The 57,671-nt window shown below is 65.9% G+C and carries 52 protein-coding genes; 25 read left to right on the top strand and 27 right to left on the bottom strand.

Features of this window, described 5'->3' with window-relative positions:
- Window positions 1-484: 484 nt before the first annotated feature.
- Both AB0H61_RS37385 and AB0H61_RS37380 read right to left on the bottom strand, forming a co-directional pair.
- Entirely contained in the window at window positions 485-652 is a 168-nt protein-coding gene (locus AB0H61_RS37385; protein WP_357313278.1) for a hypothetical protein, read from the bottom strand.
- A 457-nt stretch (window positions 653-1,109) separates the two neighbouring features.
- Window positions 1,110-3,230: an acyltransferase family protein gene (locus AB0H61_RS37380; RefSeq protein ID WP_357313275.1), complete on the bottom strand. Its 2,121-nt coding sequence runs from the start codon at window positions 3,228-3,230 to the stop codon at window positions 1,110-1,112.
- Window positions 3,231-3,473: 243 nt separating this feature from the next.
- On the opposite strand from AB0H61_RS37380, the gene AB0H61_RS37375 reads away from it, so the two are divergent.
- From AB0H61_RS37375 to AB0H61_RS37345, 7 genes are all read left to right on the top strand, one after another.
- Entirely contained in the window at window positions 3,474-3,779 is a 306-nt protein-coding gene (locus AB0H61_RS37375) for a transposase (RefSeq protein WP_357313274.1), read from the top strand.
- An 11-nt stretch (window positions 3,780-3,790) separates the two neighbouring features.
- Window positions 3,791-4,642 carry an IS3 family transposase gene (locus AB0H61_RS37370; protein WP_357313272.1) on the top strand — a complete coding sequence of 284 codons (852 nt, stop codon included), beginning with the start codon at window positions 3,791-3,793 and terminating at the stop codon, window positions 4,640-4,642.
- A gap of 40 nt (window positions 4,643-4,682) precedes the next feature.
- Complete coding sequence (locus tag AB0H61_RS37365) at window positions 4,683-5,135, top strand: site-specific integrase (protein WP_357313269.1); 453 nt, start codon at window positions 4,683-4,685, stop codon at window positions 5,133-5,135.
- A 338-nt stretch (window positions 5,136-5,473) separates the two neighbouring features.
- Complete coding sequence (locus tag AB0H61_RS37360; RefSeq protein WP_357313266.1) at window positions 5,474-5,938, top strand: hypothetical protein; 465 nt, start codon at window positions 5,474-5,476, stop codon at window positions 5,936-5,938.
- A 59-nt stretch (window positions 5,939-5,997) separates the two neighbouring features.
- Complete coding sequence (locus AB0H61_RS37355) at window positions 5,998-8,139, top strand: tetratricopeptide repeat protein (protein ID WP_357313265.1); 2,142 nt, start codon at window positions 5,998-6,000, stop codon at window positions 8,137-8,139.
- Between the two features lie 313 nt (window positions 8,140-8,452).
- Window positions 8,453-9,454, top strand: coding sequence for a hypothetical protein (locus tag AB0H61_RS37350; protein ID WP_357313263.1), 1,002 nt, complete (start codon window positions 8,453-8,455; stop codon window positions 9,452-9,454).
- A 33-nt stretch (window positions 9,455-9,487) separates the two neighbouring features.
- Window positions 9,488-9,904: a hypothetical protein gene (locus AB0H61_RS37345; RefSeq protein WP_357313260.1), complete on the top strand. Its 417-nt coding sequence runs from the start codon at window positions 9,488-9,490 to the stop codon at window positions 9,902-9,904.
- 357 nt (window positions 9,905-10,261) lie between these two features.
- Here the strand turns inward: AB0H61_RS37345 and AB0H61_RS37340 are convergent, their stop codons facing one another.
- From AB0H61_RS37340 to AB0H61_RS37300, 9 genes are all read right to left on the bottom strand, one after another.
- A complete protein-coding gene (locus AB0H61_RS37340) occupies window positions 10,262-11,209 on the bottom strand; it encodes an NB-ARC domain-containing protein (RefSeq protein WP_357313257.1) in 948 nt (315 codons plus the stop codon).
- Window positions 11,210-11,253: 44 nt separating this feature from the next.
- Complete coding sequence (locus AB0H61_RS37335) at window positions 11,254-11,727, bottom strand: hypothetical protein (RefSeq protein WP_357313254.1); 474 nt, start codon at window positions 11,725-11,727, stop codon at window positions 11,254-11,256.
- 391 nt (window positions 11,728-12,118) lie between these two features.
- Window positions 12,119-12,721 carry a transposase gene (locus tag AB0H61_RS37330; protein WP_357313251.1) on the bottom strand — a complete coding sequence of 201 codons (603 nt, stop codon included), beginning with the start codon at window positions 12,719-12,721 and terminating at the stop codon, window positions 12,119-12,121.
- Entirely contained in the window at window positions 12,646-13,185 is a 540-nt protein-coding gene (locus AB0H61_RS37325; protein ID WP_357313248.1) for a winged helix-turn-helix domain-containing protein, read from the bottom strand. Before AB0H61_RS37325 ends, AB0H61_RS37330 begins: the two co-directional genes overlap by 76 nt.
- Window positions 13,186-13,385: 200 nt before the next feature.
- Complete coding sequence (locus tag AB0H61_RS37320; protein WP_357313246.1) at window positions 13,386-14,609, bottom strand: IS110 family transposase; 1,224 nt, start codon at window positions 14,607-14,609, stop codon at window positions 13,386-13,388.
- 445 nt (window positions 14,610-15,054) lie between these two features.
- Window positions 15,055-18,453 (bottom strand): hypothetical protein, encoded by a 3,399-nt coding sequence (locus AB0H61_RS37315; RefSeq protein ID WP_357313243.1) that lies wholly within the window; start codon window positions 18,451-18,453, stop codon window positions 15,055-15,057.
- A gap of 566 nt (window positions 18,454-19,019) precedes the next feature.
- Window positions 19,020-19,910, bottom strand: coding sequence for an IS3 family transposase (locus tag AB0H61_RS37310; RefSeq protein WP_357313294.1), 891 nt, complete (start codon window positions 19,908-19,910; stop codon window positions 19,020-19,022).
- Window positions 19,911-20,453: 543 nt separating this feature from the next.
- A complete protein-coding gene (locus AB0H61_RS37305) occupies window positions 20,454-21,017 on the bottom strand; it encodes a DJ-1/PfpI family protein (protein ID WP_357313241.1) in 564 nt (187 codons plus the stop codon).
- A gap of 73 nt (window positions 21,018-21,090) precedes the next feature.
- Window positions 21,091-21,525: a hypothetical protein gene (locus tag AB0H61_RS37300; RefSeq protein ID WP_357313238.1), complete on the bottom strand. Its 435-nt coding sequence runs from the start codon at window positions 21,523-21,525 to the stop codon at window positions 21,091-21,093.
- Window positions 21,526-21,637: 112 nt separating this feature from the next.
- On the opposite strand from AB0H61_RS37300, the gene AB0H61_RS37295 reads away from it, so the two are divergent.
- The 3 genes from AB0H61_RS37295 to AB0H61_RS37285 all read left to right on the top strand — a co-directional run bounded on the left by AB0H61_RS37295 (window position 21,638) and on the right by AB0H61_RS37285 (window position 24,605).
- On the top strand, window positions 21,638-22,198 hold the full coding sequence (locus tag AB0H61_RS37295) for a TetR/AcrR family transcriptional regulator (RefSeq protein ID WP_357313235.1): 561 nt from the start codon (window positions 21,638-21,640) through the stop codon (window positions 22,196-22,198).
- Between the two features lie 593 nt (window positions 22,199-22,791).
- Complete coding sequence (locus AB0H61_RS37290) at window positions 22,792-23,259, top strand: hypothetical protein (RefSeq protein WP_357313233.1); 468 nt, start codon at window positions 22,792-22,794, stop codon at window positions 23,257-23,259.
- A 35-nt stretch (window positions 23,260-23,294) separates the two neighbouring features.
- Window positions 23,295-24,605 (top strand): hypothetical protein, encoded by a 1,311-nt coding sequence (locus AB0H61_RS37285; RefSeq protein WP_357313231.1) that lies wholly within the window; start codon window positions 23,295-23,297, stop codon window positions 24,603-24,605.
- 146 nt (window positions 24,606-24,751) lie between these two features.
- Here AB0H61_RS37285 and AB0H61_RS37280 read toward each other — a convergent pair whose 3' ends face one another.
- Entirely contained in the window at window positions 24,752-25,654 is a 903-nt protein-coding gene (locus AB0H61_RS37280) for an IS5 family transposase (protein ID WP_357313228.1), read from the bottom strand.
- 546 nt (window positions 25,655-26,200) lie between these two features.
- Between AB0H61_RS37280 and AB0H61_RS37275 the strand changes: the two genes are divergently transcribed.
- On the top strand, window positions 26,201-26,767 hold the full coding sequence (locus AB0H61_RS37275; protein ID WP_357313225.1) for a hypothetical protein: 567 nt from the start codon (window positions 26,201-26,203) through the stop codon (window positions 26,765-26,767).
- 22 nt (window positions 26,768-26,789) lie between these two features.
- On the opposite strand, the gene AB0H61_RS37270 is transcribed toward AB0H61_RS37275, so the two are convergent.
- The 14 genes from AB0H61_RS37270 to AB0H61_RS37205 all read right to left on the bottom strand — a co-directional run bounded on the left by AB0H61_RS37270 (window position 26,790) and on the right by AB0H61_RS37205 (window position 43,323).
- Window positions 26,790-27,527, bottom strand: coding sequence for a hypothetical protein (locus AB0H61_RS37270; RefSeq protein WP_357313222.1), 738 nt, complete (start codon window positions 27,525-27,527; stop codon window positions 26,790-26,792).
- 145 nt (window positions 27,528-27,672) lie between these two features.
- Complete coding sequence (locus tag AB0H61_RS37265) at window positions 27,673-28,260, bottom strand: DUF305 domain-containing protein (RefSeq protein WP_357313291.1); 588 nt, start codon at window positions 28,258-28,260, stop codon at window positions 27,673-27,675.
- A gap of 250 nt (window positions 28,261-28,510) precedes the next feature.
- Window positions 28,511-30,085 (bottom strand): hypothetical protein, encoded by a 1,575-nt coding sequence (locus tag AB0H61_RS37260; RefSeq protein ID WP_357313220.1) that lies wholly within the window; start codon window positions 30,083-30,085, stop codon window positions 28,511-28,513.
- A 375-nt stretch (window positions 30,086-30,460) separates the two neighbouring features.
- Window positions 30,461-31,390 (bottom strand): 3-methyladenine DNA glycosylase, encoded by a 930-nt coding sequence (locus AB0H61_RS37255; protein WP_357313217.1) that lies wholly within the window; start codon window positions 31,388-31,390, stop codon window positions 30,461-30,463.
- A gap of 26 nt (window positions 31,391-31,416) precedes the next feature.
- Window positions 31,417-32,481, bottom strand: coding sequence for a hemolysin family protein (locus tag AB0H61_RS37250; RefSeq protein WP_357313215.1), 1,065 nt, complete (start codon window positions 32,479-32,481; stop codon window positions 31,417-31,419).
- A complete protein-coding gene (locus tag AB0H61_RS37245; RefSeq protein ID WP_357313212.1) occupies window positions 32,474-33,913 on the bottom strand; it encodes a hemolysin family protein in 1,440 nt (479 codons plus the stop codon). Before AB0H61_RS37245 ends, AB0H61_RS37250 begins: the two co-directional genes overlap by 8 nt.
- Window positions 33,914-34,333: 420 nt before the next feature.
- Window positions 34,334-35,770, bottom strand: a complete 1,437-nt coding sequence (locus tag AB0H61_RS37240) for a GuaB1 family IMP dehydrogenase-related protein (RefSeq protein WP_357313210.1) — start codon at window positions 35,768-35,770, stop codon at window positions 34,334-34,336.
- A 136-nt stretch (window positions 35,771-35,906) separates the two neighbouring features.
- The gene (locus AB0H61_RS37235) at window positions 35,907-36,752 is read right to left on the bottom strand and encodes a DMT family transporter (RefSeq protein ID WP_357313207.1); all 846 of its coding nucleotides are present in this window, start codon (window positions 36,750-36,752) and stop codon (window positions 35,907-35,909) included.
- A 59-nt stretch (window positions 36,753-36,811) separates the two neighbouring features.
- A complete protein-coding gene (locus AB0H61_RS37230; RefSeq protein WP_357313205.1) occupies window positions 36,812-38,611 on the bottom strand; it encodes a DEAD/DEAH box helicase in 1,800 nt (599 codons plus the stop codon).
- 198 nt (window positions 38,612-38,809) lie between these two features.
- Complete coding sequence (locus AB0H61_RS37225; RefSeq protein WP_357313202.1) at window positions 38,810-39,748, bottom strand: M48 family metalloprotease; 939 nt, start codon at window positions 39,746-39,748, stop codon at window positions 38,810-38,812.
- 65 nt (window positions 39,749-39,813) lie between these two features.
- On the bottom strand, window positions 39,814-40,191 hold the full coding sequence (locus AB0H61_RS37220) for a BlaI/MecI/CopY family transcriptional regulator (protein WP_357313200.1): 378 nt from the start codon (window positions 40,189-40,191) through the stop codon (window positions 39,814-39,816).
- A 77-nt stretch (window positions 40,192-40,268) separates the two neighbouring features.
- Entirely contained in the window at window positions 40,269-41,129 is an 861-nt protein-coding gene (locus AB0H61_RS37215; protein WP_357313197.1) for an ABC transporter ATP-binding protein, read from the bottom strand.
- Window positions 41,126-42,133, bottom strand: a complete 1,008-nt coding sequence (locus AB0H61_RS37210) for an iron chelate uptake ABC transporter family permease subunit (protein WP_357313288.1) — start codon at window positions 42,131-42,133, stop codon at window positions 41,126-41,128. The genes AB0H61_RS37215 and AB0H61_RS37210 overlap by 4 nt, the downstream gene beginning before the upstream one ends.
- Before the next feature lie 143 nt (window positions 42,134-42,276).
- Window positions 42,277-43,323, bottom strand: coding sequence for an iron ABC transporter permease (locus tag AB0H61_RS37205; RefSeq protein WP_357313195.1), 1,047 nt, complete (start codon window positions 43,321-43,323; stop codon window positions 42,277-42,279).
- A 110-nt stretch (window positions 43,324-43,433) separates the two neighbouring features.
- Here AB0H61_RS37205 and AB0H61_RS37200 point away from each other — a divergent pair, with 110 nt between their 5' ends.
- From AB0H61_RS37200 to AB0H61_RS37140, 13 genes are all read left to right on the top strand, one after another.
- Window positions 43,434-44,144, top strand: coding sequence for a hypothetical protein (locus tag AB0H61_RS37200; RefSeq protein ID WP_357313194.1), 711 nt, complete (start codon window positions 43,434-43,436; stop codon window positions 44,142-44,144).
- A 322-nt stretch (window positions 44,145-44,466) separates the two neighbouring features.
- Window positions 44,467-45,276, top strand: a complete 810-nt coding sequence (locus tag AB0H61_RS37195; protein ID WP_357313192.1) for a carbonic anhydrase family protein — start codon at window positions 44,467-44,469, stop codon at window positions 45,274-45,276.
- A gap of 97 nt (window positions 45,277-45,373) precedes the next feature.
- Window positions 45,374-45,766: a PaaI family thioesterase gene (locus AB0H61_RS37190; RefSeq protein WP_357313285.1), complete on the top strand. Its 393-nt coding sequence runs from the start codon at window positions 45,374-45,376 to the stop codon at window positions 45,764-45,766.
- A 79-nt stretch (window positions 45,767-45,845) separates the two neighbouring features.
- Window positions 45,846-46,148: an urease subunit gamma gene (locus tag AB0H61_RS37185; protein ID WP_357313190.1), complete on the top strand. Its 303-nt coding sequence runs from the start codon at window positions 45,846-45,848 to the stop codon at window positions 46,146-46,148.
- 8 nt (window positions 46,149-46,156) lie between these two features.
- Window positions 46,157-46,468: an urease subunit beta gene (locus tag AB0H61_RS37180; protein ID WP_357313187.1), complete on the top strand. Its 312-nt coding sequence runs from the start codon at window positions 46,157-46,159 to the stop codon at window positions 46,466-46,468.
- Between the two features lie 23 nt (window positions 46,469-46,491).
- A complete protein-coding gene (locus AB0H61_RS37175; protein ID WP_357313184.1) occupies window positions 46,492-48,213 on the top strand; it encodes an urease subunit alpha in 1,722 nt (573 codons plus the stop codon).
- A gap of 207 nt (window positions 48,214-48,420) precedes the next feature.
- Entirely contained in the window at window positions 48,421-48,972 is a 552-nt protein-coding gene (locus tag AB0H61_RS37170) for a DUF3558 domain-containing protein (protein WP_357313182.1), read from the top strand.
- A gap of 17 nt (window positions 48,973-48,989) precedes the next feature.
- Window positions 48,990-49,364: a hypothetical protein gene (locus tag AB0H61_RS37165; RefSeq protein WP_357313179.1), complete on the top strand. Its 375-nt coding sequence runs from the start codon at window positions 48,990-48,992 to the stop codon at window positions 49,362-49,364.
- Window positions 49,365-49,379: 15 nt separating this feature from the next.
- Entirely contained in the window at window positions 49,380-50,681 is a 1,302-nt protein-coding gene (locus tag AB0H61_RS37160; protein ID WP_357313177.1) for a hypothetical protein, read from the top strand.
- A complete protein-coding gene (locus AB0H61_RS37155) occupies window positions 50,678-51,448 on the top strand; it encodes an ESX secretion-associated protein EspG (RefSeq protein WP_357313174.1) in 771 nt (256 codons plus the stop codon). Before AB0H61_RS37160 ends, AB0H61_RS37155 begins: the two co-directional genes overlap by 4 nt.
- A gap of 243 nt (window positions 51,449-51,691) precedes the next feature.
- The gene (locus tag AB0H61_RS37150) at window positions 51,692-53,473 is read left to right on the top strand and encodes an ABC transporter ATP-binding protein (protein ID WP_357313171.1); all 1,782 of its coding nucleotides are present in this window, start codon (window positions 51,692-51,694) and stop codon (window positions 53,471-53,473) included.
- Between the two features lie 907 nt (window positions 53,474-54,380).
- Window positions 54,381-54,881: an erythromycin esterase family protein gene (locus tag AB0H61_RS37145; RefSeq protein WP_357313169.1), complete on the top strand. Its 501-nt coding sequence runs from the start codon at window positions 54,381-54,383 to the stop codon at window positions 54,879-54,881.
- 78 nt (window positions 54,882-54,959) lie between these two features.
- Window positions 54,960-55,208: a hypothetical protein gene (locus AB0H61_RS37140; protein ID WP_357313166.1), complete on the top strand. Its 249-nt coding sequence runs from the start codon at window positions 54,960-54,962 to the stop codon at window positions 55,206-55,208.
- A gap of 56 nt (window positions 55,209-55,264) precedes the next feature.
- On the opposite strand, the gene AB0H61_RS37135 is transcribed toward AB0H61_RS37140, so the two are convergent.
- Entirely contained in the window at window positions 55,265-56,527 is a 1,263-nt protein-coding gene (locus AB0H61_RS37135; RefSeq protein WP_357313164.1) for an alpha/beta fold hydrolase, read from the bottom strand.
- 415 nt (window positions 56,528-56,942) lie between these two features.
- Here AB0H61_RS37135 and AB0H61_RS37130 point away from each other — a divergent pair, with 415 nt between their 5' ends.
- Window positions 56,943-57,509 (top strand): GNAT family N-acetyltransferase, encoded by a 567-nt coding sequence (locus tag AB0H61_RS37130; RefSeq protein ID WP_357313161.1) that lies wholly within the window; start codon window positions 56,943-56,945, stop codon window positions 57,507-57,509.
- The last annotated feature ends 162 nt before the right edge of the window (window positions 57,510-57,671 follow it).

Genomic DNA, 57,671 nt, shown 5'->3' with positions numbered 1-57,671 from the left:
GCTGCAACGCGCGGCGGATAATAGTCGGGCTGGTCAACCCGTGGCTGGGACTCCACGGGGCGGAACGCCGACGTGGCGGTCACCAATTGTTGCCTTTCGAAGCTGAGCCTGCGACCGCACTCGCGCCGCGAATACCCGGTTTATGGCTGCTCAACCAGGCGCCAGCGCGATACGGCCTGGTATCAGTTCGGGTCGGGCATCGCCTGAACGGAGGTTCGCACGCGCCGAAAGCATAGTTGCGCGTTGCCATCCAGCTCGGAAGCACGATTCGGAAGCAGCTGACCAGCAGGTCAGGCGGATGCGGGGTTTCGCGGAAGCTCGGCGATCAGGTTCGCCTTCGTGCTTCACGGGCATGCGAACAATGGAGAAGCCTTGCAGTCCGATCAGCAAATCTGGGCTGTCGCGCCATGAGCACAAGGCAGTGGGGGATCGAACGTCCTTCCACCGCCAACTGAAAAGGGGCACGAATGCCGAAAGCGCGGGGTCACTTCATACCGATGCCGACGTTGACGTCGGCGTACAGCACCGCGCCCGGTCGGCCGCCCGAGCGTTCCCGAAGGATCCCGTCGAGCACGTATTCCACGTCTGCGCGCTGGTCGGCGGTCAGGCCCGCGGCCAGCTGTGCCGCGATCGGGTTGCTGGGATGTGACAACGGTCCACGTATGCGTCCCGGAGCGGAAGTGCATGTCCCACGTCTCGACGGTCACATCGGTAAGCCCGGCGCCGGTGAGCCTGCCGCGGAACACGTCCGGGTCCGCCAGCTGGAACGGCAACGGCGGCGAGTTCGTCGGCGGGACAGTGAAACTGGGCACGGCCGCCATGACAGCGGCTATGAAGAACCCGAGGAACTCGGCCTTCTGAAACCCGCCGAACGCGACCACAAGCACCTTGCCGCCAGGTTTAGTGACGAGCACCATCTCGGCCAGCCCGTCGTCTACATCCGGGAACAGCGATACCCGACCACGGCGTTGGTCGGAGATCTCATCGTCGGATACCTCCGACACCGGATGCGCCGGAGCCTTCTCCGCCGGCGGTCCGCGGTAGGCGACGCCGTGTCTGAAAAGGATGACGGTCTGGGAGCCACAGAAGAACACAATCGGTGTGGTGTCTCACCACCAGCCGAGCAAGGGTTGCAGTTCGCGGCCGAGGGAATCGGACAGGGAGCGGGAGTAGCTGAGTGTGAGGTGGTGTTCGTCGTGGTAGATCAGGATGTTGCCTTCGACGACCGCGCAGACGGTCGACTCGCAGACGGCGTCGCTGAGGTCGATCGGGAAGACGTTCGGGTAACTGGATGCCGGTTCGAGTGCCGGGTTGATCTCGTCGAGTGCGTCTTCGCGGCGCATCCCGCAGCTGATACGGTCTCCGCCTTTGGCGAGGCAGTCGATCGCCCTGTAGCGGACCTTGTCGCGCCGCAGCCATGGTGTGTCACGGATCGCGATCACGTTCACACCGCGCTCGGACAGGGCCGACCATACATCGAGGTACTCCGCGGGGGTTTCGTCGCCGATGTCCTCGCGTGGGCGGGTGCCGGTGGTGAACACCCAGTCCGGACGGTCGTCGCCGAGCCGGTCGATCACCTCGCGTGACCAATCCCTGCAGTCCGGAATGGGTTCGCCCTTGTACATCGCATCCTCGGAGAGGGTGAGTGGGCAGCCCATCTTCAAGTACACCTGGATCCGGAAGGTGTGCTCGGCCGCTAGCACCTGCAGCGCGGGCAGCCAGTGCTCGGCATGGGAGCTCCCCACCAGCGCCAGCGTGCGGCCAGCATCCGGGTCGCCGTAGGTGCATGTGACCATTTCGCGGGTGTCCCAGTCCGCGATGCATCCGTCCCGGGTCGGCGGGGGCGACTCGTCAGGGGCTTCGAACACGGTGGGCCGCATCCGCATCTGTGGCACCGCGGCCCCGGAGGTCAACGCTTCCGCCCCCGGATACAACCTCGGATCCAAGACGCCGACCGTATGCGGAGGGTTGATCCGGGTCACCGCCATCAGCCAGCCACCGGTCGCCGCGACTACCACAGCGGCCAGCGCCGCCACCGCCACTCCAGTCACACGCCGCAGCACGGGTGCAGCTGCGTCAGCGCGCGGTTGCGCCCGCAGCCGTAGAGGTTCCTCCACCCAGCGGTGCGTGATCCAGGCCAGCGCGATCGACACCACGACGACGGCGAGGCCACCGGTGAGTCCGGCGCGGGGTTGGCCGCGTTCGGCCAGGTAGAAGATGAGGATCGGCCAATGCCATAAGTACAAGGGATAGGCGATGTCACCGAGCCACCGAGCGGTGCGCGTCGCGAGGATCCGGTTCGGCCACGGCCGCTGACCGAGGGGGAGATTGTTGCCCGACAGGATCACCGCGGCGGCCGCGGCGACCGGCAACAGGGCGGCTGGGCCGGGGAATCGGTTCGCCCCGTCGAGGACGAGCCATCCACAGCCCACCACCCCCAACAGTCCCAATGCGGCAAGGGCGGCGCGCACCACGCGGGGCGGAGACGACGACGGCGCCAGCAAAGCCAGCAGGGCACCGGCCAGCAACTCCCAGCAGCGGGCCAGACTGTCGTAGTAATTCCACACCTGATGGGTCTGCCCGCCACGCCAGGCATGCCAGAAGGACACCACGGCGAGCACCCCGACAACGACCGCCAGCGTCGGCCGCAGCACCGCAGAGCACCCGCTGCGGCGAGTCGTCCATGCCACCATGGCGACGGCCAGGAGAGCAGCGAGATAGAACTGGCCCTGTACCGACATCGACCACAAATGCTGCAGTGGGCTCACCGACGGATCGGCCGCCAGATAATCCGACCACGTCAACGCCAAACGCCAGTTCTGGTAATACAGCAACGACGCCAACGTCTGCGCCGACAGCTCCGACCACTGCGTATACGGCCGCACCGTCACGGTCGCCACGACAACCACCGCGAGGACGACCACCATCGCCGGCAACAACCGTCGCATCGTTCGACCGAGCGTGGCCCCCACCTCCGGCGAGCCTGCCGACTCGGCGCGGCGCAGCAGCAACCCGGTGAAGAAGAACCCCGACAACACCAAGAACACGTCCACTCCGCCGGAGACCCGGCCGAACCAGACATGGAATATCACCACCAAGCCGATCGCGACACCGCGCAGCCCATCGAGATCCGCACGATAGAGAACCGGCTCGCGCCGCTCGGGCGTGGATGCGGCACCACTGCGCAAGCCCACAGGCTCAAGCGCCACCTGCGGCGATCCGCCGGTCATCGCGCCCGGCTCCGCCACCTGGTGACCTGCATGGTCACCCCGGAGTGGTTCGTTCGATGGTGAACAAGAGTCGGCCATGACATGACAAATCTCTTACCACGGATGGCGGCACTGCCGATCCTCGCCACCTTTCTGTGCGCCGCCGAGCACACTCACGCCACCGCCAGCAACGCTGGCGACCTGAGGTTCCGGCTTTCTCGGAGGGCTCCAAGCATGGTCCGATAGGACTGGAAGGAGTCATTCGTGGCAGCACCGAAGAAGTATCCGGACGAGTTGAAGGCTCGGGCGGTCCGGTTGTATCGGGAGTCGAATCCGAAGCCGGTGATCCGGAAGTTGGCCGAGCAGTTGGGTGTCCATCACGAGGCCCTGCGCAATTGGATTCGTCAGGACGAGGCCGACCGGGGCGAGCGCGAGGATCGGCCGACGACCGAGATGCTCGAGGAGAATCTGCGGCTGCGCAAGCGAGTCGCGGAGCTGGAGCGGGTCAACGCCGTATTGCGTGATGCGAGTGCGTATTTCGCGTCCGAGCTCGGCCAGACCCGGAGGTGATCATGAGGTTCGTGAGTGAACATCCCGAGCACCCGGTCGAGCTCGTACTACGGGTGTTGGGCATCGCATCGTCGACGTTCTGCGGGTGGTTGAAGCAAGCGCGGCGGCCGTCTGCGCGGCGACTGGCCGACGAGGAGCTTCTGGCCGAGATCGTGGACGTCCACACGTCCTCGGGCGGCACTTACGGCGCGCCGCGCGTGCACGCCATGCTGCGCCGTCGCGGTGTGTGGGTCGGTCGTAAGCGGGTCGAGCGGCTGATGCGCCAGGCGGGGCTGCAAGGGGCGTTCCTGCGCAAGAAATGGCGAATTCCGTCTACCCGACAGAATCCGCGGGCCACGCCGGCGCCGGACTTGGTCAACCGCGACTTCACCGCCGATGCGCCGAACCGGTTGTGGGTTGCCGACGCGACCCGGATTCCCGCCGGTGAAGGCGTGTTCTGGCTCGCGGCGGTGCGTGATGCATTCTCCAACCGCATCGTGGGCTGGAAGTGCTCGGACCGCTGCGACACCGACCTGGTGCTCGGCGCGCTCGAATACGCGGTGTGGGCGCGGGACGTACGCGAGGGCCAACTGGTCCATCATTCCGACCGCGGCTCGACCTACACTGCAATACGATTCGCAAATCTGTTGGCCGACAACGGTATTGCGCAATCGATGGGTTCGGTCGGGGATAGCTATGACAACGCCCTCATGGAGAATTTCTTCTCCACGCTGAAGACCGAGCTTGTGTACCGAAACTCTTGGCGCACAAGGGAAGACGCCGAAAATGCGATTGTTCGCCTACATCGAGACATCTCACTAACGCAGGATGTCAAGCAGCAGCCGAGATCTCGGTTGTGGCGAAGGCGACACCTTCCCTGTTAGATGTGCGTGTTGATGCACGTCGAGAGGGAAGTGAATAGTGGTGAGTTGGCGGGTGTTCTGGGTGCCGCAGGACGAGGTTCGGGGCGGGGTACGGCGCAGGGTGTTGGAGGGGTGGGAGGATCTCCCGGCTCGTGAGAATCAGGTTGGGGTTCGGGCGGGAGATCCGATCTTCCTGGCTCCGGACTACACCGTGGACCGGGTGCTGGGTCTGTACGGGCAGTCGACGACGTTCCGCCGGTACACCGCCGAGACGCGACGGAACTACGCGACCGATATCGCGCTGCTGCTGACCTTCCTGTCTCGGCGGGGTGTGCGGTGGACCGACGCGGTGGCCCGGGATCTGGAGGACTTCGAGCACTGGCGACGCTTCGCCGAGACCAACCCTGGGCGGATCGGCGGCGCCAAGTGGGATCGGGAGTTGGCTGCGTTCGCCGGCTTGTATCGGTGGGCTATTACATCGCAGCGGATACGGCAATCAATAGCTACCAACTAGTCTGTTCGATTGATGCCGGGAAGAATACAGTTCTGCGGCAACGCAAGACCCTTGAGTGCCTCAATTCCTCCGATCTTGGAGTCGCTCGTCGATCCACCTGAACAAGGCGGCCTGGAGTCCGCTGCTAGGGGCGCACCGGGAACAGCGAGCCGTGGTCTGCTAGCGGTTCTGATCGAAAACGCCACATCGACATGATGTTGTCACGATCTACCTGAGTCCGACCAATTGGCGTATCTGTTTGGCGCCTTCCTTCACCGTCTTCGGGCCCCTACCATCTTGGATGAGCTAACGCTTGAATGGCCGCCTCTGACCGGCTGGCACGAACCCTAAGGGTTGGTATGGAACCTGTGATGATGGTGGCGACCGCGGTCGCGGTGGGTGCCGCCGCCGGGATGACCGAGACCACGAAACAAGCTGTAGGTGAGGCCTATTCAGCGTTGAAACGCCTGATAGCTCGCCGCTACGGGAGCGTGGACGTGGGAGGGGTGGAACACAAACCGAATTCCGAGGCTCGTCGTTCGGTGTTGGCCGAGGACCTTGCCGAGGCCGGTGCCGGTGCCGACACCGAGTTGCTGGTGGCAGCACAGACGTTGATCGCCCTTGTGTGCGTGCACGAGGTCAGAGCCGGGGCGGCGGTCGGAGTGGATCTCGAGCGCATCGACGTCGGAGGCTCGCTGCGGGTGGAGGGAATTGACGCTGCAGGCACCGGGCTGCGCGGCAGCGACCTCGGGATCGCCGGCGACGTTGCAATTGCCCAGGTGCGGGCAGGAATTCCGCCACCGAAGGACCCTCCCTCGGCGTGACGGCCCCGCCTCCCACCGTCGCGTCGGCTTCCCCGCTGCGGGAATTGGGGGTACCGATCATGCTGACCGATGTCACCGCCGAGGTCATCACCGTCAATCATCCTGGCATGGCAGCCCAACCGGCCGGACAGGCTCAACGCCTGCCTGTTCCGACCCTGGCGGTACCGCACCAGCTACCGGTGCACCTCCCGCACTTCGTAGGCCGGGCCGAACAGTTGTCTCGACTCGCTACGATCTTCGATTCAGCTAATAGCCTTGCACCCGTAGTGATTTCGGCCATCTCTGGCACCGCAGGAATCGGCAAAACCGCACTGGCAGTCCATTGGGCACACCAGATTGCCGACCAGTTCCCGGATGGGCAGCTGTATGTGAACCTGCGTGGATTCGACCCCGCGGGCTCACCCATGACGTCTGCTGAGGCGATCCGCGGATTCCTCGACGCCTTCGCGTTCCCGCCGGAGCAGATCCCGACGGATTTTGAGGCTCAAACGGTCCTGTATCGCCGCCTGCTGGCCGGGCGGAGCATATTGCTGGTGCTGGACAATGCCCGCGACAGCGACCAAGTCCGACCCTTGCTGCCCGACACCGCAACATGCCGAGTAGTGATCACCAGTCGCAGTCAACTACCTGACTTGGTTACTCACCATGGCGCCCGCCCAATCACTCTCAACGTTCTCGACACCGAAGACGCCACGGCGCTGCTGGCCCACCGTCTCGGTCGCGATCGGGTCGTCGCCGAGGCCGATGTCCTCACTGAACTGATCGATCGGTGCACGCGGTTACCGCTGGCGCTGTCAATCGTGGCCGCGCGAGCCGCACTGAATCCGGAGTTGCCGCTTTGGATGTTAGTCAACGAGTTGCGCGATGAGCAGACTCGTCTCGACGCACTCGACGCTGGCGACAACACCAGCGTGCGGGTCGCGTTCTCGTGGTCGTATCAGCAACTGAGCCGACCCGCAGCACGCATGTTCCGGCTATTGGCATTGCATCCGGGGCCGGATATCTCAGTGTCCGCGACGGCGAGCATGGCCGGCGTCGAGCCACGCCAGGCACGGGCAACCCTGCGCGAGCTCTTACGCGTGCATCTGGTCACGCAGAACAGTCAGGGCCGTTTCTCCTTCCATGATCTGCTGCGCGCCTACGCCACTGAACTGACCCATGTTCACGACAACGACGCCGAGCGGCACACCGCCCAGCAGAGGATGCTGGACCACTACCTGCACACCGCCCACGGCGCGGCCCTGTCGATGTATCCGCGACGACAGCCTTTCGCCCCCAGACAATCCCCACTCGACGGTGTATCGGTGGACAGGTTGGTTGATTACCCGGAGGCTCTGAGATGGTTCAGCGCCGAACATGCCGCCATAATGGCGGTCCTTCGGCTGGCCGTCGCGGCAGGACACGACACCTACGCGTGGCAGCTTCCTCACATGCTGTCGGAGTACCTTGAGCGCCATGCGCATTGGCAGGACTGGAACACCGTTCAGCACCTCGCACTGACCGCGGCCCAGCATTGTGGAGACCTGTCCGGCCAAGCCCAGGCACTCCTGCGCTTGGCGCGCATGGTCGGCTGGCTGTTCGGAAACCACCGCGATGCCGAAGACCACCTCAAGCGAGCGCTTAAACTGTTTCGCGCACAGAGCGACCAAAGTGGCGAGGCCGACACGCACGGCGAAATTGCTGGATCATACGTGCGTCAGAACCGGCACGCGGAGGCGCTACGCTCTGGGAAACGCGCACTGAGCCTCTATCGTGCGTGCGGTAACCGCGCCGGAGAAGCAATTACCCTCAATAGCTTGGGCTGGTATTGCGCCGTGCTCGGCGACTATCCGCAGGCAGTGTCCTACGGCCGACAATCTCTTGTGCTCCACCGAGAACTCGGAAATCTTTCTGGAGAATCGGCAACCCTCGACACTCTCGGCTATGCGTTCCATTATCTTGGCGACTACACCTTGGCGATCGAGTACTTCCAGCGGGCCATCGCCTTGGCGCGGGAGTTGGGACATCGCTACAACGAGGCCAACCGTCTCGATCATCTCGGTGATACCTACTCTTCGGCAGGCGATCTTACTGCTGCCCGCGACAATTGGCAGCAGGCATTCGATATCCTCGACGCCCTCGCCATCTACCGACGTCCGTCCCTCGGCTACGCGGATGCAGATTCCATCCGGACCAAACTATCTGCCACCGACCAGTCATGAACATCGGCGGGCCAAGCCTTGCCCCGCATGGCTGTGCGAACAATCCGAGGCCAGCATCGTCACTCTGGTGATCAACTGCGCCACTGACGTTCGCGATGACGAACGGGTCCTGAAATGGCATCTCTCTGACGAATCGCACGCGGCGGGCCCGGGGCTGTATCCGGAAATTCGCCAGATTTGGGTGAGAAGGTTCCGGCGACTCTCCGAGGTCTTGATCTGTCGTATAGCAGGCCAGGAGACCGATCTTCGACAGATCGGATGAGAACCGACATGCGCCTGCCTTACAGGCGCCCGTCCGGGTGAGGTCCTGGGCATGCGGTCCGGGTGCTGCCCCGACCCGACCCCTGATGCCGAGGGCAAGGTCGGCCGGCATTTGATCCGCAGCACTGTGTTCAAGAACGCCGTCGACCAGCACGGCAACCACGACTCCGCCGGAGTCGAACGCGACATGCCCTGGGTCGCGATCCGTCCTGTCGTCAACGCTATTCGCGTGCTGGAGCGAATGGTCCCGGAGGAAGCGCTGCTGTTCGACCACGACGTTCACGACATCATGTCCCGGCCGGGCACCGGGTCGCTCAAGACAGCCACCCTCGGAAAGCGGATCGAAGCGTTCGTCGCCTGGGCCAACACCGAAGCAGCCACTCATGGGCTGACCGGTGAACTCATCCCACCCGATCCGAACGGCGCGATCGGGGCCGCGCGGTTTCGGCGAAGCCTCGCCTGGCATATCGCTCGCCAACCGAACGGCCTTGTCGCACTGGCTATTCAGTACGGGCATCTTCGCACAGCCGTGTCGGGCAACTACGCGGCTCGCAGTCGGGGCGGTATCGGGGACCTGATCGACATCGAGACCGCCCGCACGATCGACATCGAGACCGCCCGCACGGTCGCCGACACCGTCGCCGGCCTCCACAACAACCTGGGCACTGGTGGAGGGGTGTCCGGTCCGGCCGCCCGGCGCGCGATCACCGCCGCCGCGACCGCCCCGCGATTCGCGGGGACGGTCATCACCGCCACCACGGCACGGCGGCTGATCGCGAACGAGGACGCCATGATCTACGACAACCCGCACGCACTGCTGCTCTGCCACTACAAGCGCCACCGCCCTCTGCCACCGCGACGGAGTCAAGGACACACCCAGCCTGGACCACTGCGTCCCCGGCTGCGGCAACGCTATCCGCACCGATCAACACGCTATCGCGCTCCGCGAGCGCGCTTCCGTCATGGACACCCAGGCCGCCCGAGTTCCCGGCCCGCTGGGCGACCGGCTACGCGCCAACGCCGACAAGCTTCGGGGCTACGCCGAGACCCATGACCGCACACGCATCACCTTGACCGAAGACGCCCGATGAACACCGACGAGCGCGACCAGATCCGCGCCGCAATGGAACGCATCCTGTCCGGCACCGCCGAGCGATCCAACGGCGCCCTCACAATCGTCGCCCTCGCCCTGGAGGCCGATATCCCCAGAAATGCTCTCACGCAACGACATACGGACTTGAAGAACGAGTTCTATGCGCGGGTCGCCGAGCGTGGTGCGCCATCGGAGGTCGAGACCCGACTAAGGGCCAGCATCACCACACTGAAGAAGACGATCGCGAACAAGAACGCCGAACTCGCCCAACTCCGGACCGATGTCGCCGCCCTCGTCCGCGCGGTGAACCAACTCACGCTGGAGAACCAGGCACTGCAAGAGGCGCTGGCCAACCCCAACGCCGACGTTATCCCGAATCGGGCACGGCGGCCGGGCCACACCGAGGAATGATCGACCGGCAGGCAGTCCCGCCCCCTTCGATGACCCGGACTCGCGCCCCATGTTAATCCAGGCCAACGGGAGGATCACGCCACTGATTGGCGGACGCCGCGTATCCCCCGAACAACCGATCCACGGCATTATCGGATGTCAATAGAATTGGGTTGGTGAATCACGAAGACATCCGTTCACGAACCACTCTGGTCACCAAGCGGTGCATCACGAGCCTTGTTTCATCGGCAGACACATGAAGCAGACCGCTCTGTGCGCAGCGCGCAATCGCCTCGTCGCGTCGTCCTCGGTAGGTCGGCAGCGAATCACGCGCTACACCCGCGGGCGTCGTTGTCGCCACGAAGCGAAGTAGTTCGGTCACTGCTGCATCCAGGTCGGGGTCGTCAGTGGGGCCTCGACTTGTTCGATTCCTTTCCTGATATAAAATTTTGCCGACTTCTCGAAGTCGAAGTCCTTGGATTCCTTGAGAAGTCGAAGGAGGTCGTCGTAGCTCAGGTATTGCTCGGTGATGAGTCCGGCGGCCAAAGACAGTGCCAGTGGCGAATGGCCAAGTTCCGCCGAGACTCGTGTGGCGCCATCATCATCCGGCGGCGTTGTCTGGTGATTGGTCGCTGTGTGTAGAAGTTGGATGCTTTGTGTCGGTGTCAATCCTCCGACGTGGATGGATCGGACGGATCGGCGCGAGAAGTCCATGTCTGCCTTGCGGCTAGTGATTACCACGTGGGTGCCGCTATTACTCGGGAGGTATTCATCGAGCAAGTCGATGTCAACGACATCGTCGAACACCAACAGCGCCGATTCGGAACGGCCACTGAGGTGGACTCGTAGCAGGCGCGCAGCCCGGCGCAGGTCATCGTCGGGATCAGCAACCTTGAGACGCTGAGCAACTTCCGCCAATCCGGACAATAGGCTGTAAGGGCTTCCGGCATCGATCCAGCCCACCCACGCGCAGTGCGGCAACGAAACAGTGGCGCGCGCATACGCGGCGGCGATGGAAGTCTTTCCGATCCCGCCCATCCCCTGCAAGATCACTGTCGATCCGACGGCATCCTCGGCCAGCTCGTGGAGATATCGCAACTCGTCACGTTGCACGAAGCCGCGATGTGGTTCGGACGGGATCCTGCCGATGATCATGGCAGGGGCGCGCTTTCCAGAACGCGCCAACTCCGGGACCACGTGCTGGGTGATGAACTGCTGCACAGTGATGTTCAGAGTGATCGTCACATCCCGACCGACTTCCAGGTGCGAGATCGACACCGCCAGCGCCCGTGCCACTTCTTCCCAGTCCGCTGTCTGCGGCGGCACGTCCGTGGCTCCCCGCCCGACTAACCGCGCACCCGGGCCGGGGATTACCGGGGCGCCGTGGGAGGGTCGGCGGGCCTGGACGCGGTGAACCCGCGCAGCGAGATGGACTCGCCAGCCGTGAGATGCGAGACCTGAACACCGCCACCGTCGTTGGCTGTAAGATCAGCAATCTCGATACCGCCATCGGCCCGCACCTCACTCACCCGGATGCCCACGGTCTGCGCCGCTTCTGGTGCTTCGTCCGCAGCAACGCGCAGAAGATTCTCGGCGGCCGCCTGCAGCTCTGCATCGTCGCCAGCTCCGGCTTGGCCCAGTTTCTTAGCCAGCAGCTGACGGCGTAGTGGCTCCTCGGGCTCAGACTCCACGCCCAGCACCTCCGCGTCGATCACTGTGTAGCGGCGGCCAATCAAGCCCTTCAACGCGCTGTAGGCGTCCGCGACGACCTTCTTAGCGGTGTCCCCTAGGCCAGACGCCGCGCCGACTGCGACTGCCGCCGCGATCATCGATACTGGTTCCATCCCACCCTACCTTCGCCAAAAGCCAGGACACCCGCAGAAGAGCGCAGGCTCACGGCCAACGTACCGAAATTGAGCCACAGCCACCGATGGTTCCAGCGCAATCGACGGGTTGTCGGCGGTCAGCAGCCTACGCCGGGGTCGTCCGGATCGACCCGCTGGCACCCCGTGCAGGCGGGCTACCGCTGCACCCAACGCATTTCGTCCGCCTCCGTGCGGGCCATCGATCCAGTTCGGCATCGCCCAGCGCCCGCCGATCCACTACATCATCTGTCGCGGCAATTCGATGCTGAAACACCGGCAAATGTGGTCGGCAGGCTGAACGCGCGATATTCGACAATACCGGACAGTCGACATCGTCCCAATGATTACAGCGGTTGAATTTGTGATGTCGTCATGATCGTTTGAGTGTGAGGCCGGTGGCTGTGAGGCAGCCATCGAGGAGGTGGGGGTGGTATTGGATGCGGTGCAGGTCGTTGCGGATGATCTGCATGAGGTGGTCGGGGTCGGTGATGATGCGGTTGGTGAGCCGGCCGCGGCGTAGCAGTGACCAGATTCCCTCGACCGGGTTCAGGTCCGGCGCGTAGGCGGGCAGTTGGTAGATGGTCAGCCAGTCGCAGGCGGCGGCGAAGCGGCGCATGCCGTCGGTGAGGTGGGTGTTGAGGTTGTCCCAGATCACGATGATAGGGCCGTCGAGCTGGCGGTGTGCGGCGATGAGGAGGTCTCGGTAGTCGGTCCAGGCGAAACTTTTTCTGCCTGAACGGGTTCGGTTGTGCCGGTAGGGTCGCCAGATCAGCCGGGACCTGTGTCCCGGCCGGTAGCAGGTCAGTGCGGCGATCGAGACCCTTCGTGTGGTGCGCCCGCGCACTCGCACGATCGGAGTGGACCCGCGTGGTGCCCAGGTACGGACCGACGGCGGCGTCATCGAGAACCCGGCCTCGTCTTCGAAGACGAGCCAGGCATCGAGCGCCGCCGCGGCGTTTTTACCTGCGGCCACGTGTTCTTCATCCATACCGCGACCGCCGCGTCGTTGCGTTCGACGGCACGCCGGGCCGGGACCTGCCAGCTCCAGCCGTGCCGGTGCAGTAGCAGCGCAACACCTTTCACGGTGTAGGAGAGGTGGAACCGCCGACCGATCACGGTCTTGATCCGGGCCAGAGTCCATTTCTGGTCCGGCCAGCCGTGCTCGGCGGGGCCTTTGGCCAACTCTCGTTCCAGCACCCGGAACTGCTCGTCGGACAGCAACGGTAACGACGCAGGCCCCTTGGACCGCAACGCTTCCCGGCCGCCGGTCCGCCAGTCGCGGCGCCACCGTTGCACCGACCGCACACTGACCCGTAACCGTTTGGCGATCACCGTGCTGGTGTCACCGCGGGCAAACCCAGCCGCGGCCTGAAACCGCAACCGCTCCCGCATCTCTCGACGCTGCGCGGTCAGCCCACCGCCTTGCGGGTACCTCACCTACCAAGTGAACCGCAACCACAGATCAACAACGTCAAGCCCAGCGACAACACGAATTCAACCGCTGTAGTTCGCGCAGCCAATCTAAAACATGTTCTCTCGGTAGATCATCTGCTGTCAGTGGTCCCGCGCCTGACCGCCGTGGCTGCCCCACAACGGGTACCAAATAACATCAGGGGAACCTTGCTTCAAGAAGGGACTCAACACGCTGACTTGACAGGGAAATGCGCTGGGTCGTAGACCCGGCCGGATTTCAAGCAGTGGTGGAGCTTGCTGAGCATGATGTTGAACAGCCGGCGCAGTGCGGCGGTGTGCCGGTCGCCGTGATCGCGGCGGGCCCGGTAGAGCGCTTCCCAGTCTTTGTCGTGGCGGACAGCGGCCAGTGCCCACACATAGCCGGTGGTCGCGAGGCGATTGTTCTTGGCGCGACGGGCATGCACGAAACTGCTCTTGCCTGATGCTCGGGTGACCGGCGCTGCGCCGGCGAAGGCTCTGAGTCCTCGGGTATCGGCGAACCGGGCGCGGTCGTCGCCGATCTCGGCGAGAAAGCGGGCACCGAGCTGCGTCCCGACACCTGGGAAGCTGCTCACGATCCTGGAGTCCGGATGGGCGTGGAACGCAGTTTCGACGGCGTCCTCGAGTTCGGTCACCGTGTCGCAGATGGCGTCGAGCTGACGAAGCAGGCCCTGCAGCTGCAGCCCCATTGCACGCTCGACGGCTGAGGGTTGATGCATCGCGTCCTGTCGCAGCAGCTCATTCAGGCGCGCCGCTTCTTCGGCGATTCCGCGTTGCCGCCCAGCCCTTTTCAGCAGAGACGACAGCCGTCGTGTCGTCAGCGATCGGGCTGATTCCGGGGTCGGGGCAGCAGACAGGATGGTCCGGCACGCCGCAGAATCCAACCGGTGGCGTCCGCCGCGTTCAAATGCCGACAGCGCCGCAGGAAAGAACGCTTTCAGCAGCGTCCGGATCCGGTTGGTGACCTCAGAGCATTCCCAAACCGCGTCCTGGTGCGCACGGGTGAGCACCCGCAGGGCTTCCACCTCGACCGAATCGTCGGGCATCGGCCGATGGGTATCGACATCGGTGCGCAGGATGTTGGCGAGCACCATGGCGTCGAACGCATCGGACTTGCCCCGTGAGGACCGGTAGCGGTCTCGATAGCGCGACACCGAGAACGGGTTGATCGCAAAGACCTTTCGTCCAGCGGCGCGCAGTCCTGCCACCAGCAGACCTCGGCTGGTCTCGATCGCGATCGGCAGCTGCCCATCGGTCGGATCATGCTCGGACAACATCTGCAACAGGATGCTCAAACCCTCGGCAGTGTCGAAGATCCGGTCGCTGGCAACCACTTTGCCGTCGCAGTCGACGATCGCTACGTCGTGGTGATCCTGCGCCCAGTCGATTCCGCACGCAACTGCCGCCATCCATGCCCTCCTCGTTTCCGGTCTGGTTGATTGCGCAGCGAGGCATAGCGCCCTAATGGAAAGTGCTCTGCGGCACGACATCTCACGAGCCATTCGACCCCACCACCGGCGGCACCCACTCTCGCCAAAGACTCGCGGTCTGCGGAACGCGAAGGCTCGCACCCGCCGGCAATTCGGCACGATCATCCTCGTGACGGTGGGTGTTGTCACCGGAATCGGCGACAACACCCACCATGAGGCGCCGCTCTCGATGACCGGGCTCGATGGCCCTCGGCTGGTATGGGCGTCCGTTGCCATTACGGCTGGTACAACACCCTACGCATCCAGAAGAAGCTGGATTGGCGATCACCGGACGGGTTCGAGGCCAACTACCATCAACGGGTTCCAGCCGGAACCAGATAGTCCGCTCTCCGGATTAGCGGGGAACCTCAGTTTGTCCGTGGGTCTATTCGTCAGGGAGTCCCTGGTTGTCCATCAGCTCGACTGCGATGGCGTGCAGGACGGTCGGGGCGACGACAGGGAAGGCGGGCAGAGCACGCTCCATTGGTGCTACTGACAACGCGATTGCGAGTAGGCGTTTGGACTGTCTCGGTGTGAGTTCGGTAGTAGCGGATGGGCGGTTCAGTGAACTCGTCTCGACCGCAGCGTGTTTGGCTATGCCGTTGCGGGAAGAGTTGGATTTTGCGAGTGCTGCCGCGAGGCGTGTGAGGGCGTCTGCTTGCTGGATGGGGTCGTGGATGCTGAGGGCGATCGATTCGGCGCGATCGGGCGCGGTCAGTGCCCAGGCGTCGACCAGCAATGTGAGTGCTGCGGACTGGTGTCCGAGATCGGAGATGCTGCGGGCGATGGCCTCGGCGCGGTCGGGATCGATCCGGGCAATTGCTTTGACCACGTCCGCTCGTGTGGAGAAATGGTGCAGGAATTCGGGGAGGTCATCGACCAGAGAAACCACTTCGCGTGCGAGATTCACTGCACGATCGGGATGTTGATCAGCGGCTACGTCAGCGAGGTCAGCGAGTACCTGGACTCGCTGCACCAGGTCGACGATAGTGCGGGCAGTGGTTTCAGCGTGATCGAGATCGAAGGTCGCTACCGCTCTAGCGAGGTGGGCGAGAGGGTTGGCCTGCTGTGCCGTGTCGGTGATGCTGCGGGCGGTTGTCTCCGCGTCTGCGGCTAGTCCAGCTGCGCGGTCGGGATCGATCTGGGCGATCGCTTTGGCTGCAACGCCGAGAATGTGAGTTTGTTGTGCTGGCTCGAGGAGGTCACGTGCGATAGCTACTGCCTTGTCGGTCAGTCGAACCGCGTAAGAAGAGTTGGTCGTGCTGGCTCGTTCGGCAAGTGTGGAAAGTACATACGCTTGCTCCCCGAGGTCGGAAATTCGGTGTGCCAGAATCTCAGCGCGGTCGAGGTCGACGCTGCCTGCCGCGATCGCCGTATGCACCAGCGCATAGTTTTGTTGCACCGGGTCAGCAATGTCTCGAGTCAGCGTTTCGGCGCGGTCGGGGTCGACGGCCGCTAGCGCGATCGCCACATGGGTATGGGCGTAGGTGCGCTGTTCCGGGTCTGTGAGATGGCGTGCCAGGCTCTCAGCGAGATCCGCATCGATACCTACGAGTTGGGCGGCCATGCGAGCGAGGACATAGTCGGTGACGCCCGGTTCAGCCTCGCGCGCGGCGATGATCTCCGCGTCGAACGCTAACCGCTCAGCGCGGTCGGAGTCGATGTCGATCACGGCCTCGGCCAATCGAGCGAGTACTCGAGCCTGGTCCCCGTTCTTCGGCAGGCCGCGAGCGATGGTTTCAGCATCATCGACAATGCGCATGCAGCGATCGGGATCAATACTCGCCGCCACCGAAGCAACACGGATGATCTCATTGGCCCTGCGTTCCATTTCGGTTTGCCCGCGAGCAACCGCCTCCGCCTTATGGATGAGATCTATGGCCCGGTCTGGGTCGGTGGCGGCAGCTAGACGGGCGAGTTTGAGGAGCGAGCTGAACTTCAGCGATTGATCAGTGATGCTGTCAGCGACGGCTTCCGCTTCGTCGATATCCAAGCGGTTCGTCACGTCCGCCAAACTTTGTATCACTCTGTCTCGCCGATCAGGGTCGTGGATGGCGTGTGAGGCAGCTTCGGCTTCACGGACGAGGCGGAGAACGCGGCCGGGTTCGATTTCCGCTGCGCTGTGCGCCAACCAGGTCAGCGCCTGGGCTCGCTGGAGAGGATCGGCGATATCACGAGCGATGACTTCTGCGCGATCGAAGTCGATCGACGCAAGCTGCTCGGCCACGTTTGCGAGGGTGAAGCCCTGCAGGCTTGTTTGGGAGATGTCGGAAGCTGCGACCGTGGCTTCGTCGATGAGTCGAACAGTGTGCTCGGGATGGGTCGCCGCCACTGCTACGGCCAGGTCGACCAGTCCGTGAACCCGCGACTGCGGATTAGCGTCGCTGCGAGCGACGGTTTCCGCGCGCTCGAGATTTCCCAGGCGAGCCCAGACTGTCAATAGTTGATGAGGGATATTGTCGTTGCGCCTGTGCAGGTAATCACGGTAGTTCGTCAACCTTGCGGTTTTGAGCAGGCCTGGGTCGGGTTGCTCATAGATACGTTGTTGTGCAAGGCGGATCTCGTTGAGGGCGATCCAGTCGCTCCCCATACGCGCGCGGATCCGGTCGTGACGGCCAGCGTCGAGAGCTAAGTCCACCATCCGCGAAAGCTCGTTGTGTTTGTCGAGGATTGGAAAGTAGCGGCGTAGCAGGAAGTCTGGGGTGTGGTCGGGCCATGCGAGGTCGCGGTAGCGGTCGGCCCAGGCGTGCAATTGATCGAGGCATTTGTTGATGTAGGTGGTGCCGAGTTCGGTCTCTGCGGTGCGTTGCAGGGTTTCGTGGGCCAGCGCGTAGACGGGGTCTGCGGTGTTGCCGGGGCTGGAGTAGTCCGAGCGGGTGCGCAGGCTTCGTCCGGCGACCGCATGCAGTAGTTCGTGAATCTCGAACGGCGCCATGCCGGTGAGGTCGGTGAGTTCGGAGGCGGTGAGGCCGTTGGCGGTGGTGATCAGTGCGAGCAGGTCACGGTGCTCGACGGGACCCCGCAACAGAGCACCGAGTTCGGTGACGGCCTGGTCGCGGACATCCGCGGCGAAGGGTGAGGAGGTCAGTGGCCGAGTCTTGGCCCCGGCGAGAGGGTGATTGCGGGGGATAGGCAGGGTTGGGCCGTGGCGGCTGGCGACGATGACCCGCAGGTTCGCGTCCGGGCGCGGCGGCAGCAGGGTCACGATCGGTGGTTTGCCGGTGTCCTCGTCCAACCCGTCCACCACCAGCACTAACCGGCGGCCGTTGTCGGCTTCGCGGCGTGCGGCGAGGGTGAGGAGTTCGCTGCGGAGTCCGTCGCGGTTGATGGTGGCGGCGGCGATCAACGCTTGTTGATCTGGCAGCAGGACTGCGAGTTGGTCCAAAATGGCGGCGGTGAAGGCGGTGTGGGTGTTCTGGTCGGCAAGGCGGTCGGTGATGAAGAATCCGATCACCGTCATCTCGGAGGGCGGGAACAGGGTGAACCACGACAGCAACGCGGACTTCCCCGCCCACGGTTCGGCCCTGATCCACAGGTAGGGGTCATCGCCGCGACAGAACGCGGCCAGGTCCTCGAGTTCGTGGTCACGGTCCTGCAATCCGTTGACCGGGGCAAGGAATTCACGTACCTGCGAGACGTACAGTGACCTGCCGGTGAGCATGGCCGTGTTGGACACGACCCCGATCTCGTAGTGGTGGTTGTTCTGGATGATCGACAGATCACGCCTGGCGGTTACCCGGTCGAGGGAGATCGGTGCGGCAGGCCGGCGAGTGTCCTCGTTCATGAGGGGGTGGCGTCGTCACGTCCGGGGTGGATGTCCTCGAAAGACATGTCACCGCCGGACCGCACTCGGCGTGCCCTGACCCCAGTACCGGTCGCGCGTATTCCCTTGACCCGCAGCGCTCTTCCAGCCTTCACGTTACGTAGATCGACCCCGACGACGGGCTGTCGTCCGGGTGGGGGTGTGTTTTGTCCGCTTTGGACCCACAGTGATGCCGCGAATACGCCCACGGTCAGCACGACGACGGCCACCCATGTCCAGACCGAATGATCCCCGCCGGTCGCGTAGTTCACCGCCACCGCCAGCCCCGTGGTCATCACCGCTGTGGCCGCTGTCGGCAGTATCACCCGCGACAGTGTTTGTCCTGGTGCCACGTCATCCTCCCGCCCGAAATGGTGAGACCGATCCTCACAGCCTCACGCCCAGAAAACCAGCCGACACCACCGATGCCGTCCACCAGGACTCAACCGTTACAAAACCCAAGCCACACAACCCCTTCAACAACCCGGACGGTCTTTCCGGGAAGACCTGAGGTGCCGGAAAACATTCGGACAGTGAGATTTTGATTCTCAGGCCGCTCGGTTCCGTTCGAGCCATTCGGACTCTACCTCGTTCGGTGTGCGGTAGCCAAGCGAGGAATGCAGTCGAATCTGGTTGTACCGCAATTCGATATAGCGGGTGATGTCGGTGCGGGCGTGTCCCCGCGTCGGGTACTGTGTCCGATGAACCCGCTCGTTCTTCAGGGTGCCGTTGAACGATTCCGCCCAGGCATTGTCGAAGCAGATCCCGGTGCGTCCGACCGAACGGAGCACGTTCAATCTCTTTGCCGTGGTTGCGAACTCCTCGGATAGATACTGAGTGCCACGGTCGGAGTGAAAGATCGTGACACCAGGTATGAACTCGACATTGTCTGCGGCCATCTGCAAGGCGTCGACGACGAGTTCGGTGCGCATGTGTTCTGCCTTCGCATACCCGATGACCTTCTTGGAAAAGCAATCGAGCACCGTCGCCAGATACAGCCAGCCTTCCCCGGTGCGGATGTCGGTGATATCGCCGACGAGTCTGGTCCCGGGCCGATCGGTGCTGAACTCGCCGCGCACCAGGTCCGCCAGCATGCCGACATCGCCGGCTATCGTCGTCACCGGCCGGAACGGACGCGGCTGACACGCACGAAGATCCAGCTCACGCATGATAGACCGCACCGTCTCTGGATCCACGACCGTGCCCCACCGAGCCAGCTGAGCGTGGACACGCCGATAGCCATACGTGCCGTCGGAATGCTCGAACGCGAATTTCAGCTCGGCGGTAAGGATTTCACGCCGGGCCGCGGTCGCCGACTGAGGTCGATTCTTCCAGTCGTAATAGCCCGACCGCGACACACCCGCCCACCCGCACATGCTGGCGACCGGATAGTTGCCTTCCTCGGATTCGATGAACGCATACTTTGCGCTCACCGGTATCTCTTCGCGAAGAAGGCCGCCGGTCGAGTGGCCCGGGGGAATCGCACCCCCAGGCTCTCACAGAACCGTGCGTGACAGTCTCCCGTCACACGGCTCTTAGACGAACGCCACCAGCCGAACCAACATCCGACCTCAACGCTCTGCCCGCGCGCCCACTTCGTACGAACCGTCCCGACATGCACCACCGCACCACGCGGTCGATGCCGACGGCCCGTCCGACGCACCGGACACGCGGGAATCGCAGCGGGTCGAATCCCTCTTCGCGGAGCCCCGGGACGACACAGTCGATTTGTTCCCGCTTCACGACTTCTGGGATGACTGGGACTATGGCAGGTGATGAGCGCTCACGGCGAAGCCGTTCAACGAGCACAACACGTCGCCGTCGCTGAGGGTGATCAGCGCTCCCGCGGCGGCGAGGGCGAAGTGGCGAGGCTGCAGCCGCGGAATCGGGGATCCTGGAAAGTCATTCGGTCTCCTGCGCAGGTGCGAGGGCTCAGGCGCGCGGTCGAAGCATTGGGCCGCGCGCCCAGCCGAGTTCGATCTTCAACTCACCACCTGCGCCGCGCGGTGCGCCAGCGCAGATATCAGTCGCTCGGTGAATTCTTCGAGGTCGTCGATCCCTTGCGCGGTGATAAGGGTGCCGTCGGTGTGGACACGTTCAGGCGTCCACACCGCTCCTGCATTGGCGAGGTCGGTGGCCAGGCTCGGCCAGGCTGCGATGGTGCGGCCGGCGACGAGCCCGGCGTCGATGAGTGTCCACGGGCCGTGGCAGATGGCGGCGACGGGGATGTGCGTGTGGCGGGCTTCGCGCAACAGGCGGTGCGTTGCCGAATCTCGGCGCAGGATATCGGGATTCGCGACACCACCGGGCAGGACCAGGGCATCGTAGTCCGCGGCGGCAGCGTCGGTGGTGCGCAGATCGACGGGGAAGCGGTCGGCACGATCGAGATGATGGAACGCTTGCACGAATCCCGGTTCCGGGGCGAGCAGCACGGTGTGGGCGCCCAAGGCGCGCAGGGCATTCCACGGGTGCTGTAGCTCGACCTGTTCGACGCCTTCGTTGGCGGACAGGAATGCGATCGACTTCCCGGTGAGAAGTGGTGTCATGAGATGTCTTTCGTTGGATGGGTGGTGCCGCCCGCGCAGTAGCGGGCGGCACCCGATGGGAGCGGATCCTGGCTCAGTCGGCCGGCGCGGGTTCGGCGGCGGTGATGGCCGCGATCAGGGCGTCGTTGCTGTAGGCGACTCCTCCGATTCCCCAGCCGCTGTCGGCGGCGTAGCTGATGTTGATCCAGATGTCGTCGGCGGAGTGGCCGGGTACGACGTGCTTGGCGGCGATCGAGGTCGCGGTGGCGATGAAGGCAGAGCGATCCTGCGGGGTGGGCAGGCCGATGCCGGGCAGTTTGAGCTCGATGAGCAGTACGGGACGGTTCACGCCGCCGGTCTGGACGTGTTCGGGGTCGAGGAGGTGCAGGTGGCCGCCGACGACCGGAGTGAAGAAGGTGTTGCCGGTCAGCCCGCTGCTGTCGATGAGGGCCTCGATCAGCTGCGCGATCAGTTGACGTTCGCCGGTTTCGGTGAGGACTCCGCGAGGTGCGATGACGGTGAAAGGCACGGATTCGTGTCCTTGTCTCTTCGGAGGAATCAAAATCGCTAGTACGTGCGTACTAGCGAACACACCATGCACTAGGATGGCCGTACTAGTCAAGTGGAGGAGGCTGTCGACAATGACCAGATCCACCCGGGCCCGAATGCTCGACGCGGCCGTGGACAACCTGCGCCGCAACGGTTTGGCGGGCATGTCGTTCACGGCGGTGCTCGCCGAGAGCGGTGCCGCACGCGGGGCGATCTATCACCATTTCCCCGGCGGGAAAACCGAATTGGTGGCCGAGGCCGCGAGGCTGCACGGGCAGGACGTCGCATGGCGCATGGCGGAACTGGCCGGGGCAGACCCCCGCGCCGTCGTGGCGTCCTTCTTGGATTTCGCCCGGCCCGTGATCGAGGAGGCGGCGCACGGCAGCGGCTGTGCGATCGCGGCCGTCACCGTAGCGGCGGGCAAGGACGGTGGCGAGTTGTGCCGCATCGCCGCAACGACTTTCGCCGCGTGGACCGATCGGCTCACGGCCGCGCTCACCGCCGCGGGTATGGCGCCGGGTGCGGCGGCTGATCTGGCATGTCTGCTGATCAGCCTGCTCGAAGGCGCGCAGGTACTGTGCCGGGCCGAGGGCGGCACCAGCCCCTTCGACCGGGCCGCCCGGGCGGCGATGGCGGCCGCCCCAGGCGCGTGAGCACCATGCCTGAGCCGGTGAGCGTTCGGGATCCGCGGCGCAGCAGATCTTCGACCGGGACAACGGTCAGGGGGCCTTGCAGGGTGGTCGCCGGCCGAGCGCGGTTGACTGTTTTCGTGAGCAGAAAGACGAGTTCTTCGAAAGGCCGAGCTGATCGAACGCGGCGACAAATATCCGACGGAGAAAAAGTAGCCCGAATCCTCGCCATCGATCTTGACGGGTAGTGAGGGGCAGGAATCGGCTGGGATCCAGCAGTGGTGGTCGTTGACGACTTCATGCCTGTTCGTTTCGTTGGTGCCGGTACCACCCCAGGGGTGACATGGTGCTCACCCTTGGTTTCCTGGAATGCGCCCTGGGGTGCCTTTTGGCAGAGGTATCGATAACCGAAAGTCGTAGGGACCCCGATTTCGTCTCCCCCCGAAGGAACTCCCCATGCAGCTTCTGGCGAACGACAGCCGAATTCCCGACACCATGAGCGGCGCGCATCCACGAGAAGGGAGGGGTATATGACGGCAACATCGGAATTTCATCGGTCCCACTCCTGGAAGGGACTTGGGGCTAGTTCCACCGAGGTATTGGATTGGGCGGTTCGTTTGGCTGAAGCGACCGTGCCCGAGGAAGCCGAGCTGGCACCTGAGTTCGTTACCGCGTACCTGGCGGGCGGTACCGATCGGGACGAGTTGTTTCGCAGGGCCAATTCGGTGCCTGGGGGCTTCGACCCGGGGTTGGCGTTCGTCATTTTCCCGCAGATCCTGGCGGCGGTCGCTGTCGCCGGTCACGCGACGTGGAATCTGCTGGGCGGCAATGCAAGCAGCGTCTCGACATTGGTGAAGAACCTCGGCGATCTCTGGGATCGCCGCGTCCGCCGTGGGCAATCGGCGCCCGCGCCGGACTACCCGGAGCTGCGGATGGTGATCGACACCATCAACCGCGCACTTCTCGCCAGCGGCGTCGCTCCCACCGACAGTGAACTACTGACCTTCCGTATCGTGCGCGCGCTGATCAGCGACGGTGCTGGTACCCGAGCCTTTTTGCAGGCAGTCCCACCGTCGGCGAATTGACCAGTTACGGCCCTCCTCTTCACGAATAGACACAGATGACCGACTCCCGCCGACCAGTTAGGGCACCCGCCCCGCCATGGCTATTGTTCTGGCTGGCGGGAACGGTGGCCTGGACCATCCCGCACAATGCCAGCCAGTGGTGGTCTTTGATCATGGATCTGGTCGGCGTTACGCCGAAGGCGTCGGCGGCGGTCGCCTACAGCGCTCTGCTCCGCATCCCGAGTGTCGTCGACCTGGTACCCGTGCTGGTCGTACTCGCCGCTGTCGCGACCGTGTTCGGCGCCCGCCTGCGAGGCCGCATCGTCGAGCACCGTTACCGCTTGGAACATCCGCCCGACCTGCCGACGGTGGCAGCCATCTCCGCGTTCGCTCTCGCACAACTGGCGACTGTCGATATCCGGGTCAATCTGAGGCGCACCGATCTGCTGGCGATGGCCTATTTCCATCGCCTGCGACAGCCACGGCTGGCGATATTCGGACCGTTGACGATTCTGTGGCGCAAGGATCGGCCTGCGGCAGAGGCGGTCATCCTGCACGAGATCGGCCACTGTCGTCAGGGAGACAACATCCTGCTCGGTGCCGTCAGTCCGCTGGAATGGGTCCTCAAACACTGGCTTCCGATAGCCGTTGCCACCATGCTCGTCCCGGTCAGCATCAGCTGGGGCATCCAGGCAATCGACTTCCTGCACACCGTCGGCCTGGACGGCGCCAGCCACAAGGCTGGGCAATTCCTCGGTCTGCTGTTTCATCTCGGCCTGATGCTGCTCAGTGCCACCGCCGTACTGCTGGCCGCGATCGCCATGCCCGCCGCGGGATCGTGGAGCGCCGAACTCAACGCCGATTACATTGCGGCCGCATCGAGCCCTGCCGGAATAGCCGTCGCCACCGCCCGCATACGCCGATCCGGCCTTGCAGGGTGGGCGGTAGCCCGCCTCACCCATCCACCGACCGCGCTGCGCCGAAGCCTCCTTCGTGCCGGACCGCGAATCCATGCCCTCGGTGCGATCATGTGCTATCCCCTCGGATGGCTGGTGGTGCTGGGCTGCAACCTCATCGTGGCCAACGCGAACCTGGTCCTCATAGACACGTCACCGAGCGAGCTTGCGAGCCAAAACCGGCAATTCATGAGTTGGTGGCTGCAGTACCAGTGGCCGCTCTGGCTGGCCGCAGCAGCGTTCGTCATCCTCTGGCCAGCCTGGTGCCGCTACTGGCAGACACTCACGACCGGTTCGGCAGCCGTCGACCAGGTAGCTCCGGTACGGGCAGTGCGCGGACAGTCTGCACTCCGAGACACCGGAACAGCAGAGATACCAATCCAGGGTTGGCGTGCTGATCGACCGAGATGACCATCCGCGCGACGACCACCATCGAATCGCCAGCCCTCCCTCACATCGCGACACGAGGAACACCACCGCCGAGAAGTGGTCGGCGCTGGCCAAACGTGACTAGCCAGTGTTTTGAAAGTGGCTGAGGGCGGCGCACGTGACCTTTCTCAGCCGTGTCGGAGCCATTGGTTGATGGCGGTGATCTGGACGGTGGCCAGGTAGCGGACGGCGAGTTTGTCGTATCTGGTTGCCATGGCACGGTTTTCCTTCAGCTGGCCGATACCGCATTCGACCGCGTGACGGTCTTTGTATCGGTCGGGGTCGAACGCCGGTGGCCGGCCACCGGCGGAGCCCTTGTTCTTCCGGTTGGCCGCCTGATCCACCTTCACCGGGATCGTCGCGGTGATCCCACGTTCACGCAGGTAGGCCCGGTTGGCGCGTGAGCTGTAGGCCTTGTCGGCCAGCACCTGGTCCGGACGGGTCCGTGCTCGTCCCCGGCCCACGCGCGGCACCGAGATCGACTCGAGCACGCTCGTGAATTGCGGGCAGTCGGCGCGCTGACCGGCGGTGAGCAACACCGACAGCACCTTGCGGCCCTGCTCACACGCCAGATGCGTTTTGGTGGTCCACCCGCCACGAGACCGTCCCAACGCGTGATCGGTCGGCTCGGTACCGACTCCACCGGGCGGCTCGGCCTGCTCGTCACCATCGGACCGGGCACCGGCGGCATGACGATGCGCCCTGGCGATGGTGGAATCGACACTCACTCGCCACACGATGCGCCCGGCCGCATCGGCCAACGCCTGCAGCATCTTCCAGATCAGCGACCACACCCCCGCCCGCTGCCAGCGGCGGAACAACCCGTACACCGTCTGCCACGGCCCGTAGCACTCCGGCACGTCCCGCCACGGCGAGCCCACCCGAGTACGCCACCGAATCCCATCGATGAGCTGTCGTTTCGTCCACTTCGGCGGGCGGCCCGCCTTCCATCCACGAGGCAGCAACGGCTCTAACCGCCGCCACTGCGCGTCAGTCAGATCCGCCCGCCTCGTCACCGCTACCCTGGTCACGAGGTCTCCGGTTGTCAGGTAATGCTTGGTCGCTTACCCATCTACCGGAGACCTCTTCTCATACCGACACCGACACGCTCACCCGAACAACATCATTCACCCCAACACTTCCAACGGGCACCCGGCGCAGCACCCCACAAGACGCACTTTCAAAACACTGGCTAGCCGAGTTGATATCGACAACCCCTGGTCGGCGGCTTCCGGCCGGGGGTTGTCGTTCGACCGGGTGCGCGTGTCCGCGATCGATCCGTTAACCTGGTCGCTGCATTGCAGATCGCTGGAGGTTAGGAAAGTATGGGAAGCGTAGTTCTCGACATTGTCGCTTTGGTCACGAACCGCGCTGCGGCGTTGTGGAATTGGGTGGCGACCGGCTCGGCCGGATTCCCTCCGCTCTGAGTCACACTGACCGACACGGGAAACCCCCGGCCCGCTCCCTCACGGGGGCAGCGGCCGGGGGTTTTCTCGTATCCGTCGAATCCCGGTGCGGTACTGCGAAAGCCGACCGAATCCGCCTGTCGCGGTGGGGGCGGACACTATGTTGTGTGAATGAGCGTCGGTGGGCGGGAGCGGGCGCGCGCTCCGCTCTGGTTCGTGTGCTGGATGGTGCTGGTCATCGGCGTTGTCGCGGTGCTATGCCTGGCATTGTGCTGGGTGATCGCCTCCCAGGGCACGCAGACGACCAAGGTGGTGCTCTGGATCGGGCTGGTCGCGGCGGGTTCGGTCGCGGCGCTGTTCGGCTTGCTCGGCCTGGTCCGCTATCGCGCCGTCCAGCTGTGCCTGGCCGCCCCGGTACTGATCGGCACCCTCGCGGCGCTGGTGTGGTTCGAAATCCCGGAAAGGACAGGCTGGGAGATGTCGCGCGGCATCCTGGAGGACCAGGCCGTCACGTGCACCGATCCGGGCCACCGCACCCGTCTGGGCGTCTACGCGATCCGCTACATCGCCCGGCGTGACGGGGGCTGTCTGTTCTACATCGAAGGATCGGAAACGAATTCCGAAGGCTTCGGCTATTTCCCGGACACCCCACCGCCCTACCTCGGCCCACCCGCGGAGCGCGGCATCGGCTATCGGATATTCCACACGCGCTGGTACCGCTTCGTCGACAACTCCTGACCCGAGCCCGGACGAAAGCGGTTCAGCGCGCCGATATTTCGCGTGGTTCCAGCCACAGCGCCTCGGCCAGTGCGCAGAGGGTGCCGGAGGGGGTGGTCAGCGCGACGCCGACGGTGTACTTGCGGCCGTGGTGGGAAATGGGCCACGCGTAGGAGATGTAGTCGGCGCCCGCGGGAATGGGCTCCAACTGGGTGGCGGTGAGCGCGGCGGTGACGGCGCCCGGACGCATCCCGGCCAGGCGAATACCCGCCCAGCCGCCGGGGCAGTCGAGGGCGGACCAGACATTCTCGGGGGAGAGCGTGCCGTCGGCGGCGGCCAGGGCGGGGTCGGGCGTCCAGGCTGCGGCGATGAGTTCGCGGTCGGGCAGCGTACTGGGGAACAGGCGAAGTCCGCGGCCGGGCGCGCAGGCGGAGCCGCAGCCGTAGCAGTCGGTGACCCGTCGCTCACCGGAGGCCATGGCCGCCTCGGTCAGTGCTCGCGCCTCCGCCCAGGACGGGCCCGCGGGCGGGGCGACGGTGACGGTCGACTTGGCGGTCTCGGCGAGGACCGTGCCGTCCAGTGTGGTCAGCGCCCGGCCGCCGGAGTCGGTGACGGTCGACAGGAGCGGGGTATCGACCGGAACCTTGCTGCGGAAGTCGACCCGCAATTCGGTGGCGTCCTCGGCGCGCGCGGCGAGCAGGCCCGCGACATAACCACCGAAGGCCACCGCCGGGTAGCCGTGCACGTGCGCCGGAATGGTGATCGCATCCGCCTGGATCATCGTCTGGTTCAACCTTTCCCGGCCGCAGCCGCCGACCATGATCGACAATACCGAGGCCGGGTGCCAGGTCGCCCGGGGGCCGCTTTCAGCCCGCGTCCGTGCTGACGGAGGCGGGTCGAGAGCCCCGACCGTGCTCCGTCGGTGTTCAGGAGAGAGGTTCGCCGCCCAACTGGGTGAGCAGCAGGCCGATGATGCCGACTTCTTGGCTTTGGGCTTGGAGCATGGAGCGGGCGGATTCCTTGACGGGGCCGTGGGTGAGCAGTTGGTCGGCGACCTGGGCCATGGTTATGCCGCCCCGGTGGTGGCGCAGCATCAGCCGCAGGAACTGGATCTCGGCGTCGCGGCCGCGTGCGGCGGCCAAGGCGTCGAGTTCGGCCGTGGTCGCCATGCCGGGCATTCCGGTGCCGGAGGCCGCCGAGCCGTCGTGCTGGGTAGCCGACGAATGGTGGTGCGATGCCCCGGTTTCGGCGTGCATCCAGGCCATCGGCCGCGGCGAGAGCGGGGTGGCCTTCGCCAGGCGAAGCCAGCCCAGCATGGTGCCGATCTCGGTGCGTTGGGAGTCGGCCAGCTGCTGGGCGAGACGCCGCACGGTGGGTGCGGCGTTCGGGTCCAGCCGCTGCACCATCTGCAGGGCCTGTTGATGGTGGGCGGTCATATCCTGGGCGAATCCGATCTCGACCGAGTCGAGCACCGGTGTCGCCGAATGCTTCTCGGGCAGGACGACCGGCCGCATGGCGGCGCCGAGCACCACCAGGGTGCCCGCGAGTGCCACGGCCGCGGCGATCCGGATCCGCAGGGTCGGTGCACCGAGCCTGCTTGCCGCGCTCGATCCGGTGCCGTTCTCCGGCACCGGGCCGGTCGCCGACATCGGGTCGAGCGTATCGGCGGTGCCGCGCGGCCCGTTCGAATCCGCCTCCGTCGCCGAGTCCGGTGTCGGGGCCCCGCTCGGCGGTGCGGTCGAATCCTGGTTCGGATCCGGCACGTCAGGACCCGACGGTGGAGCGCTGGTCGGCTGGCGGGGTATAGACGCCGTTCTCCAACTGCAGCACCATGAATCCGTTATCGGAGCAGGCCACATAGAGTTGGTCGCCGCGCCATTCCGGGGGTGAGAAGCACCAGTCGGTGGACATATCGCCGAAGGCCACGTTCGGTGTGCGCTGGGTGAGAGCGTCCCACGGGTTGAACTGACCCTCCAGCACGGCGCGCGCCGCGGGCAGGGCGCTTATCGCCGGGACGCCGATGATCGAGGCCAGTGCGTGCGGGGAGTTCCACATCTCCAAATTGCGGCCGGTGCGGGCGGGCGGGTTGAAGTACGCGATCTCGCGGATGTCGCGCGGGTCGCTGATATCGAAGACGCGGATGCCGGAGGAAATCCAGCCACAGGCGAGTGCGGTGGGGTTATCGGGCCGGTCGGCCGCGCAGTAGTGCGATTCGTAGGCGAATACCGAACCGCCCATGGATGATCCGATGCTCGCGTCGAGATGCTGCGGCAGGTTGATCTCCAATTTGATCTTCGCGGTGACCTTGGGCGCGCTGTCATTGGACACATCGATCAGCTTGACGCCGCCCGAGCCGCCCTCGTCGACGGTGTACAGGTAGGGCTTGCCGTCGTAGGTGACCGGGACGCTGTGCTGGGTGGCCTGGCCGTCGGTCCAGAAGACTCGACCGAGGTGTTGCACCTGCGGATCGGGCTCGCGCCGCTGCACCGCGCCTACGTCGAGCACGGTGAAACCGCTGAGCGCCGAGATGTACATGCGGGTTCCGTCCGGACTGAAGCCCATGCCGTGCGCCTCGATGCCGGTGAGTCCCTGCCAGATCACGCGCGGATTGCTCGGATCGGAGATGTCGACGGCGCTGACGAAACCGGGTGCGATGCCGGAGGCCCAGTAGGTTTTGCCGTCGGGGGAGAAGCCACCCTCATGTGTGGTAATCGGTAGCGGCATCAGCAGATTGGTGCCCGCGCCCGGATTGAGCAGTCGCGGGTGCGCGCAGTCGGAGATGTCGTAGATCGACAGGTAGCCGACGCCCTCGCCGACCGGCACTCCGGTGCCGACCAGCAGTTTGCGTTCGGTGTTGACCTTGAGGCTCTCCCAGGTTCCGGCCAGCATGGCCGGTTCGGTGAGGGTGACCGTCGGGCGCGGGTCGGCCGGGTCGGAGACGTCGAGCACCTGGACGCCGCGGCCCTCACTGATCAGGTCGCCCGGGAAGAACGATCCCATATAGGCGCAGTGTTCGAAGCTGGTGGAGGTGATGCCCGCACCCCGGCCCGCGAAGTTGCCGACCATGGAGATGTTGCAGCGATAGCCCTGGGTGCTGCGCCCGCTATTGCGGTCGGCGGCCGGAACATCGCCCTGTAAACCGGGTTCCGGCAGGGAGCCGGGTCCGCAGTCGGCACGCGGCGCAGCGGTACGGCCCACATCGAGGAACTCCTGCACGGCCGTCGTGATATCCGACTGTAGGTCGGCCGACGCGCTGTTCGGCAGCATCATGGCGGCGACCACGCCCGCCGTGAGCAAGGCCAGTGGTCTGGCGCGGCGCATTGTCGTCAGTGAGCGCATCGTTGCGGGTCCCCAAGCGTCAGTGGTGTGCGGTACATGTCGGGTCAGCTGACTGGGACAGCGACGCGAACTGACTGAATAGTAGTAACAGTCGGTAACTTGGTGGAAGGTTTTGGCAAAATTCCAAATGTTCGGTTTGCTCGGAGCATCGAACGCATGGTGCACCAAAGGCCAGTCGGACAGCGCAATACGCGTCAAAGACCGAAGTCGGGTGCACTGATCATCGCCAGTGGCTGTCGATGACATGTCGATCCAGCCCGCGGAATTTCAGGTTGTGTAAGCGCCGCCGTACCGGGACCCGGGGCTTGATATCGGCGTCTGTCGGGGCCGCACAGTACCAGCTGCTGGGACAGTGGATTTATGGCGCGGCCCGTGTCACCCGGCGTCGGCCGGGGGCCGCCCGTGCGTGAGCAGCGCGTCGCAGGCGTCCAGGAGAGTGGTGCGCAGTTCGGCCGAGCGCTCGGCCAGGGCCGACTGGGTTCGCACGTACTCCGCCCGCCCGGCGGGGGTCTCGATGCGAACGGGGTCGTAGCCGTAGTCGGCGAGATCGTAGGGGCTGGCGCGCATATCGAGTTCTCGTGCGGCGCAGGCGAGTTCGAAGAATGCGAGGAGCAGTTCGGAGGAGATCAGTGGGACCAGTTTGAAACCCCATTTGTAGAGGTCCATATTGGCGTGCAGGCAGCCGGGCTGTTCCCTGGCCACCTGATCGCTACGGGTCAACTGTAGGGCGTTGCGGCCCACCGCCTCCGGGGTGAAGAAGCGGAAGGCGTCGAAATGGGTGCAGCGCAGCGACATCGATTCGACCACCGCATCGGTACCGTCGCGACCCAGCCGCAGCGGCACCTGCTGGTGGCGGACATCGTCGGTGCGGTACACCATCGCCCACTCGTGCAAGCCGAAGCAGGACAGCTGGGCGGGCCGGGATGCGGTGGCCCGCAGCAGATTCGCGACGAATTCAATGGTGTCGCGGCGGCGCTCGAGGTAGGCCGGATCGGCCGCGAATACCGCATCGGACCCCTCGACGTCCGCGGCTGTGCGATCCCCGGCGAGCGGTGCCGAGACCCTGCGATACCCGCGCGCCCCGTCGTACTCCTTCGCGCCCGCCAGCGCGACACCGAACCCGGGATGCCAGCGCCGCAACTGGGCGGGTTTGTGTCCGTAGTAGGTGAACAGGAAGTCGATCACCGGATGCGTCGACCCCGAGGCCCGCCGTTCGAGGTACGGGCCGACGAGGTCATCGACCCGGGCGCGGTGCGCGGTGGCACGCGCCTGCCAATCGGATCGGGGCAATACGAGCACGGTCATCGCCTATCGGGGAGATCGATGCGACGTCATTCGGCCACCCGGTGCGTGAAGTCGCGGACGGTGCCGACGAACTCTTCCACCAGATCCTCCAGCGCCACAATGCCGGTGGTATTGCCGCGGCTGTCCACCACGCGCCCCAGATGGCTGTTGGTGCGGCGCAGCCGGGCCAGCGCCTCGTAGAGCGTGGTGCCCATGCTCACCGCCGGCAGCGGACGGATATCGGTGCGGGGGATCGGGGTGTTCGGCCCCGCGTTCTCGTCGGCGACCTTGTCCAGCACATCCTTCACATGCAGGTAGCCGACCAGTGAACCGTCGGCGGCCCGCACCGGATAACGCGAGAAGCCGGTTTCGGCGACCGCCGATTCGACATCCCCGAGCGTGGTTCCGTTACCGCGCAGGGGAACCGATCGGGTGGTGGCCAACGGCACCATGATATCGGCGACGATCCGATCCGAGGTGCCGAGCGCCTGGGTCAGGCGGCGGTGCTCCTCCTCGTCGAGCAGCCCCTCCGAACGGGATTCGCCGATCATCTCGGCGAGCTCGACGCTCGAGACGGTGGCGTCCAGCTCGTCCTTGGGCTCGATCCGCAACAGCCGCAGCGAGAGATTCGCGGCGAGGTTGTAGATCGCGATGATCGGACGAGCCAGCCGCAGCCACATCAGATGGATCGGAACCAGCAGCAGCGCACTGCGTTCCGGGCCGGCCAGCGCGATATTCTTCGGGATCATCTCGCCGAAGAGGATGTGCAGGATCACCACGATGGTGAGTGCGACCGCGAACGCCACCGGATGCAGCAGCTGATCCGGCAGGCCGAGGAGATCGAACGGGCCCTCCAGCAGATGCGCGACGGCGGGCTCGCCGACTCGGCCGAGCAGGATCGAGCAGATGGTGATGCCGAGCTGGGCGGCCGCCAGCATCATGGACAGGTTCTCACCCGCGCGGATCACCGTATTGGCATTGCGCTTACCTTGGGCGGCAAGGGCTTCCAGGCGATCGCGGCGCGCCGAGATCAGCGCGAACTCGGCGGCGACGAAGAAGGCGTTACCCGCGAGCAGGACGACAGTGAGCAGAACCCCGAGCAGATCACCCATGGCTGTGCTCCGTGTGCTGGGGGTGATCCACCCGGTCGTGCTCGGCCTGCTGCGCGAGGCCGAGTTTGGTGTGCTCGGCCAGCGCCTCGCGGGTAACCGGGATCAATCGCACCCGGTCGATGCGCCGTCCGTCCATTCGCTCGACCCGGGCGATCCAACCGCCCTCGTCGGTCTCGTACGGGTGCCGGTTGTGCGCGGGCGAATTGGGCAGCATCACCTCGTCGCCGGTCTCCGGGATGCGGCCGAGCCTGGTCAGCACCAGGCCGCCCAGCGTTTCGTATTCACCCTCGGGGGCGTCGTAGCCGGTGGCGCGGGAGACCTCGTCGATGCGCAGCAGACCCGAGCAGTCCCAGCCATCGGCGACCCGGCGCACCTCGCGCTCCTCCTCGTCGTGCTCATCGCGCACGTCGCCGAGGATCTCCTCGATCAGATCCTCCATGGTGACTATGCCCGCGGTGCCGCCGTATTCGTCGACGACCAGCGCGATCTGCATACCGTCCGCGCGGACACGTTCCAGCACCTCATCACCGTCGAGGCTGGCGGGCACCACCGGCACCGGGCGTGCGAGCAAGTGCAGTGGGATGGTGCGTCGCGCGGCCGCCGGATGCGTGAAGGCCTGTTTGACGTGCACCACGCCGAGGGTGTTGTCGAGGTCGCCGTCGATCACCGGGAAACGGGAGTAGCCGGTGCGGCTGGCCGCGGCGATGAGATCGGCAATGGTGTGGGACTTGTCGAGCGATTCGATCTTCACGCGCGGGGTCATCAGTTCCTCGGCGCTGCGCTCACCGAACTGCAGCGAACGGTCCATGACCTGTGCGGTGCGCTGGTCGAGGGCGCCGCGCAACGCGGAGGTGCGGACCAGCGAACCCAGCTCCTGCGGGGAGCGAGCCGACCGCAATTCCTCGGCCGGCTCTATCCCGAGGCGGCGAACCACCCAGTTCGCGCTGCTGTTCAGGAAGGAGATCATCCACTTGAAGACCACGGAGAAGAAGATCATCGGGCCCGCCGTGATCCGCGCGGTCTCCAGCGGCTTGGCGATGGCGATATTCTTCGGCACCAGCTCGCCGTAGATCATCGACAGCGAGGTGGCCAGCACCAGCGCCAATGTCAGCGAAATGCCGTGCGCGGTACCCGCGCTGAGGCCGAACGCCGTGAACAGCGGCGAGAGCAGCCGGGCCAGCACCGGTTCGGCGATGTAGCCGGTGATCAGGGTGGTGATGGTGATGCCGAGCTGGGCGCCGGACAACTGGAAGGACAGGGTGCGATGCGCCTGGCGCACCATCCGGGCGCGCACGTCGCCGTCGCGCGCATGCGCCTCGACGGTGCTGCGTTCCAGTGCGGTGAGCGAGAATTCGGCGGCGACGAATAGAGCGGTGCCTACCGTGAGGGCGATGAACCCGATCAGGCTGAGCACGGTGAGCGCGACGGACACGATCAACACCGCCCGCTGAGCGTCAGGGAAAGGAACGCGCGGGATGGGAGGGGGTCGGACGGGTCTGCTGCGGGAAGGAGAGCGCCGGGTTTGTCACCCGGCTCGGTAGAGGAGCCCTCCTGTGCGGCGCCCTCGGACGCGGGTGACAACTGAGTCCTTTCGGCATGCGGAATTCTTCGAGCCGGGACGAGCCGGCAACCCCTATGCTACCGGCTGCGTCGGATTGCCGCGCCTGCGGCACGGCGTATATCGCAGCGTCCCGTACAGGGTGTTCGCGGCCTGGGAGATCTCGCATCCGGACGGCCTGTCCGTAGGCGCTGTGGCCGCTCGGATGCGAACACGTCTCGTCGGATTCGGTCACGGCGCCGGATGTATCCGGCACCGTGCCGTCGGACCGTGCGAGTCCCGGCGGGCGGGAGTTCACCAACCGCTGGGGAGCGGGCGTCCTTCCGCGAAGCCCGCGGCGGACTGCACACCGAGCACGGCCTTGTCGTGGAATTCGGTGAGGCTGCGCGCACCCGCGTAGGTGCAGGCACTGCGGAGGCCGGAGGTGATGTGGTCGATCAGATCCTCGACACCCGGGCGTTCCGGGTCCAGGCGCATGCGCGAACTCGAGATGCCCTCCTCGAACAGGGCCTTGCGGGCCCGATCGAAACCGCTGTCGGAGGCGGTGCGGGCGGCGACGGCGCGCTTGGAGGCCATGCCGAAGCTTTCCTTGTAGGCATTGCCGTCACGGTCTACGCGCAGGTCGCCGGGGGACTCGTAGGTTCCGGCGAACCACGAGCCGATCATCACATTGGACGCGCCCGCGGCCAGCGCGAGGGCCACATCGCGTGGGTGCCGCACGCCACCGTCGGCCCAGATGGCCACACCGAGTTCCTTGGCGGCAGTGGCGCATTCGGCGACCGCCGAGAACTGCGGGCGACCGACGCCGGTCATCATGCGGGTGGTGCACATGGCGCCGGGTCCGACACCGACCTTGATGATGGTCGCGCCCGCCTCGGCCAGATCCCGGGTGCCCTGCGCGGATACCACATTGCCTGCCGCGAGTGGAACACCGAGGCCGAGGTCGGCGACGGCGCGCAGCGTCTCCAACATCTTGGACTGGTGGCCGTGCGCGGTATCGATGACGAGCAGGTCCGCGCCCGCGTCGACCAGTGACTTGGCCTTGGCGGCCACATCGCCGTTGATGCCGACCGCCGCCGCGACCCGCAGCTGCCCGTTGGCATCGACATTGGGCTGGTAGATGCCCGCGCGGATGGCGCCGGTACGGGTCATCACGCCGGCCAGCGAACCGTCCGCGGCGGTGAGCACCGCGAGCTCGGCGTGCTGGCTCTCCAGCAGGTCGAAGATGTCGCGCGGCGAGGTCGAGGCCGGGGCCTGCACGAAATCGGTGATCGCGACATCGCGCAACCGGGCGAACCGGTCCACGTCGGTGCACGAGGCCTCGGTGACCACGCCGATCGGCTTACCTGCCTCGACGACGACCACGGCGCCGTGCGCACGCTTGTGCATCAGGGCGACGGCCTCGGAGACCGAACGCTCCGGATCCAGGGTGACCGGGGTATCCGCGGTGAGCGAGCGGCTCTTCACGAAGGAGATGGTGTCGGAGGCTGCGCTGATCGGCAGATCCTGCGGCAGCACCACGATGCCGCCACGGCGGGCGACGGTTTCGGCCATGCGGCGACCCGCGACGGCGGTCATATTCGCCACGACGATCGGGATGGTGGTGCCGGACCCATCGGTGGTCGACAGATCAACGTCGAACCGCGACGCGACATCCGTCCGATTGGGTACGAGGAAGATGTCGTCGTATGTCAGGTCGTACGGCGGCTGATGGCCAGGGAGAAACTGCACTTGACCAATATTAACCGGCCGCTCGGGGGTACGTGCAATTCCGTAGCATTCGCGCGGCGAGATGGATCACATTCTCAGCACGTGCGCGAAGCCCGATATGGCGGTAAAGCGGGCGGTGCGGTCGAATGTCGCGGGATCAGAATTCCGCTTCGGCGCGGGAGAGCCGAATCGCGGTGGCGCACATGACGAGGACCGTCACCGCGACGACGACGAAGCCTAGGGTGTCGGTGCGCAGCCGTTCGTCGAGGACGGTGATCCCGATGAATGCGGCGGCGAGCGGTTCGGCGATGGTGACCGCCGGGAGGGACGCGGTGAGCGATCCCGCTTGGAACGCGCGCTGCTGGAGATAGACGCCGACCAGCCCCGAGGCGATGAGCGCCCAGGTTTGCCAGCTGCCGAGCACCGCACCGAGACCGTCGTCGAACAGATCGGTGACGTAGGCGGTGAGCGCGGCGGCCAGACCGTACAGCGAACCACCGGCGGCGCCGAGCAACAATGCCCGCCGCCCCGGATCCGAACTCGCCACGCCGATCGCGACCGCGCCGACGACCGAACCGAGCAGAATGGCCAGCGGCACGATCCAATCACCCAGCGGCGCAGTGGAATTGCCTTCGGAAGGATTTCCGACGAGCAGGAAGCACGCCAGCGCCGTGGCCAATGCGAGCGCGGTCGCCCAGGTGCGCGGTTCGATCCGCCGTCCGTTCAGCCGAGCCGCCAACGGCAGTGCGAAGATCAACGCGGTTACCAGCAGCGGCTGCACGAGCAGGACCGTCCCCAACGCCAGCGCGGCGACCTGCATGGCGTACCCGCCCACATCCCCGAAGATCCCCGCCCACCACCGCGGATTCCGCACCAGCGACCCGACCAGAGATTCACCCTCGGGCACCGCGGCCGCGGCCCGCTGCTGCGCCACCGCCGCCACCGCGAACAGCAGGGCGGCCAGCAGCGCAGCGACAATCGCGCCCAGCGGATGATGCGACATGCCGATCAGTCTGCCCGCTGGGCCGAGCCGACCAGGACGGCTATCCGGCGCGTCGCAGGCTAGTTTGCTCCGCGGTTGCGCTGGGTTGGGAGGCCCTGTGGGCGACCGGCGCGTCGCCGTGACGTTCCGGGCGTGTCGGCCCCGGACGCGCGGGTGGTGCGGGTGGTGCTCGTCGCCGTTCCGGTCGACTTGCCCGTGCCATGGCCCGTAGCCGGTTTGGTTGCGTTACGGCTGGGGGCGGCTCCCGTGATGGAGCGACCCGCCGACGCGTGACCATCGGCGCGACCCGCCGATCTCGGTGACCCATTTGCGTGGCCGGTCCGTGTGGACGCGCCGCTGCGGCCCGCCGAACCCGCGTCACGACCGCGGGCTCCCGATCGAGTGGTATCCGCGCCACGACCGTTCGACCGCGCGGAGCCGCCGGCCGAACCGGAATCGCGCCCATTGGACCGGGCGTCCGCGGCGGACGCACCGCCACGTCCAGCGGACCTGGCGGAACCTCGACCGGTCGCGGAACGACCACCGGAGCGTCGCGCGGTCTTCGGTGCGCCGTCGGGCGACCAGCCGTAGGTCGGGTCGTCGATCACCTCGGTGCCGAGTGAGGCGCCGCCGCGCTTGCCGGGCCCCGCGGTCCGGCGCTTGGGGGCGGCAGCCTTGCGTGCGGGCTGGGCAGGAGCGGCCGGGGCCGCCACCGCGACACCCGAGGGCTGACGTGCCCCGGTGATCTCGACGAGCTTGCGGTCGCCCGGACGAATATCGATACCGACCACGTCCACACCCGCCTTGCGGGTCATCTTCTCGACATCGGAGCGTTCCTCGGCGGTGACCAGTGTGACGACCACGCCGTCCTCACCGGCTCGCGCGGTCCGCCCCGCCCGGTGCAGGTAGGCCTTCGATTCGGCGGGCGGATCGGCGTGCACGACCAGGGAAATGCCGTCCACGTGGATGCCGCGGGCGGCGACGTCGGTAGTGACCAGCACCGGGGTGGTGCCGTCGGCGAAGGCCGCGAGGGTGCGGGTGCGGTTGTTCTGCGCCTTGCCGCCGTGCAGGGCGCCCGCGGCGATTCCGGCTCCGCGCAACTGCTTGGCCAACCGGTCCGCGCCGTGCTTGGTCCGGACGAACATGATGGTCAGGCCGTCGCGGGCGGCGATCTCCGCGATGACGGCGCGCTTGTCGAATTTGTCGCGGACGAAGAGCAGATGGTGCGACATGGTCGCGACCGACGCCGAGGGCGGCGCGGTGGAATGGGTGACGGGCGAGCGCAGGTAACGCTTGACCAGCTTGTCGACCTCGCCGTCCAGGGTGGCCGAGAACAGCAGGCGCTGGCCATCTTTCGGTGTCCGGTCGAGCAGCTTGGTGACCTGCGGCAGGAAGCCCATATCGGCCATGTGGTCGGCCTCGTCGAGCGCGGTGATCCGCACCTCGGACAGGTCGGCGGAGCGCTGCGCGATCAGGTCTTCGAGCCGGCCGGGGGTGGCGATCAGCAGGTCGACACCGCGCGCCAGCCGGTCGGCCTGCCGCTTGATCGGCGCACCGCCGACCACCGAGGCGACTCGCAGCCCGAGCGCGAGCGCGGGTTCGTCGAGTGCGCGTTCGATCTGCGCCGCGAGCTCACGGGTCGGCACCAGCACCAGGCCGCGCGGGCGGCCGGGCTTCGCGGCGCCACCGGCCAGATTGGCCAGCATCGGAAGCCCGAAGGCGAGCGTCTTGCCGGAGCCCGTCGGACCGCGTCCGAGCACGTCCTTGCCCGCCAGGGCATCGGGCACGGTCGCGGCCTGGATCGGGAACGGGGCCTCGATGCCGTTGCGGCGCAAGGCCTGCACGAGTACGGCGGGTAGGCCCAGGTCCGCGAAGGTCACGGCGGATGCCGAGGCGGCAGGGGGCGAGGAGGTCAACGGGTGCCTTTCGTGTGCAGCGCAATCACGGGCGCTGGTCGGGATGGCGGACGCATTCGGTCCACCGCACAAGCCTTTCGAACGACTCTGCGCCGCTGTGGGCACTCGTGTCGCGAAGTATTCGGTCCGTCCGGCCGGAAGCGGCTGGGTCGGTGTCGGATGTCAGCTGTGGAAAAGCCGACTGAGTTCGACCAGCCAGGGTACCGCGACGGCCTGGGTCGGGACCACCAGGATGGCCACCGACCCCAGATAGGCGGCCGAGGCGATGCGGATATCGCCGATCCGGCCGCTGAGTCGCTGGATCCGGATCAGGGTGGTCGGCCCGCCCGCGGCGAGCGCGCCCTGCGGCGCGGTCGACTTGGCGCAGGCCACCAGGGCGCGTGCCAGCGGGGTCGGCCCGGTCACCTTCACCGCCGAATCGTCGGCCAGCAATTCGATCAGTAGCTTCACCGATCCGAGCGCGGCCTTGCTGCGCACCACCCGGGGAAACGCCTCGTGCACCGCGGTGAACGCCTCCAACACCAGGTCGTGCCGCGCCCGCAGATGGGAGCGTTCGTGGCTGACGATGGCGGTGACCTCGGCGTCGTCCAGATTGGTGAGGGTGCCTTCGCTCAGCACCACGCGCTGGCGCAGGCCGGGCAGGCAGTAGGCGATGGGCTCGGTCGCGGCGAGTACCCGGATGTCGGCGGCGCGCCGGTGCGGCCCGCCCTGGTCGAGCAGGTCGACGAGCATCCGGTGGCGCGCGCGGCGGCGCCGGGTGTGCACGCCGACCCGGATCACCGAGAAGATCAGTCGCGCGCCGACCAGCAGGGTGAGGGCGAAGACGAAGACGTAGGCGAGCCACAGCGGAAGGCCGAGCGCGTCGATCTCGCGGGTGGGCGAGGTGGTCGGACGCCCGTCGGGTCCGGGGACCAGCAGTTCCGCCGCGATCGCCAGGCCCGAGCCGAACGCGCTGAGCACGGCGGCGAGCGCGATCGCCTGCCACAGGACCAGCGCCGCGCGTGGAGTCCGATACGGCCAGATCGCGCGGCTCAACAGCGCTGGAGCAGGCCCCGCGAGGAACAATGCAAGACCGGCGAATACCGGCGCGGTTGCGTTCATCGACTCAGCTCACTGCGTTGTGGGGCCAGGACACTCACGGCATTGTGAGCGCCGCGCCGAAGGTATCAGGAACCTTCGGATGCTTCGAGCTTAGCGAGTGCCTCGCGCAGTGCGTCAGCCTCATCGGGGCCGACCTGTTCCACGAAGTGCACCAGGGCCGCGGCACGGCTGCCCGCCGCGTCGGCCTGTTGCAGCGCGTCCACCATCAGACTCGCGACCAATTCGTCGCGGGTATGCACGGGGGCGTACCGGTGCGCACGGTCGTCACGACGTTGCACCACCAGATTCTTCTTCGCGAGTCGCTGCAACACCGTCATCACCGTGGTGTACGCGAGCTCACGACGTGTGGCCAATGCCTCGTGCACCTGCCGGACCGTCTGCGGTTCGTCACTCGACCACAACTGGTCCATGACCGCTTTCTCGAGTTCACCAAGTCCTGCCATTCCACAAGTTTACGGACCCAACGACGCGATTGCGTACTACACCCTGTCGTAACTGTCCGGTAGCTGTGTGGTATTGGTCATATCTCGCGAACCAGGCAATCACTCCGGCGGCTGGACTCCAGCACATGCCGGGCCCCGATTGGCACGATCATGGGGCGTCCGGAGACCGGATCCTCCAACACCGTGGCCTCCAGTCCGAAGACCTCACGCAACAATTCGGCATCGATAATGTCCCCGGGCGCGCCTTGTGCGACGATCCGCCCCGCGCACATGACGATCAGCCGATCGCTGTAGCGGATGGCCAGATTCAGATCGTGCAGCACCATCACCACCGTGCGGCCCATCTCGTCGTGCAGCCGGTCGACCAGATCCAGCACCTCGAGCGAATGCGCCAGGTCGAGATAGGTGGTCGGCTCGTCCAGCAGCAGAATGTCGGTGCCCTGTGCCAGCGCCATCGAGATCCAGGCGCGCTGGCGCTGGCCGCCGGAGAGTTCGTCGAGGCTGCGGTCGGCGAGGTCGGCGATACCGGTGTGTTCCAGTGCGGTCAGCACCTCGGACTCGTCGGTGGCCGACCACTGCCGGAACCAGGACTGGTGCGGGTGGCGACCACGGGCGACCAGATCCGCGACCGTCAGTCCCTCCGGCGCGACCGGGGTCTGCGGCAGCATGCCGACCACGCGCGCCACATCCTTGGTCTTCAGCGCGGAAATCGCCTTGCCGTCCAAGATGATCCGGCCTTGCTGCGGGCGCAGCAGCCTGCCCAGCGAACGCAGCAGCGTGGACTTGCCGCAGCCGTTCGGTCCGATCACGGTGGTGATGACACCGGGGGCGATCTCCAGGGTCAGGCCGTCGATGACGACGCGGTCGCCGTAGCCGAGCGAGATGTCCTCGGCGGCCAGCCGGTGCGTATCGGAGTTCGGGGCGGGTGCGGTGGTCATGACAGGGTCGCCTTCCGATTCATACGCACGAGCAGGTAGAGCAGGAACGGTCCGCCGAAGGCGGCGGTCACGATGCCGACCGGCAGGTCCACCGGAAAGAACGTCCGTGACGCCACATCCGCGCCGACCACCAGGATGGCACCGAACAGCGCCGAGCCGATCAGCGGTTCGCCGGGCGTGCGCAGTGACCGTCGCGCGATCTGCGGCGCGGCCAGCGCGATGAAAACGACCGGTCCGACCGCCGCCGTCGCCATCGACGCCGCGACCACGGCCGTGCCGAGCAGCAGTGCCTGCTGGGTTTGGATCCGGACGCCGAGCACCCGAGTGCTCTCGGCGCCCAGCCGCAGCGCGGCCAGCGTGCGAGCCGAAACCGTCGAAACCACCAGTACGACCGCCAGCGCGATCGCGGCCGGAATCACGGTGGTGCGGTTGACGGTATTGAGCGATCCGGTGAGCCACTGTTGCGCGTGTGCGGCGTCCTGCAAGGTGGCCCGGGTGAGCAGCCAGCTGATCCCGGCCACCAGCAGCGCGTTCACGCCGATGCCGATCAGTACCAGCCGCAGCCCGGTCGCGCCGGTGTCACCGGATGGGCTACGCCCCCAGGCGAGTACATAGATCACCACCGAGGTCAGCAGCCCACCCACCAGCGCGGCCAGCGGCGCACCGACGTCCGCGGCGAATCCGGTGGTGCTGCCCGCGCTGAGCACGGCGACCGCACCCAGGCCCGCGCCCGAGGTGATGCCGAGCATGTCCGGGCTGGCCAGTGGGTTGTGCAGGATGGATTGGGTGATCGCACCCGCCAGCCCGAGCGCCGCGCCGACCACCACGGCGGTGAGCGCACGCGGCATCCGGGATTCCCAGATGATGAATCGCTGCGATCGGGTGCCGCCGCCGGTCAGTACATCGAGGACACGGCCCAGCGGGATATGTGTGTCGCCGGTGGCGATATCGAGGCAGAACAGGCCGAACAGTAGAACAGCCAATGCGAGCGTGATGAGCACCATGCTCGGGCGCAGGACCAGCGAGATCGGGCCGAGGCGCCACGCGGGCCGAATCTTGTGCAGGCCGGTATCCCCGCCCGCCGACCGCGCCGCCTCGCCGCGACGGCGCTCGACGGTGTCGGCGAGGGTTCGGTCGCTGCTCTGATTCACAGACTCACCAGCTTTCGGCGGCGGACGAAGGCGATGAAGAACGGTGCGCCCACGACGGCGAGCATCACACCGACCTGGAGTTCACCGGGCCGCGCGATCACGCGTCCGATGACATCGGCGATCAGCAACAGCAGCGCGCCGAAGAGTCCGGAGTACGGAATCAGCCATCGATAGTCGGGCCCGGTGTACACCCGCGCGAGGTGTGGGGCGACCAGCCCGAGGAATGCGATCGGCCCGACCGCCGCGGTGGCGGCGCCGCACAGCAGTACCACCGCGGTCAGCCCGAGGGCTCGGCTGCGGCCGATATGTACGCCGAGTCCGCGCGCCACCTCGTCACCGAGGCTGAGCAGATTCAGGCCGGGCGCTGCGGCCACCGCGAGGATCGAACCGATCGAGAGGAAGGGCAGTACCTGCCAGAACACCTGGGCATCACGTCCGGCCACGGTGCCGACCACCCAGAACCGGTAGGTGTCCAGTGCCGTCACGTCGAGCAGCACTATCGCATTGGTCATGGCCGTGAGGAATGCCGTCACGGCCGCACCGGCCAGCACCAAACTCAATGGACTGGCCTTGCCGCCGCCGACGGCCGATGCGCCGAAGACCACCAGCCCCGCCAGCAGTGCGCCGGCGAAGGCGAACCAGATGTACTGCTCGGGCGCGCTGAGGGAGAACAGATACATACTCAGCGCCGCCAGAAATGCCGCACCCGAATTCAATCCGAGCAGGCCCGCGTCGGCGAGCGGGTTGCGGGTGTAGCCCTGGATCAGCGCACCGGTCATGCCCAGCGCCAGACCACAGAAGAGGGCCAGCACGGTGCGCGGAAGCCGCAGCTCGCGGACGATTTCGGCCTCGGTCGATCCGGCCGCGCAGCTGAATGGCCCGCCGGGGCAGCCGAGCCCGTCGCGCACGGCGTCGTAGACGGTGCCGGGGGATAGTGATCGGGAACCGATCGCAATGCTCGCCAGCACCGCGAGCAGCAGCAGCGCGGTGAGCGTGAGAAGTCCGATCAGGCGACGCCGCCTCACGGTGCCAAGGGGGGTCACGGCGACGAACGACTCCTGACTCGAAATGTGGTGCCCGGTTGCTAGGTCTGGTAAGCCTAACCTATCTTCCGAATTCGACTCTACGACGGAGCCGACCCCGAGGAGGTTCGATGCTCGAGCCCATGACAACCCGCGCCGCCTACGACACCCCCGTGACGTTCGCGCGCGCCTGCAACCGGCTTCGCGCCCTGCAACCGGAACATCCGCGCGTCTACGCCGTCGCGGATATGGCCGATCAGGGTAAGCGCCGGTGGTGGAAGCTTTCGGATGGGTTGCGCGAGGGGCGGATCGAGCTCATGTACCGGCGGCATGCCGCCGAGATGATCAGCGCCGATACCGCCGCCGAGGTCGTGGCGACGGCACTCATCCACGCGGTGATCGGGCGGGTTGCGGCGCTGCTGGTGGCCGAGGGCGCGGCCTGGGATCCGGGACTGGAGAACCTGTGGGTGCACAACGACAATGACGGCGGCATCGACTGGGCCGGCCTGTCCGACACCACGATTCGGGTGCTCGACGGGGATCGGCGCGCGGGGGAGCCCGGTGTTGTCGTATTGCCCTGTGAGCGGGCGATGTACGTGTGGCTGGCGCATCGCTGTGAGGCGTCGCTGTCGCTGATCCAGCACGGGCTGGCCCGGTGCGCCGGTTTGAGCGCGCGCCGATTCTGGTCGCTGGTCGGTGAATCCATTGTCGGCGCGGCGACCTACGTCCCGGATCTGGCGCGCACGGACGCCCTGATCGGTGCCCGCCGCGGACAGGGCCTGTTGCAGGCGATGGAGGAACGCGGGTTACCGGTGCGGCGAAGCACTTGCCTAGTTAGGTAAGCCTGACCTATACTTAATTCGGCGTTCGGATCGAGCGTGAGTCCCGAGGGCTGCGGTGACCCCCGATCCTCTGCCGCGACGGGCTCCCACTCCGGTGGGGGCCCGTCGCTCTGTCTTTCCAAGGCTGGTGATTACGGTCGCCCGGGCATACGCTGACGCCCGGCACCGGTGTCGAGGCGAATTATGCTGTCCTCCTGAACCATTCGTTCGGCGGGCGTGTCGAAGTAGCGGTGCCCGTCGCTGTGCGCCGCGCCGCTCGTGTTTCGAGAGACTCGGCTCGTCGAGCCGCGGACCTCCCAGCGTTGCTCGAGGAGTTGTGTTCGTGCGCAAATGTTTCCGTCGCCCGCATTTCACCGCTGCCGCTGTGGCCGCGATCGCCATACTGGCGCTTCCCGCGTGCTCCAGCGGTGCGAACGAGCCGCAGGCGAATCCGGCGCCACACACACCGGCACACTGGGACTACGACGCGGAAGGCCCCGACCACTGGGCCGATCTGGACCGGGACTTCCTTGTTTGTCAACGCGGCCATCAGCAGTCCCCGATCGACCTGGCCAGCCGGATCCGGCTCAGTCCGCGAGACCACATCACAATCGAGTACGCGCCGGTCCCGTCGGTCGAGCTGGTGAACAACGGGCATACCGTGCAAGCGAATCTGCCCGCGGGGAACGGGAATCGGATCCTCGTGGACGCAACGCCGTTCGAATTGGTGCAGTTCCATTTCCACCTGCCGAGCGAACACACCGTGGACGGCGTCGGCACCACCATGGAGTTGCACTTGGTCCACAAGAGTGCGGCGGGCGCCCTCGCGGTACTCGGCGTGCTGCTGCAGGCGCGACCCGGTGCCTCGCCCTTCGCCGCCGTCCTCGGCGCGGCACCCGCACAGGCGGAGGCGGCGATCACGGTCGCGGGCCCGGTGGATCCGCGCGCATTCCTGCCGACCGATCCCGATCAATTCCGCTACCAGGGTTCGCTGACCACCCCGCCGTGCAGCGAAGGCGTGTCGTGGACCGTGCTGCGCACCCCGGTGGGTGTCGCGGCCGCCGAAGCCGACAGGTATCGGGAGCTCTTCCCGCACAGCAATCGGCCCACCCAGCCGCTGCACGAGCGGACGGTGACGCTCGCGGGCAAGTGAACCCGGCGCGTCGCGCGGCGGCGGGGGATGCCAAGGTGGATGTATGACGCAACAGGAGACCTCGGCCATCCGCTCGCTGGCGGATGTGACGCCGGAGATGATGACCACGGCGAGCGAGGGCACTTTCGCAGACCTTCTCGGGCTGCGCTACACCGAGATCAGCCCGGACCGCGTCCGCGGCGAATGGATCGTCAAGCCGCACCTCTATCAGCCTGCCGGAATCGTGAACGGCGGCGTCTACTGCACTGTCATCGAGACCCTGGCCAGCATCGCGGGCGGGGTCTGGTACGGCGAACGGGGCACCGTCGTCGGGGTGAACAACAACACCGATTTCCTGCGCGCGGTGCGGGAGGGCACGCTCTACGGCGAGGCCACCCCGGTCCACCGCGGCCGCACGCAGCAGCTGTGGCAGGTCGTCATCACCGACGAGGAGGCTCGCGTGGTGGCCCGCGGCCAGGTCCGGCTACAGAATCTGGCCAAGCGGGACTGACGCTCGCCCCGCATCCCCGGAACGGGCGTGCCAGAATGACCGTCACCCCATTCGCCCCCCGAACCGGTGAGGAGCTCGGATGCGACTGTCGCCGCACGAGCAGGAACGGCTGCTGCTGAGTTACGCGGCCGAGCTGGCCCGGCGCAGGCAGGAGCGCGGGCTCAAGCTGAACCACCCGGAGGCCGTCGCGCTGATCACCGACCACGTGCTGGAGGGCGCGCGCGACGGACGCTCGGTCGCGGAGCTGATGTCCTCCGGGCGAACGGTTCTCACCCGCGCGGACGTCATGGAGGGTGTGCCCGAGATGATCCACGACGTGCAGGTCGAGGCGACGTTCCCGGACGGCACCAAACTGGTTACCGTCCACCACCCGATCGGCTAGGGGCGCACATGATTCCGGGCGAATATCTCTGCGCCGAGGGGACCATCGAGCTCAACGCGGGGGCGGATCGCATAGAACTGGATGTAGTGAATACAGGCGATCGGCCGGTGCAGGTCGGCAGTCATATGCACTTTCCGCAGGCCAATACCGCATTGGAGTTCGATCGTGCGGCGGCGCACGGACGGCGGCTGGATATTCCCGCCGGCACCGCTGTGCGCTTCGAACCCGGTCTGGGGCAGCGGGTTTCGCTGGTCCCGCTCGGCGGGCGCCGCGAGGTCCACGGCATCAGCCTGACACCCCCGGGTGGCCTGGATGCCTAGCGCCGCAGCTCGGGAGGTAGGACATGAGTGAGCTGAGTCGGGCTCGGTATGCCGAACTGTTCGGGCCGACCACCGGTGACCGGATCCGGTTGGCCGACACCGATCTGCTGATCGAGATCACCGAAGACCGCAGCGGCGGGCCGGGACGCGCGGGCGACGAGGCCGTCTTCGGCGGCGGCAAAGTGCTACGCGAATCCATGGGTCAGGCCCGTGCGACCCGCGCCGACGGCGCGCCGGATACCGTCATCACCGGTGTGGTCATCCTGGACCACTGGGGAATCATCAAGGCCGACCTCGGCATTCGCGACGGTCGCATCTGCGGCATCGGCAAGGCGGGCAACCCCGACACCATGTCCGGTGTGCACCCGGATCTGGTCGTCGGCCCCTCCACCGAGATCATCGCGGGCAATGGCCGCATCGTGACCGCGGGCGCCATCGACTGCCACGTCCACTTCATCTGTCCCCAGCTGATGGACGAAGCGCTCGGCGGTGGCATCACCACCCTCATCGGCGGCGGCACCGGCCCGGCCGAAGGTTCCAAGGCCACCACCGTGACCCCCGGCGCCTGGCATCTGGCCAGAATGCTGGAAGCCACCGACCACTGGCCGCTGAACATCGTCCTGCTCGGCAAGGGCAATACCGTCAGCGAAGCGGCCATGTGGGAGCAATTGCGGGCCGGCGCTTCGGGTTTCAAACTGCACGAGGACTGGGGTTCGACGCCCGCCGCGATCGATGCCTGCCTGCGGGTGGCCGACGCGTCCGGCGTTCAGGTCGCCTTGCATTCGGATACGTTGAACGAGGCGGGTTTCGTCGAGGACACCCTCGGTGCGATCGCCGGCCGCGGCATCCACGCCTATCACACCGAGGGCGCGGGTGGCGGGCACGCACCCGATATCATCACCGTCGCTTCACATCTCAACGTGTTGCCGAGTTCGACCAACCCCACCCGGCCGCATACGGTGAACACCCTCGACGAACACCTCGACATGCTGATGGTGTGCCACCACCTGAGCGCCTCCATCCCGGAGGATCTCGCCTTCGCGGAGAGTCGCATCCGACCCTCGACCATCGCCGCCGAAGATTTGCTGCACGATCTGGGCGCCATCTCGATGATCGGCAGTGATTCCCAGGCCATGGGCCGCATCGGCGAGGTCGTCATGCGCACCTGGCAGACCGCGCACGTCATGAAGCGCCGCCGCGGCGCCCTGCCCGGCGACGGCGCCGCCGATAACGCCAGGGCTCAACGCTATGTCGCGAAATACACCATCTGCCCCGCGATCGCGCACGGCCTCGATGACGAGATCGGTTCGGTGGAGGTCGGCAAACTGGCCGACCTGGTGCTGTGGGATCCCGCATTCTTCGGTGTGCGCCCGCACGCCGTACTCAAGGGCGGCATGATCGCGTGGGCCGCCATGGGCGACGCCAACGCATCCATCCCGACCCCGCAGCCGGTGCTGCCGCGCCCCATGTTCGGCGCCGCCGCCCCAGTCGCCGCCGCCACCTCGCTGCATTTCGTCTCCGAACACGCAATCGCCGACGGACTCGCGGACCGACTGGATGTGCGGCGAAAGCTGGTGCCGGTCAAGAACGTTCGGGCAGTGACCAAAACCGATATGCCGGGCAACGATGCCATGCCGCGGATCGAGGTCGATCCGGACACCTTCACCGTCCGCATCGACGGTGAGGTCTGGACCGAGCAGCCAGCCACCGAACTTCCCATGGCGCAGCGCTACTTCCTCTTCTGAGTCGGCCGCCCCGCCTTCGCAATGCGCGCGGGCCGATCGGTAGGGTCTCGCGCAGCAACAGGGGGCGGATCGTCTCGGCGTTCGCCCGGCCGACCGAGCCGCGCGCCGAGTTGCGACGAGATGGACGGAGCCCCAGTGGAACCGAACTCACATCGGCTGCGTCCTACACTGTGGGGCATCTGTGTTGGGCCTGGACGGGAGGCTGTGGTGGGACGACGGACGACGGCGACGGTAGCGGCGCTGGCCGGGGTGGTGTTGCTGGCCTCGGGGTGCGGGTCGGAGACCGATGGGAAGGCGACGCCGAGTACTGGGGTTGGTACGTCGGCGGCGACTGCTGCGCTATGGGATCCGTGTACGCAGATCTCGGATCAGGTCCTTCAGAAGGTCGGCGTTGTGCCGGCTACGAAAGAGTCCGGCATCTCGGGGGTGCAGCAGCCAGGTTGGAAGGTCTGTTCGTGGCATGACAGGCAATCAGGGTGGAACTATTCGCTCGGCGTCTGGTCCACCACGAACACTGTCGACGACTTCCAGAAGAAGTCCGAGAATACGAACTTCTCCGATATCTCGATTGCGGGGCGTAGTGGGGTCACATACCACCGTATGAACGACAAAGATGGCGAAGACTGCGATCTGCTGTTTCCCGCAGCTCAGGGGGCGGTGTTGATTACGGCGTTCAACACCGCGGCTGGAGCGGGCGTCGCACCGTGTGATCGTGCTCGGGCGGCAGCAGAGACACTTGTGCCCTTATTCCCGCGCTGATCGAAAGGTTGTGGCGGATGGCCATGAACGACGAAATCACCACCTGGCGATACCTTGCCGATGAGGCAAAGGCAGGGCGGCTGTACCTGGATTCCACCGTGGCGAAGGATTGCCGGGACGCTTGCAATCGTCAGATCGACCTCTATGAGGGACTGCGCGAACAGCTGAAGATGGTGCAGACGGTTACGGGCTTCGGACGATTCGAGTGCTCGGAACTGCTGGCAAAGATGTTGGGAGCCAAGGCTATAGGCGGTGCTGGTGATGTCGACACGGCCTTGAAAGAGCACATCGAGGTCGTGGGCCTGATCCGCGACACGATCGAGGTCTCGGTGACACGATACGAAGCCCAGCAGCAAGAGTCCAAGGACAAGCAAGACCAGCTCTTGAGCTAACCAGGGGGATTGACGATGGGTTTGCCGTTCATGGTTGCGATTGCCGCGGTACTCCTCGAGCAGGGTAAATCCGGTCCACCGGATGTATCCAGAGATGAGAGCGTCGAGGCTACCCAGGCGCGGAATCGGATTCGAGAGATCGTGGATGCCGTCGATGACGTCCAGTATCAGGACCCCCAGGTCCCGGCGAGCGCGTTCGATGATCCGGATCGGATGGACGACCTCTATAGCCGTGTACAGGAAATGAAGCCCGAAGACATCGGGGTCACACACGCCACATGGGAGTCCATCCGCAACAAACTTGATCAGGGTCTGCCGAACTTCAAAGCGGATATCGGGAAGGCGATCGCTGACAAGTGGACCGGGGACGCGGGGTCGGCCGCCGCGCAGGGAATCGCCGATTACATTGCCAAGTCGGGCGACCTCCTCGGCTCCGTGCAACTGGTCGCGGAGAAGGTGAAGATTGTGCGATCCGCAATCGACATCACAAAACCTGCTGTGCAGGAGGCTCCCGACAGCACATGGTCGAGCAATGTGGCGAGCTGGGTACCCGGGCCCACGTGGAAACTGAATCAGCACCGCGACGAGCAGTACCACGACGCCAATGTGAACGTCGTGAAGAACGTCTTCTATCCCGCGGTCAAAGAAGCCGATACGCAGGTGCCGCTGGTACCCAAGCCTTACAACCCGATTCACCAGTCGACTGATCAGCCGATTCCGTCCCAGCCGACCACCGGACCGCCAGGGCAACAGCCGACTTCCGGGAGCAAACCGGATTCGGGGGATAAGGCGGGGCCGGGGAGCGAGGACGATCCGCGCAACACCGAGCCGAGCGCAGCGAATCCGACCGCGTCGAAGGAGAACACGACGGATCCGGCGTCGACCGCACCGGCGTCGGCGAATGCTCCGACGACTCCCGCAGCCGCGAATCAGGATTCGCGGACCGATCCGAGCTCGAACCGGCCGGGGGACAATCCGCGCGCCGCCTCTGGGATGCCGGGTGTGAGTTCGCCGGGTGGTGCGGGCAGCCCGGCTGGGGCGGGCTCGTCGGGCACTCCGTCACCAGGTCGGAGTGTGCAAGGTGTTCCGGGGGCTGCGGCCGGAGTGTCGGCGGGTGCCGCGAATCGTGCGAGCTCCGGGCGGTCCGGGACGAGCGGACTTCCGGGAATGGGTGGATTTTCCCCACGCGGGAAGAGTGAAGATGATAAAGATCATCAGACTAAGGAGTATCTGGTCAATCAGCAGAACGGTGAGGAACTGACGGGATTGGATGAGGCAAGCCGCGCCAAGACGGTGCCGCCGGTGATCGGCGAATGAGCCGAAGGGACTGGACGTTTTCTCCCCTGGCCTTCAAGGTGCTGTGGCGCGCCGCGGACCGGGATGTGCTGCCCTACCCGCTGCAATACCGTTCGACGTTCGACACCGTGAGCGAGTACGACGAGGCGTGGAAGGCGGAAGCCGGTGCGCTGCACCGGATTTTCGACGAGGAGATGTACGCCGCGCTGCGGGTTCTGGCGGAACCCGAGGCGCGGATCGAGGTGGCGGGTGATGTCGGTGGGGACCGCATGCGGGTGCATGCGGCCGTGCACTACCGGCACGGGGTGCTGCTCGTCCAGGAACCGGCCGGGTCGCCGTACCGGGGTGGAAACGTGCGCATGATGATGTTCGACGCGGCGCAATTGCCGCGCCGGATCATCGGACTACTACCGAGTACCGCGCGCGGCCGCGGACCTGGCCTCGAAGTTTCCCGGCACGACCTGGAGGCCGAGGACGATGGCCCCTACCGGGTGTCCCATGATGATTCCTCGTGGTCGCCGCGCGCCCAAGCGGAGCGCTTCTTCGAACGACCCCGCAGCCTGGTCGTACACGTCGCGGTCTATCCGGGCGCCGCCTTCGACAACCGCCCGGCCCCGTCCCGAGGTTTCCACGTCATGGACTATCCCGACGGCCGCTACCTCGTCCGTAGCGGCGGCACCATCCAAGCGGTTCCGGCCGACCGCATGGGACTGCTGATCGACCTGGAACGAATCGTCCGCTTCACCGTGACAAGCCACCGCGAGGAACACGACCCCAGCTATCGTTGAAGCCGCAGGGCGCACCCGGATCCGTTCACCGGGTCGGATCCGTGCAACGGGATCTGGTCACCCAGCATTCGGAGCTCGACCAACACGCGGCCGTTCATGAACGCGCGCGGCACCGACTGGCCCTGAGCGTGACGAGAGCGGACTCAGCTCGCGGTCGGCGGATATTCGCTGGCCGTAACCCGCCTGGATGCGCGATCATTGCTCACCTGCATCGCTCGATGATTCGAGACGAGAGGGGGGAGCATGAGTTCACGCGCAACGGCGGTCAAGCTGGTGCTGCGTTTTTATGGCCGGGAGATGGCCTCTCGCAAGGCCACGACGATTCCGGCGCTGCTGGCGCCGGCACTCGGCAATATCTGCAACCTGTACATCGCACCGCTGATCGTCGCCATGGTGGTCGGCCGGGTCGCGGTGACCGGGGATACGAGTTTCGGGGCACTGGCTCCGTATATCCTCGCCTTCGGCGGCGCCCTGCTGCTCGCGGAACTGCTGTGGCGCATCGGGATTCACTGTCTGAACCGAGTCGACGCCTACGGTATCGAGCACCTGTACATACTCGCCATGGACGAGTTGCTCGCCAAGGACGCGGCGTTCTTCCACAATAACTTCGCCGGTTCGCTGACGAAACGCTCGCTCAGTTTCGCGGCCCGGTTCGAACAGTTCGTGGACACCCTCGCCTTCGAGGTCCTGGCGGCACTGGTGCCGCTGGTGTTCGCCTCGGTTGTGTTGTGGCGCTACAACCCCGTGCTGGTCGTCGTGCTGATGGGGATGATCGTGCTGACCGCGCTGGTCATCATGCCTTTGATCCAGCGCCGCCAGAAGCTCGTGGACGACCGGGAGGCCGCCATTGCGCAGGTTTCCGGGCATGTGGCCGACAGTCTGGCCAATATGCAGGTGGTGCGCGCCTTCGCTGCCGAGCCGCAGGAGGCGGCCGAGCATCGGCGGCGGGTCGCCTCGTCGCGGCGAAAGTCGGTGCGTTCCTGGGATTACGCGAACCTGCGGATAGATACGCTGGTGGCGCCGCTGGTGGTGCTCACCAACGTGATCGGCCTGCTGATCGCGCTGGGCCTCAGCGGCGAGAATGCGGGGGTGGAGGCCATTGTGGTGGCATTCACCTACTACTTCAACGCCACCGGGATCATGTTCCGGTTCAACCAGATCTACCGGCGGTTGGAGACGGTGCTCACCGAGGCGGCGCAGTTCACCGAACTGCTGCTGGACGAACCGAAAGTGCTCGATATCGAACATCCGGAACCACTGCGGCCCAAGGGCTTCGACGTGCGGTTCGAGAGAGTGAATTTCACGCACGGGGGTGCGCGGCAGCTGTTCCACGGATTGGATCTGCACGTGCCCAGCGGCGCCAAGGTAGGCCTGGTCGGACGATCCGGTGGCGGCAAGACGACCATCACCCAACTGCTGCTGCGGTTGATGGATATCCAATCCGGAACCATACGCATCGGCGGGCAGGACATCGCCCGGCTGCGGCAGGCGGATCTGCGCAGTCTGATCGCCTACGTGCCACAGGATCCGGCCATGTTTCACCGGACCCTGAGCGAGAACATCCGGTTCGCGCGCCCGGACGCCACGGACGCGGAGATCTTGCGGGCCGCCGAGGCCGCGCACGTCACCGAGTTCGCGGAGGCGCTGCCGCAGGGTATGGAAACGCTCATCGGCGAGCGCGGCGTGAAACTGTCCGGCGGCCAGCGCCAGCGGGTCGCGCTGGCCCGGGCCATCCTGCGGGACGCGCCCATCCTGCTCTTGGACGAGGCCACCAGCGCTCTCGACTCGGAAAGCGAATTACTTGTGCAGCAGGCGCTCTGGGAGTTGATGGAAGGACGGACGGCACTGGTCGTCGCGCACCGGCTGAGCACTGTGGCCGGGATGGACCGGCTGGTGGTGCTCGACCACGGGCGAGTCGTCGAGGAGGGGACACACGAGGAGCTGCTTTGCGCGCAAGGAACATACGCGCAGCTGTGGCGGCACCAGTCGGGTGGATTCCTCGGCGAGGACATGGTCGCCCGTTGATCGGAGTTCATTGGAGCTCGATCCCGCCGTAGGCACGTGGGAACTTCGAGACGGCGTCGGGATCAGCTGCTTCCGCACCTGGTCACGCAATGCGTGTGGATCCACGACGGGTAGGTGTGGGTGTTGGCGGCGACGGCATCGCGGAGTGTCAGTGCCGCTCAGCAGGTCCATCCACCTGCGGAGAATGGGGGTCATCGCTGCGGTCACCGTCGTGATCACCGCCGGTGCCGGATCTCTCGCCTGCACTATTTCCAATTCGGCGCGGTTTGGCCATGCGCCGGATGCCGACGGCCGGGGCATCGTCACCAGCTCGTTTCCGCCGCAATGCGTCGAGATCGACGACACTCGCCTCCTGCTCGGCACTGCCCGGATCATCCTCCGGAGCGAGGGGCCGCGCCGCGCCGGGGTCGACCGGCCACCACCCTGTCTCACGCTGCAGTTCCGATCGCAGGACGGGTCGGGTCGGTGCAGGATCGTAGACGGAGCCGCCTTCCGCACGCCAAGTCTTGTGGGGACGCTCGCCGGCTTCTTCCGTCACGCGCCGCGGGCGACGCGGCAGCCGGGTGACATTCGACGTGCCGTCTCCCGCCCCGGGGGAACCGCTCTCGGAAGCTTTCATTCCTTCCAGCTTTCTGCGCAACCGTTCCAGCTTGTCGAACCTCTTCCCGCCGGGCCCTGGCATGGATTCCCGTCCCGGCACTTCCCGGTCCGACATCGAGCTAGCCGCCGACGAGTGCCACGACACCCGTCGGCGCCACGACCGCCGGTACGCCGAGCTGATGTCTGAATTTATTGCTGATTGCGTCGCTCACATCCGTATTCTCCCTCAGGCCCGCCACATTTGTTTGCTGGGTGACCACTGAGTACCGGAGCCGGGCCCACGCCGCCGCGAGACTCGGTGGGGCGTATGTATCCGCAGGCGTCGGTATCCGGTCCCGACTCCGTCGTTGACATCTGCTTCACCTCCAATTGCCTTTGCCTTCAAAGTCAACTAGCTTTGCAATCAAAGACATCTTTGGTCGCTACTCAGCTCTCCTGTCCGGCACTGGGAAGGGGTGTCGAATACGGCGTCGCGGACCGGCTCACCCTGGCTGCGATGTCGCAGGAGTTCCCGACCACAGGATCTCTGCTCCGGAAACGGTTCGGCACCGGCTACCTGTCGGTGGCGGTCACCTTCCATCACGGCCAGGTCCGCGCCGACATGGACATCCCCGCGCCGGCGAAAGATTTCGCCGACATCGTGCTCGACCTGCCCGAACGCGAGAACTATGTGCTCGATTTACGGAATCCGCCCGCCGACGCGGTACAACGATGGCGGCACGAGCCCGCGAAGCTCCGTCTCGTCATCGAAACCCTACGACCCGGACCGCGATGCCGACCACTACATCGGTGGTGCCGGCCTGGGTGAATGGTTCGACATCCTGCTCCGGATCCGCTCTATCACCCCGACGCAGTCACTGGTCGGCTCGCAGCCGACCGAGCGCAGATGAACCCAGCGCGCAGTGCTGCGATCGCCTACGGAACGTACCGACGACCGGCGGTGCCCGACGAATCCTGGCTCAACAGTGACGAATCCGAAATCCGCGCTGCCGCGGCGCTGGCGCTCGGCGTGCGCACCGATCTGCTGGGCAAACTGGTCGCGTCGACTGGATATCAGCCACCGCGCGCCCGCCTTTCGCGGCGCACTCGTCGCCAATACTCGCGCCCCAGGCCCGAGGCTGAAGGACACGGCTGAACGTCCGCTGTCGGCGACTCCGCACCCGCCGCCCAGTAAGCCACGGCCCAGCCTTATCACGCACATACCTTGTCCCGCACCGAGTTCGGATCCTCCAGGTAGCGGACCACCTCGACGTCGATGCAGTTGTTCTCGTTGCCGAAAACGAAAGTGTGTCCATCGCCCTCACGAACCAGCAGCGGACTCGTCATGTACTTCGCCATCCGTTCGGCATTGCCAACGGGAGTAGTGGGGTCGTGCCGGGTGCCGACGAACAATAGCGGCGCCGCGGAGTCGACGCGGGTTGGTACCGCGGGCAGGATCTTGCCCGGAATGATCTTGCCTGGGAACGGCCAGAGGTCGCAGTCTTCCAACGGGAACTCCGCCGGGCGGCGATCGTAGTTGTCGAAGGTCGCGGCGTCATAGATGGCTGCCGCATCCTGCTGTACAGCCGCGCGATCGGTAGTCGGGTCCGCCGTATCGGTGCAGGTAATGGCGGTGATCGCATTGGTGTTGGCGCTGTCCTGAGAGTCGGCGAATCGGCGGACCATGGTGCCGTCGCCATGTCGGAGCGCTTCCAGCGCACGTAGATAGGGCTCCCAGAACGACCGCCATAGCAGGCCGGTATAGGTTGCTTCGAGGATGTCGCTCGCCGTCACCGGCTCGCCCCGACGCGCGGGCAGCGGACGCTCGTCGGCGTTGCGCAACAACTGCTGGAAGGTCGCCTCGGCGGTCGCCGGATCGACGCCGAGTGGGCACTCGGCACCGGACCGCCGGTATTCACCGGCGCAGAAGGCGGCCAGTCGGGTGAAGGTGGCCTGATAGCCGCGTTCCTGACCGACGCGCATCTCGTTCGGTCGCTCAGCGATGTCGACGACTCCGTCGAGTACCGCGGCACGGTAGTTGCCGGGAAAGCGCAGCGCGTACATGGCGGCGATCTGGGTGCCGTAGGAATAAGCGAGCAGGTTGATCCGTTCCTCTCCCAGCACCGCACGCAGTAGGTCGACATCATTCGTCGCCTCATCGGAACCGATATGGCGCAGCACGTCGAGCCCGGTGTCACGCACGCAGGCCGCGACCTCCGCCCGTTCGGCTGCCTCGGTCGACTCGGGATCATCGGTAGAGGTGTCGGGTTCCAGCCCACCAGCGCACTGGATCAATGGCGTGGACCGGCCTACCCCCCGCGGGTCGTAGGAGACGATGTCGAAGTCTGCGAGCACTTCCGGCGGATAGGGCGCCTCGATCAAATCCAGTCCCGTACCACCTGGCCCGCCGCTGATCGCGAGCAGCGTGCCCTTCTTCGCTCCGGTCGCAGGCCGGCGCGTAATCGCGAGAACCACCGTCTGTACCTCAGCGATCGAACGTCCTTGCACGCCTTGGTAATCGAGCGGCGCCCGCACTCGGGCACACTGCTGCCCCGCCGCCGGTTCGGCGAACCAACCGCCGGTTTCCCCATCCCCACAGGAGACCCAGTCGATGGATTGCCCATAGAACGCAGCCAGGCCCGACGAAACACCCGTTGCACGAAGATCTGGCCGGTCAGCGGAACAGCCGCCTACGAACGACGCGGCGATGACGAACACGGCAATCGAGCACATCGCCTTCAAAGCCGACGAAGCGACTGAACGGTGTATTTCACGCACGCGGAGAAGTCAACAGTGCTCGCCGCTATCGGAACAACTCCGCGCAGCAGGATCGACTGCCGGCCAGTCGGCCGGTTCGATCCGCTCGCCCAGCGGCATGTGAGTGTGTTCGGTGATCCACCTCGAGGAGAGCGGTCGAGAATTATTCGGATTGCATTCGACGGCATCGACATGCGCCCTTCGGGGCGTGATAGAGATGCGGGTGGCGACGTCCGACGATTGGAAGGTTTGGCGGCAGCTGCGGCTCGCGGCGCTCGCCGATGCTCCCTATGCGTTCACATCGCGACTGCGGGATTGGCAAGGCAGCGGTGATCGTGAGGAGCGCTGGCGGGATCGGTTGAGCCTTCCTGGATCGTGCAATCTGATAGCGGTGTCCGATGGGCTCCCTGTTGGAATGGTGAGCGGTTTCCCGGGTTCGCGGGTTGACGCCGTTGAGTTGGGAACGCTGTGGGTCAGTCGCGCAGTGCGGGGGCGCGGCGTTGGGGACCGTCTGGTGCAGGAGGTCCAGCAGTGGGCGACACAGGTGGGCGTTGAGGTCCTGCTGCTGACGGTCGCCTCCAGCAACGAGCACGCCATTGCGCTGTACCGGCGCAATGGTTTCGACCGCGCCGAGCCATCCGCGCGCGAGCCGCTAGCCGTTGGCAAATTCACAATGTGCAAAGTGCTACGGGCCGGGTGAGGACGCGTCGTCAGCCGCGCGCATCCGTCGGCAACCCGACCCGCAGTGGGGTCGGCGCGCATTGGCACGCTCATCGGCTACTTAACACTGGTGCCAGGGCCTGATCCCGGCCAGGATCGGGTCCAGGTACCCGGTGAGAAGCTCCCAAATCGGCTGCCCACC

The sequence above is a fragment of the Nocardia sp. NPDC050710 genome (genome assembly GCF_040654375.1).
Taxonomy (GTDB): Bacteria; Actinomycetota; Actinomycetes; order Mycobacteriales; family Mycobacteriaceae; genus Nocardia.
The sequence above is the reverse complement of the archived record's forward strand: the minus strand, read 5'-3'. Positions and strand labels throughout refer to the sequence as shown.

Excerpts from the sequence above, each read along its gene's own strand:
- AB0H61_RS37150 (WP_357313171.1), top strand. The coding sequence starts at position 51,692 with ATGAGTTCACGCGCAACGGCGGTCAAGCTGGTGCTGCGTTTTTATGGC.
- AB0H61_RS37235 (WP_357313207.1), bottom strand. The coding sequence starts at position 36,752 with ATGTCGCATCATCCGCTGGGCGCGATTGTCGCTGCGCTGCTGGCCGCC.
- AB0H61_RS37335 (WP_357313254.1), bottom strand. The coding sequence starts at position 11,727 with ATGGAACCAGTATCGATGATCGCGGCGGCAGTCGCAGTCGGCGCGGCG.
- AB0H61_RS37315 (WP_357313243.1), bottom strand. The coding sequence starts at position 18,453 with ATGAACGAGGACACTCGCCGGCCTGCCGCACCGATCTCCCTCGACCGG.
- AB0H61_RS37225 (WP_357313202.1), bottom strand. The coding sequence starts at position 39,748 with ATGAACGCAACCGCGCCGGTATTCGCCGGTCTTGCATTGTTCCTCGCG.
- AB0H61_RS37140 (WP_357313166.1), top strand. The coding sequence starts at position 54,960 with ATGAACCCAGCGCGCAGTGCTGCGATCGCCTACGGAACGTACCGACGA.
- AB0H61_RS37355 (WP_357313265.1), top strand. The coding sequence starts at position 5,998 with ATGCTGACCGATGTCACCGCCGAGGTCATCACCGTCAATCATCCTGGC.
- AB0H61_RS37265 (WP_357313291.1), bottom strand. The coding sequence starts at position 28,260 with ATGCGGCCGGTCGTCCTGCCCGAGAAGCATTCGGCGACACCGGTGCTC.
- AB0H61_RS37285 (WP_357313231.1), top strand. The coding sequence starts at position 23,295 with ATGACCGACTCCCGCCGACCAGTTAGGGCACCCGCCCCGCCATGGCTA.
- AB0H61_RS37175 (WP_357313184.1), top strand. The coding sequence starts at position 46,492 with ATGAGTGAGCTGAGTCGGGCTCGGTATGCCGAACTGTTCGGGCCGACC.
- AB0H61_RS37275 (WP_357313225.1), top strand. The coding sequence starts at position 26,201 with ATGAGCGTCGGTGGGCGGGAGCGGGCGCGCGCTCCGCTCTGGTTCGTG.
- AB0H61_RS37295 (WP_357313235.1), top strand. The coding sequence starts at position 21,638 with ATGACCAGATCCACCCGGGCCCGAATGCTCGACGCGGCCGTGGACAAC.
- AB0H61_RS37215 (WP_357313197.1), bottom strand. The coding sequence starts at position 41,129 with ATGACCACCGCACCCGCCCCGAACTCCGATACGCACCGGCTGGCCGCC.
- AB0H61_RS37190 (WP_357313285.1), top strand. The coding sequence starts at position 45,374 with ATGATGACCACGGCGAGCGAGGGCACTTTCGCAGACCTTCTCGGGCTG.
- AB0H61_RS37345 (WP_357313260.1), top strand. The coding sequence starts at position 9,488 with ATGAACACCGACGAGCGCGACCAGATCCGCGCCGCAATGGAACGCATC.
- AB0H61_RS37305 (WP_357313241.1), bottom strand. The coding sequence starts at position 21,017 with ATGACACCACTTCTCACCGGGAAGTCGATCGCATTCCTGTCCGCCAAC.
- AB0H61_RS37220 (WP_357313200.1), bottom strand. The coding sequence starts at position 40,191 with ATGGCAGGACTTGGTGAACTCGAGAAAGCGGTCATGGACCAGTTGTGG.
- AB0H61_RS37145 (WP_357313169.1), top strand. The coding sequence starts at position 54,381 with ATGTATCCGCAGGCGTCGGTATCCGGTCCCGACTCCGTCGTTGACATC.
- AB0H61_RS37210 (WP_357313288.1), bottom strand. The coding sequence starts at position 42,133 with ATGGTGCTCATCACGCTCGCATTGGCTGTTCTACTGTTCGGCCTGTTC.
- AB0H61_RS37360 (WP_357313266.1), top strand. The coding sequence starts at position 5,474 with ATGGAACCTGTGATGATGGTGGCGACCGCGGTCGCGGTGGGTGCCGCC.
- AB0H61_RS37185 (WP_357313190.1), top strand. The coding sequence starts at position 45,846 with ATGCGACTGTCGCCGCACGAGCAGGAACGGCTGCTGCTGAGTTACGCG.
- AB0H61_RS37155 (WP_357313174.1), top strand. The coding sequence starts at position 50,678 with ATGAGCCGAAGGGACTGGACGTTTTCTCCCCTGGCCTTCAAGGTGCTG.
- AB0H61_RS37270 (WP_357313222.1), bottom strand. The coding sequence starts at position 27,527 with ATGATCCAGGCGGATGCGATCACCATTCCGGCGCACGTGCACGGCTAC.
- AB0H61_RS37260 (WP_357313220.1), bottom strand. The coding sequence starts at position 30,085 with ATGCGCTCACTGACGACAATGCGCCGCGCCAGACCACTGGCCTTGCTC.
- AB0H61_RS37165 (WP_357313179.1), top strand. The coding sequence starts at position 48,990 with ATGGCCATGAACGACGAAATCACCACCTGGCGATACCTTGCCGATGAG.
- AB0H61_RS37200 (WP_357313194.1), top strand. The coding sequence starts at position 43,434 with ATGCTCGAGCCCATGACAACCCGCGCCGCCTACGACACCCCCGTGACG.
- AB0H61_RS37380 (WP_357313275.1), bottom strand. The coding sequence starts at position 3,230 with ATGACCGGCGGATCGCCGCAGGTGGCGCTTGAGCCTGTGGGCTTGCGC.
- AB0H61_RS37255 (WP_357313217.1), bottom strand. The coding sequence starts at position 31,390 with ATGACCGTGCTCGTATTGCCCCGATCCGATTGGCAGGCGCGTGCCACC.
- AB0H61_RS37320 (WP_357313246.1), bottom strand. The coding sequence starts at position 14,609 with ATGGCGGCAGTTGCGTGCGGAATCGACTGGGCGCAGGATCACCACGAC.
- AB0H61_RS37350 (WP_357313263.1), top strand. The coding sequence starts at position 8,453 with ATGCGGTCCGGGTGCTGCCCCGACCCGACCCCTGATGCCGAGGGCAAG.
- AB0H61_RS37180 (WP_357313187.1), top strand. The coding sequence starts at position 46,157 with ATGATTCCGGGCGAATATCTCTGCGCCGAGGGGACCATCGAGCTCAAC.
- AB0H61_RS37160 (WP_357313177.1), top strand. The coding sequence starts at position 49,380 with ATGGGTTTGCCGTTCATGGTTGCGATTGCCGCGGTACTCCTCGAGCAG.
- AB0H61_RS37250 (WP_357313215.1), bottom strand. The coding sequence starts at position 32,481 with ATGGGTGATCTGCTCGGGGTTCTGCTCACTGTCGTCCTGCTCGCGGGT.